This is a genomic window from Pseudomonas sp. (assembly GCF_030690725.1).
Classification (GTDB): domain Bacteria; phylum Pseudomonadota; class Gammaproteobacteria; order Pseudomonadales; family Pseudomonadaceae; genus Aquipseudomonas.
Map to the genome: position 1 here is coordinate 1 of NZ_JAUYGD010000081.1, position 55,470 is coordinate 55,470.

At 61.3% G+C, this 55,470-nt stretch carries 54 protein-coding genes and 1 pseudogene (1 of these 55 only partly in view); 32 read left to right on the plus strand and 23 right to left on the minus strand.

From position 1 onward, the window contains the following. Positions 1-1,033, plus strand: a 1,033-nt coding sequence (ltrA, locus tag Q8O69_RS19550; protein WP_305593848.1) for a group II intron reverse transcriptase/maturase, incomplete at its 5' end; no start/stop codon positions are given. Between the two features lie 59 nt (positions 1,034-1,092). Continuing rightward, positions 1,093-1,563, plus strand: a pseudogene (locus Q8O69_RS19555) (IS5 family transposase); the annotation flags it as partial. 215 nt (positions 1,564-1,778) lie between these two features. Here the strand turns inward: Q8O69_RS19555 and Q8O69_RS19560 are convergent. Next, positions 1,779-2,009 (minus strand): CopG family transcriptional regulator, encoded by a 231-nt coding sequence (locus Q8O69_RS19560; RefSeq protein WP_305593850.1) that lies wholly within the window; start codon positions 2,007-2,009, stop codon positions 1,779-1,781. A gap of 235 nt (positions 2,010-2,244) precedes the next feature. Beyond that, positions 2,245-2,475 (minus strand): helix-turn-helix domain-containing protein, encoded by a 231-nt coding sequence (locus Q8O69_RS19565; protein WP_305593852.1) that lies wholly within the window; start codon positions 2,473-2,475, stop codon positions 2,245-2,247. A 102-nt stretch (positions 2,476-2,577) separates the two neighbouring features. On the opposite strand from Q8O69_RS19565, the gene Q8O69_RS19570 reads away from it, so the two are divergent. Further along, on the plus strand, positions 2,578-3,165 hold the full coding sequence (locus tag Q8O69_RS19570) for a hypothetical protein (protein ID WP_305593854.1): 588 nt from the start codon (positions 2,578-2,580) through the stop codon (positions 3,163-3,165). Next, positions 3,162-4,562, plus strand: a complete 1,401-nt coding sequence (locus Q8O69_RS19575; protein WP_305593856.1) for a DEAD/DEAH box helicase — start codon at positions 3,162-3,164, stop codon at positions 4,560-4,562. The genes Q8O69_RS19570 and Q8O69_RS19575 overlap by 4 nt, the downstream gene beginning before the upstream one ends. Positions 4,563-5,274: 712 nt before the next feature. Here the strand turns inward: Q8O69_RS19575 and Q8O69_RS22270 are convergent. Then, positions 5,275-6,036: a response regulator transcription factor gene (locus Q8O69_RS22270; protein ID WP_371136192.1), complete on the minus strand. Its 762-nt coding sequence runs from the start codon at positions 6,034-6,036 to the stop codon at positions 5,275-5,277. A 358-nt stretch (positions 6,037-6,394) separates the two neighbouring features. On the opposite strand from Q8O69_RS22270, the gene Q8O69_RS19580 reads away from it, so the two are divergent. Next, positions 6,395-6,787, plus strand: a complete 393-nt coding sequence (locus tag Q8O69_RS19580; protein ID WP_305593858.1) for a helicase — start codon at positions 6,395-6,397, stop codon at positions 6,785-6,787. Positions 6,788-6,866: 79 nt separating this feature from the next. Beyond that, on the plus strand, positions 6,867-7,604 hold the full coding sequence (locus tag Q8O69_RS19585) for a hypothetical protein (RefSeq protein WP_305593860.1): 738 nt from the start codon (positions 6,867-6,869) through the stop codon (positions 7,602-7,604). A gap of 54 nt (positions 7,605-7,658) precedes the next feature. Here Q8O69_RS19585 and Q8O69_RS19590 read toward each other — a convergent pair whose 3' ends face one another. The 3 genes from Q8O69_RS19590 to Q8O69_RS19600 form a co-directional block, all read right to left on the minus strand. Further along, the gene (locus tag Q8O69_RS19590; RefSeq protein WP_305593862.1) at positions 7,659-9,065 is read right to left on the minus strand and encodes an aminoacyl-tRNA deacylase and HDOD domain-containing protein; all 1,407 of its coding nucleotides are present in this window, start codon (positions 9,063-9,065) and stop codon (positions 7,659-7,661) included. A 90-nt stretch (positions 9,066-9,155) separates the two neighbouring features. Then, complete coding sequence (gene recG / locus Q8O69_RS19595) at positions 9,156-11,231, minus strand: ATP-dependent DNA helicase RecG (RefSeq protein ID WP_305593864.1); 2,076 nt, start codon at positions 11,229-11,231, stop codon at positions 9,156-9,158. Positions 11,232-11,239: 8 nt separating this feature from the next. Further along, entirely contained in the window at positions 11,240-12,166 is a 927-nt protein-coding gene (locus tag Q8O69_RS19600; RefSeq protein ID WP_305593866.1) for a hydrogen peroxide-inducible genes activator, read from the minus strand. 268 nt (positions 12,167-12,434) lie between these two features. On the opposite strand from Q8O69_RS19600, the gene Q8O69_RS19605 reads away from it, so the two are divergent. The 14 genes from Q8O69_RS19605 (at position 12,435) to Q8O69_RS19670 (ending at position 28,418) form a co-directional block, all read left to right on the plus strand. Beyond that, positions 12,435-12,848, plus strand: coding sequence for an NADH-quinone oxidoreductase subunit A (locus Q8O69_RS19605; RefSeq protein ID WP_090250607.1), 414 nt, complete (start codon positions 12,435-12,437; stop codon positions 12,846-12,848). A 10-nt stretch (positions 12,849-12,858) separates the two neighbouring features. Continuing rightward, positions 12,859-13,536: an NADH-quinone oxidoreductase subunit B family protein gene (locus tag Q8O69_RS19610; protein ID WP_108489146.1), complete on the plus strand. Its 678-nt coding sequence runs from the start codon at positions 12,859-12,861 to the stop codon at positions 13,534-13,536. Between the two features lie 56 nt (positions 13,537-13,592). Then, entirely contained in the window at positions 13,593-15,374 is a 1,782-nt protein-coding gene (gene nuoC / locus Q8O69_RS19615) for an NADH-quinone oxidoreductase subunit C/D (protein WP_305593869.1), read from the plus strand. Between the two features lie 2 nt (positions 15,375-15,376). Continuing rightward, the gene (gene nuoE / locus Q8O69_RS19620) at positions 15,377-15,871 is read left to right on the plus strand and encodes an NADH-quinone oxidoreductase subunit NuoE (protein ID WP_371136194.1); all 495 of its coding nucleotides are present in this window, start codon (positions 15,377-15,379) and stop codon (positions 15,869-15,871) included. A 14-nt stretch (positions 15,872-15,885) separates the two neighbouring features. Further along, entirely contained in the window at positions 15,886-17,265 is a 1,380-nt protein-coding gene (nuoF, locus tag Q8O69_RS19625; RefSeq protein WP_305593871.1) for an NADH-quinone oxidoreductase subunit NuoF, read from the plus strand. Positions 17,266-17,412: 147 nt separating this feature from the next. Next, complete coding sequence (nuoG, locus tag Q8O69_RS19630) at positions 17,413-20,133, plus strand: NADH-quinone oxidoreductase subunit NuoG (RefSeq protein ID WP_305593873.1); 2,721 nt, start codon at positions 17,413-17,415, stop codon at positions 20,131-20,133. Continuing rightward, a complete protein-coding gene (gene nuoH / locus Q8O69_RS19635; RefSeq protein ID WP_275960207.1) occupies positions 20,130-21,122 on the plus strand; it encodes an NADH-quinone oxidoreductase subunit NuoH in 993 nt (330 codons plus the stop codon). The genes nuoG and nuoH overlap by 4 nt, the downstream gene beginning before the upstream one ends. Before the next feature lie 13 nt (positions 21,123-21,135). Then, the gene (gene nuoI / locus Q8O69_RS19640) at positions 21,136-21,684 is read left to right on the plus strand and encodes an NADH-quinone oxidoreductase subunit NuoI (RefSeq protein ID WP_160086025.1); all 549 of its coding nucleotides are present in this window, start codon (positions 21,136-21,138) and stop codon (positions 21,682-21,684) included. 162 nt (positions 21,685-21,846) lie between these two features. Then, positions 21,847-22,356, plus strand: a complete 510-nt coding sequence (gene nuoJ, locus Q8O69_RS19645; RefSeq protein ID WP_090250589.1) for an NADH-quinone oxidoreductase subunit J — start codon at positions 21,847-21,849, stop codon at positions 22,354-22,356. Further along, on the plus strand, positions 22,353-22,661 hold the full coding sequence (gene nuoK, locus Q8O69_RS19650; protein WP_090250586.1) for an NADH-quinone oxidoreductase subunit NuoK: 309 nt from the start codon (positions 22,353-22,355) through the stop codon (positions 22,659-22,661). Before nuoJ ends, nuoK begins: the two co-directional genes overlap by 4 nt. Continuing rightward, a complete protein-coding gene (gene nuoL, locus Q8O69_RS19655) occupies positions 22,658-24,508 on the plus strand; it encodes an NADH-quinone oxidoreductase subunit L (protein WP_305593878.1) in 1,851 nt (616 codons plus the stop codon). Before nuoK ends, nuoL begins: the two co-directional genes overlap by 4 nt. 15 nt (positions 24,509-24,523) lie before the next feature. After that, positions 24,524-26,053, plus strand: coding sequence for an NADH-quinone oxidoreductase subunit M (gene nuoM, locus Q8O69_RS19660; RefSeq protein WP_305593880.1), 1,530 nt, complete (start codon positions 24,524-24,526; stop codon positions 26,051-26,053). Positions 26,054-26,060: 7 nt separating this feature from the next. Next, positions 26,061-27,536 (plus strand): NADH-quinone oxidoreductase subunit NuoN, encoded by a 1,476-nt coding sequence (gene nuoN, locus Q8O69_RS19665; RefSeq protein WP_305593882.1) that lies wholly within the window; start codon positions 26,061-26,063, stop codon positions 27,534-27,536. A 30-nt stretch (positions 27,537-27,566) separates the two neighbouring features. Then, positions 27,567-28,418, plus strand: a complete 852-nt coding sequence (locus Q8O69_RS19670) for an SDR family oxidoreductase (RefSeq protein ID WP_305593884.1) — start codon at positions 27,567-27,569, stop codon at positions 28,416-28,418. 13 nt (positions 28,419-28,431) lie between these two features. Here Q8O69_RS19670 and Q8O69_RS19675 read toward each other — a convergent pair whose 3' ends face one another. From Q8O69_RS19675 to Q8O69_RS19700, 6 genes are all read right to left on the minus strand, one after another. Then, positions 28,432-29,166, minus strand: a complete 735-nt coding sequence (locus tag Q8O69_RS19675) for a hypothetical protein (protein WP_305593886.1) — start codon at positions 29,164-29,166, stop codon at positions 28,432-28,434. Positions 29,167-29,214: 48 nt separating this feature from the next. Further along, positions 29,215-29,595, minus strand: coding sequence for a RidA family protein (locus Q8O69_RS19680; RefSeq protein WP_090250570.1), 381 nt, complete (start codon positions 29,593-29,595; stop codon positions 29,215-29,217). Positions 29,596-29,742: 147 nt separating this feature from the next. After that, complete coding sequence (gene spoT, locus Q8O69_RS19685; protein WP_305593888.1) at positions 29,743-31,851, minus strand: bifunctional GTP diphosphokinase/guanosine-3',5'-bis pyrophosphate 3'-pyrophosphohydrolase; 2,109 nt, start codon at positions 31,849-31,851, stop codon at positions 29,743-29,745. A gap of 60 nt (positions 31,852-31,911) precedes the next feature. Continuing rightward, positions 31,912-32,175, minus strand: a complete 264-nt coding sequence (gene rpoZ / locus Q8O69_RS19690) for a DNA-directed RNA polymerase subunit omega (RefSeq protein ID WP_090250565.1) — start codon at positions 32,173-32,175, stop codon at positions 31,912-31,914. A gap of 114 nt (positions 32,176-32,289) precedes the next feature. Then, positions 32,290-32,910 (minus strand): guanylate kinase, encoded by a 621-nt coding sequence (gmk, locus tag Q8O69_RS19695; RefSeq protein WP_305593890.1) that lies wholly within the window; start codon positions 32,908-32,910, stop codon positions 32,290-32,292. Positions 32,911-32,959: 49 nt separating this feature from the next. Beyond that, positions 32,960-33,823 carry a YicC/YloC family endoribonuclease gene (locus tag Q8O69_RS19700; protein WP_305593892.1) on the minus strand — a complete coding sequence of 288 codons (864 nt, stop codon included), beginning with the start codon at positions 33,821-33,823 and terminating at the stop codon, positions 32,960-32,962. Between the two features lie 142 nt (positions 33,824-33,965). Here Q8O69_RS19700 and rph point away from each other — a divergent pair, with 142 nt between their 5' ends. Both rph and Q8O69_RS19710 read left to right on the plus strand, forming a co-directional pair. Then, positions 33,966-34,688: a ribonuclease PH gene (rph, locus tag Q8O69_RS19705; RefSeq protein ID WP_305593894.1), complete on the plus strand. Its 723-nt coding sequence runs from the start codon at positions 33,966-33,968 to the stop codon at positions 34,686-34,688. A gap of 40 nt (positions 34,689-34,728) precedes the next feature. Further along, on the plus strand, positions 34,729-35,100 hold the full coding sequence (locus Q8O69_RS19710) for a DUF4870 domain-containing protein (RefSeq protein WP_304870732.1): 372 nt from the start codon (positions 34,729-34,731) through the stop codon (positions 35,098-35,100). Between the two features lie 134 nt (positions 35,101-35,234). Here Q8O69_RS19710 and Q8O69_RS19715 read toward each other — a convergent pair whose 3' ends face one another. Continuing rightward, entirely contained in the window at positions 35,235-36,014 is a 780-nt protein-coding gene (locus Q8O69_RS19715; RefSeq protein ID WP_305593896.1) for an exodeoxyribonuclease III, read from the minus strand. A 93-nt stretch (positions 36,015-36,107) separates the two neighbouring features. On the opposite strand from Q8O69_RS19715, the gene pyrE reads away from it, so the two are divergent. Together pyrE and Q8O69_RS19725 are read left to right on the plus strand one after the other, a co-directional pair. Beyond that, positions 36,108-36,749 carry an orotate phosphoribosyltransferase gene (pyrE, locus tag Q8O69_RS19720; RefSeq protein WP_305593898.1) on the plus strand — a complete coding sequence of 214 codons (642 nt, stop codon included), beginning with the start codon at positions 36,108-36,110 and terminating at the stop codon, positions 36,747-36,749. Between the two features lie 23 nt (positions 36,750-36,772). Then, entirely contained in the window at positions 36,773-37,366 is a 594-nt protein-coding gene (locus tag Q8O69_RS19725; RefSeq protein WP_275960219.1) for a DUF4124 domain-containing protein, read from the plus strand. 2 nt (positions 37,367-37,368) lie between these two features. On the opposite strand, the gene Q8O69_RS19730 is transcribed toward Q8O69_RS19725, so the two are convergent. From Q8O69_RS19730 to coaBC, 5 genes are all read right to left on the minus strand, one after another. After that, on the minus strand, positions 37,369-37,815 hold the full coding sequence (locus tag Q8O69_RS19730) for a thioesterase family protein (protein WP_305593900.1): 447 nt from the start codon (positions 37,813-37,815) through the stop codon (positions 37,369-37,371). A gap of 135 nt (positions 37,816-37,950) precedes the next feature. Continuing rightward, positions 37,951-38,856 (minus strand): acetylglutamate kinase, encoded by a 906-nt coding sequence (argB, locus tag Q8O69_RS19735; protein WP_275960221.1) that lies wholly within the window; start codon positions 38,854-38,856, stop codon positions 37,951-37,953. Between the two features lie 31 nt (positions 38,857-38,887). After that, on the minus strand, positions 38,888-41,485 hold the full coding sequence (locus Q8O69_RS22275; protein WP_371136197.1) for a phosphomannomutase/phosphoglucomutase: 2,598 nt from the start codon (positions 41,483-41,485) through the stop codon (positions 38,888-38,890). Between the two features lie 44 nt (positions 41,486-41,529). Next, entirely contained in the window at positions 41,530-41,985 is a 456-nt protein-coding gene (gene dut, locus Q8O69_RS19745; protein ID WP_305593902.1) for a dUTP diphosphatase, read from the minus strand. Between the two features lie 29 nt (positions 41,986-42,014). After that, entirely contained in the window at positions 42,015-43,223 is a 1,209-nt protein-coding gene (gene coaBC / locus Q8O69_RS19750; protein ID WP_305593904.1) for a bifunctional phosphopantothenoylcysteine decarboxylase/phosphopantothenate--cysteine ligase CoaBC, read from the minus strand. 193 nt (positions 43,224-43,416) lie between these two features. Between coaBC and radC the strand changes: the two genes are divergently transcribed. Further along, positions 43,417-44,091 (plus strand): DNA repair protein RadC, encoded by a 675-nt coding sequence (gene radC / locus Q8O69_RS19755; RefSeq protein WP_305593906.1) that lies wholly within the window; start codon positions 43,417-43,419, stop codon positions 44,089-44,091. Here radC and Q8O69_RS19760 read toward each other — a convergent pair. Continuing rightward, complete coding sequence (locus Q8O69_RS19760; protein WP_305593908.1) at positions 44,088-45,677, minus strand: ABC transporter substrate-binding protein; 1,590 nt, start codon at positions 45,675-45,677, stop codon at positions 44,088-44,090. The two genes, radC and Q8O69_RS19760, sit on opposite strands and share 4 nt — an antisense overlap. Positions 45,678-46,025: 348 nt before the next feature. Between Q8O69_RS19760 and rpmB the strand changes: the two genes are divergently transcribed. After that, on the plus strand, positions 46,026-46,262 hold the full coding sequence (gene rpmB, locus Q8O69_RS19765) for a 50S ribosomal protein L28 (RefSeq protein WP_090240685.1): 237 nt from the start codon (positions 46,026-46,028) through the stop codon (positions 46,260-46,262). A 10-nt stretch (positions 46,263-46,272) separates the two neighbouring features. Then, positions 46,273-46,428: a 50S ribosomal protein L33 gene (rpmG, locus tag Q8O69_RS19770; protein ID WP_022960960.1), complete on the plus strand. Its 156-nt coding sequence runs from the start codon at positions 46,273-46,275 to the stop codon at positions 46,426-46,428. 192 nt (positions 46,429-46,620) lie between these two features. On the opposite strand, the gene Q8O69_RS19775 is transcribed toward rpmG, so the two are convergent. After that, on the minus strand, positions 46,621-46,986 hold the full coding sequence (locus Q8O69_RS19775; protein WP_275960226.1) for a cupin domain-containing protein: 366 nt from the start codon (positions 46,984-46,986) through the stop codon (positions 46,621-46,623). Between the two features lie 263 nt (positions 46,987-47,249). Here Q8O69_RS19775 and Q8O69_RS19780 point away from each other — a divergent pair, with 263 nt between their 5' ends. The 3 genes from Q8O69_RS19780 to Q8O69_RS19790 all read left to right on the plus strand — a co-directional run bounded on the left by Q8O69_RS19780 (position 47,250) and on the right by Q8O69_RS19790 (position 51,247). Continuing rightward, the gene (locus tag Q8O69_RS19780) at positions 47,250-48,743 is read left to right on the plus strand and encodes an aldehyde dehydrogenase (RefSeq protein ID WP_305593911.1); all 1,494 of its coding nucleotides are present in this window, start codon (positions 47,250-47,252) and stop codon (positions 48,741-48,743) included. Between the two features lie 354 nt (positions 48,744-49,097). Beyond that, a complete protein-coding gene (locus tag Q8O69_RS19785) occupies positions 49,098-50,255 on the plus strand; it encodes an MFS transporter (RefSeq protein ID WP_305593913.1) in 1,158 nt (385 codons plus the stop codon). Positions 50,256-50,290: 35 nt separating this feature from the next. Further along, positions 50,291-51,247, plus strand: coding sequence for an OmpA family protein (locus tag Q8O69_RS19790; RefSeq protein ID WP_305593915.1), 957 nt, complete (start codon positions 50,291-50,293; stop codon positions 51,245-51,247). A 5-nt stretch (positions 51,248-51,252) separates the two neighbouring features. On the opposite strand, the gene Q8O69_RS19795 is transcribed toward Q8O69_RS19790, so the two are convergent. Next, positions 51,253-52,695 (minus strand): PLP-dependent aminotransferase family protein, encoded by a 1,443-nt coding sequence (locus Q8O69_RS19795; protein ID WP_305593917.1) that lies wholly within the window; start codon positions 52,693-52,695, stop codon positions 51,253-51,255. Between the two features lie 182 nt (positions 52,696-52,877). Between Q8O69_RS19795 and Q8O69_RS19800 the strand changes: the two genes are divergently transcribed. After that, positions 52,878-53,123: a DUF1127 domain-containing protein gene (locus Q8O69_RS19800; protein ID WP_305593932.1), complete on the plus strand. Its 246-nt coding sequence runs from the start codon at positions 52,878-52,880 to the stop codon at positions 53,121-53,123. Between the two features lie 42 nt (positions 53,124-53,165). Here the strand turns inward: Q8O69_RS19800 and Q8O69_RS19805 are convergent, their stop codons facing one another. Continuing rightward, positions 53,166-54,479: an FAD-binding oxidoreductase gene (locus tag Q8O69_RS19805; RefSeq protein ID WP_305593918.1), complete on the minus strand. Its 1,314-nt coding sequence runs from the start codon at positions 54,477-54,479 to the stop codon at positions 53,166-53,168. Between the two features lie 175 nt (positions 54,480-54,654). On the opposite strand from Q8O69_RS19805, the gene Q8O69_RS19810 reads away from it, so the two are divergent. Continuing rightward, positions 54,655-55,008: a YkgJ family cysteine cluster protein gene (locus Q8O69_RS19810; RefSeq protein ID WP_305593919.1), complete on the plus strand. Its 354-nt coding sequence runs from the start codon at positions 54,655-54,657 to the stop codon at positions 55,006-55,008. 131 nt (positions 55,009-55,139) lie between these two features. Here Q8O69_RS19810 and Q8O69_RS19815 read toward each other — a convergent pair whose 3' ends face one another. Next, positions 55,140-55,470, minus strand: partial view of an Lrp/AsnC ligand binding domain-containing protein gene (locus Q8O69_RS19815; RefSeq protein ID WP_090240673.1) — the 3' portion only. It continues 158 nt past the right edge of the window; the window shows 331 of its 489 coding nt (coding positions 159-489); the start codon falls outside the window, past its right edge — the gene reads right to left on this strand; it ends in the stop codon at positions 55,140-55,142.

Below are 55,470 nucleotides of genomic sequence, written 5' to 3' on the forward strand. Positions count from 1 at the left end.
CAAGCTGGGAGTGCCCACGGTTGGTGATCGTGTCGCGCAAACCGTGGTCAAGCTTCTCATCGAGCCGGAGCTGGACTCGATCTTCCACTCGGACTCCTATGGGTACCGGCCGGGACGATCAGCGAAGCAGGCGGTGGCGATCACGCGTGAGCGCTGCTGGCGATACGACTGGGTGGTGGAGTTTGATATCAAGGCAGCCTTCGATCAGATCAATCATGGGTTGCTGATGAAGGCGGTGCGCCTGCACATCAAGGAGGACTGGATACTTCTGTACATCGAGCGGTGGCTGGTTGCGCCGTTCGAAACGGATCACGGTATGCGCGTCCGACGCGAACGCGGCACCCCGCAAGGTGGAGTGATCAGTCCCCTCCTGATGAATCTGTTCATGCACTATGCCTTCGACACCTGGATGCAACGTACCAGCCCCAACTGCCCGTTTGCCCGCTACGCCGATGATGCGGTGGTGCACTGCCGCAGTCGAAAGCAAGCGGAGTACGTGATGCGCTCCATTGCTTCACGGCTGGCTGCCTGTGGCTTGACGATGCACCCCGAGAAATCGAAGGTCGTGTACTGCAAGGACAGTAACCGTCGCGCAGGTTATCCGCATGTGAGCTTTACCTTCCTCGGCTTCACCTTTAGGCCGAGGAAGGCGCTCAGCAAACAAGACCAGCTCTTCACGAGCTTCCTTCCGGGAGCGAGTGCGGATGCCTTAAAGCGGATGCGGCAAGCGGTACGCAGGTGGCGACTCAATCGCCAAACCCACGTGACGCTGGTCGACGTGGCTCGGCTCTACAATCCAGTGATACAGGGGTGGTCGCAATACTATGGCTCGTTCTATCGGACAGCCATGCTTGGCATCTTCCAGCACATTGACCGCGCGCTTGAACGCTGGGCCCGACGAAAATACAAGGCTCTTCATAGGCGCAAGCGGCGCATTAGCCAATGGCTGGACAAGATGCGGACTGTGGTACCCCGGCTGTTTCATCACTGGCGAGTGACCGGGCAGCAAGGTTGGATAACGGGAGCAGTATGACGCGAGAGTGTCACGTACGGTTCTGCGAGCGGCTGCGGGGGCAGTTCCCGCGGCCGACTCACCACTTCGGCATGAAGGCGCACATCGGTGTCGATGATGAGTCGGGCTTGGTGCACAGCGTGGTGGGCACGGCGGCCAACGTGGCCGATGTCACCCAGGTCGATAAGCTGCTGCACGGCGATGAGAACATGGTCGGTGCCGACGCGGGTTACACCGGCGTCGAGAAACGCCCTGAACATGAAGGCCGGGGGGTCATCTGGCAGATCGCCGCCCGCCGTAGTACTTACAAGAAGCTTGATAAGCGCAGTGCTTTGTACAAAGCCAAGCGCAAGATTGAGAAGGCCAAGGCTCAGGTACGAGCCAAGGTCGAGCATCCGTTCCGGGTGATCAAGCGCCAGTTCGGTTATGTGAAGGTGCGCTTCCGTGGTCTGGCGAAGAACACGGCGCAACTGATGACGCTGTTCGCGCTGTCGAACCTGTGGATGGCGCGCCGACATTTACTGGCGAATGCAGGAGAGGTGCGCCTGTAATGTGGAAAATGGCTGCCGCGAGGTGCTCGCGGCGGCTAAAAACACAGAAATAAGCGGGTGATCTGAGCGTTTTTGATCGATTTGCCGCTTTTAAAATCGGCAGGGGCTGAAGTCAGCCAGAAATACACAACTACTTCAGACCATCCTTAGTTCAATTGCAGTTTTTGGGCAGACAATAGTCTGCCTAGCGCCCAGCGCTATTGCTTAAAGACATATCAGCGCAGAAGGCGCTGGGTCGGATCTCCGTCACTGAGTCTGTCAGCCCAATCCTGGATAGTTTGGTGATTGATCACCCTGCCGGCATCTACATCGGCCAGTGCATCATGGGTCATGAAATGGTGGTCTTGTTCTTGATTAATCCGCGCGGCAAGGGCTTGCTTCTTGAGCGAGTCCTTAGAGTCTAAGGTGTGAACCTTTGCGCCTCGGGATTTGATGGGGCGAGCCATGATGGGTTACTCATATGGAGCAAAGAGCCGCAGGCTCTGGTTTAGAGAGCCTCGGTTTGATTTCATTATGGCGGTCGTCTCCACTTCCGCCAAGCTCGCGGCCCCTGTCCTCAACCCGAATAACCCGGAAAGCGTGTTGGAATAAAGCTGGCGCGCGAGCTGGGCTAGCAAGGCCCCTGGAGCCGAAAAGCAAATTAAGCAGTCAGGAGAAAACGTCAGACGTCGGCTGTATGAGTCAGGTGCGTTCTAGCTCTGACATTTGAGGCAAAAGGCAGGAGGGGTCGCAGGCCAGCTCGGCAGCAATGCGATAAAGCTTCTCGACGGTGATGTTTACTTCGCCACGCTCGATCCGACCGATATAGCTACGATCGATACTGCAGGCCAGCGCCAGTACATCCTGAGACATGTGGCAAATCTTCCTTTGTGTTCGGATGCGTTCCCCTAACACTTTCGCCAATTTATCCATGACCGTCTCAATTCCTCTGAGGCGGCACTATCGTGCGTTTGCGGACGCACGAGCCACGGATTATAATCCGCATTTTTACGCGTTAACTCTTCTGGTGCCTCAATGAAATCGGCCTCGTTTATCTTCGACAGGCGTCTGTATGAGCTGCTTCAGGAAGAAGGGAGCATAAGATTCACTACCCGTGAACTGCGTGATGCCTATGCCAAGCGTCTAGAGGGCATGACTTTTCGTATCGCCGATGTGCGCCGCTATGTGTATGAGCAGATTCGGCGATTACTGCGCACGGGCTGGCTTGTGCTAGATGAAGAGCGTCGTCCGCGTGGGCAGGTCTACCACCTAAAGCCGATTCCGGTACATCTGAAATTGCAGCTGATCGACAACGGGTTTGAGAGCAGCCTCAAGACTGCTTGTGAGCCCGAGCGGGAATCTGCAGCGCATGACATTGAGGCTGTCCCGCTCGAATCGTCAGCCATTGCAGATCAGCATCTGGAAGCGCTCCACAAAGAAATCCGCTTGGACTTCCTGTCTTCAATGGGAGAGGCGGAGCGATTCAAGCTCCTCCTAGAAGACATGCCGCATTTGCGGGATAAGGTCGAAGACGAGTACCTAGAGGCCAGGGATCGCAGTTCACGTCTACTCGGACATCTTCGGGCCATCGAAAAGACCCTCAAGACGCTTGCTGCACGATGACCAGATCGCTACGAGACTGGCAACTCAGCTGCATCGACACGGCATTGGAGCACTTTGCCACTACACCGCACTTCTTCTGCCAGGCGACGCCGGGAGCTGGGAAGACACGCATGGCGGCAGAGTTAGCTAGTAGGTTGCTTAAGCAGGACAAAATCGATCTGGTGATGTGCTTCGCGCCATCCTGCCAGGTTGTCGATGGCTTCCGCTCAACCTTTGCAGAGGTACTTGGCAGGCGGCTGGATGGCCAGATAGGCGCTGTGGGAACGGCGTTTACCTACCAGGCCATGGAGCACCGAGATGAGGGGTTCTGGCAGCTTCTTGATGATTACCGTGTGCTCGTGGTCTTCGATGAGATACACCATTGCGCTGGCCATGATCCGCTTCTCAGCAACGCCTGGGGGCAGCAGATATTGCATCGGATACAAGACCGCGCAGCCTTCACCTTGGCGCTCTCCGGTACGCCATGGCGCTCAGATGACCGGGCTATTGTCTTGGCCCGGTACTCGACGCCAGAAGGGCACTTGATCTGTGACTACCGATACGGACTGAAAGAGGCCATTGCCGATGCGGTATGCCGTTCTCCTCGTATTGTCTTGCTCGACAATCAGAAGGTAAAACTGACCGAGGAAATGGGTCCTGAGAGTACAGTCAGGATGTTTCCCAGCATTGCCAAACTCTTGGGGGAATCGCCTGTCACCTACGAAGAATTGCTGCGCCATGACGACGTGATCAATCAGCTACTCGATCTTGGCTGTAACAAGCTCAATGAGCTTCGCCAAATCAAGCCGAATGCTGCCGGTTTGGTTGTTGCCACTGACATTGAGCACGCTCAGCAAATTGCCCAGGCTCTGGAGTCCAGGGGTGGGGTTTGCTGCATTGTGACCAACAAAATCCCGGATGCGCAGCAGGTGATCAATGCCTTTAGGCAGAGCGCCTCTCCCTGGATTGTCGCTGTCGGAATGATCAGCGAAGGAACGGACATCCCCCGGCTTCAGGTGTGCTGCTATCTCAGCCGCATTCGCACCGAGTTGCATTACCGGCAAGTGCTTGGGCGAGTGCTTAGGCGTACAGGTGAGTCCGATGATCAAGCTTGGCTGTTCATGTTGGCGGAGCCGACGCTGCAGTGTTTGGCTGAGAGAATTGCGGATGATTTGCCGGAGGACTTGGCGGTACTGAACGAGGTACAGATGCCAGCTTCCGCTTCAGGCTCAACGCCTAGTTCGGCCGAGGCTACAGACATTATCAATAATCTGGATAACAGTATTGGGTGTGGCAAAGAGCAGGCTATTGAGGCTGGAACTACGAGCATCATTTCACTAGAGGGCTTTTCAGTCGAGCCAAGTTATCAGGTGAGTTTTTCCCAGCATTACAGGCAGCAGTTGTTAGCTTGTTTTTGATGTGTTGACGCCTAATGAATCTGGAGTAACGCGAGTTGCGAATGTATAGGGTTGGCAGTGTCATTGACTAAGAAATTAGTGGGTGTGGGCATGGAGATTATGACTCACACGTTGAGGCATGGCTGATGACTGGGGCTTCGACGGTTGCAGCGCTTTTACGCGTGCTACTTCGATCGGGTGCGTGTGCCGATTGCGAAGCTTGATAGATGTTTGCGCGCGCATATATGCCGAGGATTAACTTGATGCAAAAAAGAAAGACCCGCAAGTATGCCTTGATAGCTAAGTTCTCACACGAAGCGGCACGCTTGATGACACCCACGTCAGAGTGGCAGCACAGTATGTTCCGCGTCGCTGCGACTAAAGGACGGGAAAATGAGCCTGCTGGCTTCTTGGCCGGGCGCGCTCACCCAGACAATACGGACACATCCGGCCGTTAGGGTCGTCAATGCTCATAACGATCATGGGCAGTTTGACAGTGTTCACCTCATTGAGAAGGGCATCCCGGTCAGAAGCACTGTCTAAGCACTTCCTGTCCTCAGCGTATTAAGTAACGAACAAATCATCGTTAAAGTCGAAGAAATACCTTGAAGCACCAAGTCCGACACCCATAGTCGGTGATAGGCGTACTAGGATATTTTAAACGGTTAATTTGAGAAAATAAATTCGCTAAAGACGCGGCTTTCAATCCCGATATTTCGTAGAGGCTGGGTTTCTAGAGCTCCAGAAAATCAACATTTGTTATTATAGGGTTCTGTCTATGGTTAATAGAAGCTCTATACCCAACGCCTCGAACAGATTTTATACTCACATTTGATTCTTCGGCGCGTAGTCTTTTGCGTAAATGAAAAACTAAGGACTCTACTGCATTATAAGGATTTATTGGCGGGCTCTTGTGTGAATATAGAACATCTACGAAACATGCTTTGCTCACAGCGCGAGGTGAGTTGCTGACAAGAGTATGAAGCAAAATCATCTGTTTAGAAGGAAGGTTGAATTTTGTGAGGTTAATTCCTGTTGTCCCTGTCAAAGCGTAGACTGCTGGACATACAAGCCTTAAATGCGCGCTCCCAACAGCGGTCTTTATTACTTCATGTACATGCTTGGCTAGGGCACTAGGTCTGAAAGGTTTATACAAATAATCATCTAAGGCTGTGTTGAAATCTTTTTCCGGCTTTCGAATGACCCGATTTGTTGCAAGTATTATGCACGGGATATTAGAGTTTCCAGTAGTACTCCGAGCGGAAAGTGGAGATGCAGCCTCATAATCAGCCATCTCGTTATCGACAATTATTCCTGCGAAGGTGCAGGTATGCATGATTGCGATAGCCTCTTTACAGCTACCTGCTTCAACCACCGTGTATCCGGATGACTCCAGATGCTTGCGAGCCTGGGCGCGGAGGACGGGATGTTCGTGTATTACAAGCAGCTTGGGTGGCACCGATTTATCAAAACGTATCATTTTCTGGCAGCTCATAGATCGTGTTGGGGGAGTCACCGAGCGGTCGCTGTTTCAAAATCACGGTGATCCTGATCCCTCCGCAACGAATCTAGGGGGCTGAGGGGTTGAATTGAAACGATTGGTGTAATATCATAGATTTATACATTGCAAGTACATGATTATAAAGAAATAAATTGCAAAACGTGAATTTTGAAACGGTTTCCTACGGGTTATTGAAAGACGCGGTCAACTGAGTCCTCAGGCCCGGGGCCTTTGGCTCCGGGCTGCACCACCCCGGCCAGCGTATTCACGCCCTTCTTTCAGCCGGATGTAGTCCCCGCCGCAAACCGCTACAATGCGCCGCCTTTTCCCTATCCTTTGCGAGGCCTCGCGCATGAAATTCCGTTTTCTTCTGTGGATGCTGGGCCGTCTGATGGCCAAGGCCAGCCGTGAAAACCTGGCATTCCAGCAACAACTGGTCGACCGCGATATGGTCTTTCAGCTGCACACCCTGGACGGCAAAGTTGCCCGTCACTTCATCGTCAAAGACCAGCGCATCACCAGCAAGCGCGGCCCGGCTACTGAGCCTGCCTTCGCCCTTGGTTTCAAGGATGCTGCCTACGGTTTCGCCACCATGAGCGCGAAAAACAAGCAGTTGGCGTTTATGCAAGGCATCCAGAACAAGGACATCCAGATCCAGGGCAACCCGGCATTGGTGATCTGGTTCCAGGGTCTGACCAAATACCTGATGCCGAAAAAGAAAGACGCTGCCAAAAAGGCCGCCTGAGCCTCACCGCCGCGCGCCAGGGCTGGCCGGCGCGTGCTGCTTTCGCTAGGCTGGGCATAGCCCTAGTGAGAGTTTGCCCATGCGTCTGCTGCTAAGTGTCCTGCTGTTTACCTCCTCCCTTGCCCATGCTGCACCTCCCAAAGCCGAAGCCTTTGCGCCGTTATTCGAGCTGGCCGGTATCCGTTTGCTCTGCGAACAGAGTGCGCCGCTGGTGCAGCGCGGGTTGAGCGATAAACAGCAAGCGCAGTTGGCCAAGGTGTTTGCCGCCGATGGCCTGTGCCTGGACTTGGCCAAGAAGCTGACCGGCAAGCTCGATCAAGCCCAGCTGCAACAGGCCAAGAGCCTGCTGGAAAGCCCCCTGGCGCAGAGCTTTACTGCCGCCGAGCGTTCGGTCGGTGAGGGCGGCGCAGAAGGCTTGGCGGCCTATCGCAAACAACTGGGCGAGCGCCCGCCGCGTGAGGAACGTCTGGCCCTGGTACGGCGTCTGGATGCCGCCGCACACACCACTACGCTAGCCACCCTGTTGCGTTATGAAGTCGGCAAGACCCAGGCGTTTCTGGCCTTGCAAGGCCGTGGTGAAAGCATCGACGAGAAAGCCCTGAGCACTCAGACCAAGGCGCAGGAAGACGCGCTGCGGGCCTCCAGTTCCGAGGCGGTGGAGTCTTTTATGCTCTACGCCTACCGGCAGATGCCCAGTGAAAAACTGGCCGAATATGCCGCCTTGTATGAGCAGCCAGCCGTGGCCCAGTTGCTCGATGGCAGCGTGCAGGTGCTGCCGGAGCTGTTCGCCGCACGGCGCGCGCAGTTGAAGAAGTAGTTAATCGACTGCAACAACAAAGGGGCCCGTAGGCCCCTTTGTGTTTTCTGCGTTTTAGTGTGCCGGGTGGAATTGCGCCGCCAGTTCGCGCAGCGCGACTTCGGCGGCCAGCACCTTGCTCACGGCTTCTTCGGCCTTGTCCCGGCTGATGCCGAGGTTGTCGAACAGGCTTTGCGGAATCTCGCTCTGCGGACCGGCGCCGATACCGCGATTGCGTAGCAGGCTGACCGACAGGCACACCAGGTTCGGGTAGGTGGCGTGGGGGCCGGTATATTCAGGGTCGTGCTGGAAGCGCAGCGCGCTGGCCAGTTCTTCCGGCATATCCCAGTAGCGCATCAGCCAGGCGCCGATCTGTTCGCGGCTGATGCCGAGCAGATGCTGCTCGATATAGCTGTGCGACAGGTGCGGGTTGACCTCCAGATGGCGGCAGATCAGCGAGAAGTGCGGCGGAAACACGTGCGCCAGCACCAGATAACCGAAGTTGTGCAGCAGGCCGGCGAGGTAGGTCAGGCCGGCTTCCGGGCGCTGCGCGCGCGGGATGACGCGGGTCAGCCCTTCGATCACCGCAGCACTGTAGATCGCTTGTTGCCAGTACGGCGTGGCCTGTTGCGGATGGTCCTTGGGCAAGCTCAGGGTTTTGCCCAAGGCCAGGCCCAGGGCCAGGTTGATCACTAGATCGAAGCCCAGCACGCGGACGATGGCGTCTTCCACCGAGCGGATCTTGCCGGGGGCGGCGTAGTAGGGCGAGGCGGCCCAGCTGACCACCTGAGCGGCCAGCGCCGGGTCGGTTTCGACCACGCCGGTGATGTCATCCACCGTGGCATCCGGGTCGACGCGCAGTTTGATGATCTTCTGTGCGGTTTCTGGCAGTGGCGGAATCTCGATGGTCTCTTCCAGGCGTTGCTGGATGCGCCGCGCGGTAAAGGCTTGCACCGCCAGGGTGATTTCGGCGCGGTCGTCGTCCGGGCGATCGAGGTTCAGGCGGATATTGCTCAGCGGTTCGCCGAAACGTGCGGCGCTGGCCTTGCTCAGCAGGGTTTTGAAGGCGTCGGTACTCAGCTCCAGCAGCACGCCGCGCTGGCCGGACTCGATATACAGGCTTGGCACCTGCAGCAGGCGCTCGTCATACAGGCACGGCGAGCTGGTCAGCGGCGGTAGGCCGGGCAGCACTTTCAGGCTGTGTTTGCCGAGCATGCGCTCCAGGCGCTCCGGCTTGACTGCGGTCAGCTGGCGCCCGGTCAGTTCGGTCAGGCGGTTGAGGTCAAGCAGCTGGCTCTGCGGATAGAGCACCAGTAGTGCGCCCACGGCGTCATCCAGTAATACCGCCTGCAGGCGTTGGGCAGCTGGTAGGCCGGGCAGGTCGCGGCAGACTTGGTAGGGCAGGCCGAGCTTTTCCAGTAGTTGCAGAATCACCGCTGGCGGGCGCGGAGCGGTGTCGGTAGCAAGGGCAAGTTCAGTCATGGCGGTATCCGGCTGAGGCAGCAATTTCACGAGTATAAACAGCGGGCTGGTGAATCGGCGGCGCAGGCGACGGTTGCCCTGTGCGCTGGTTCACACTTGCCCGTATTGTTGGCCATGCCGTAACCAGCGTTCAAGTAGCGGGCTGACGTGCTGCGGCCAGTGTTCCAGTAGGGCCTGCGCGGCGTCGCGTACGGCGGGCAGCAGGTCGGCATCGCGCATCAGGTCGGCAACCTTGAACTGCAACAGACCGGTCTGACGGGTGCCGAGCATCTCGCCGGGGCCACGCAGTTCCAGGTCCTTTTCGGCAATGACGAAACCATCGCAGGTCTCGCGCATGATTGCCAGGCGCTCGCGGCCCAGCTGCGACAACGGCGGGTGATAGAGCAGCAGGCAATGGCTGGCCGCGCTGCCGCGACCGACCCGGCCGCGCAACTGGTGCAGCTGGGCCAGGCCCAGGCGTTCCGGGTTTTCGATGATCATCAGGCTGGCATTGGGCACGTCGACGCCGACTTCGATCACCGTGGTGGCCACCAGCAGCTGCAGCTGGCCCTGTTTGAACTGATCCATCACCGCGGCTTTTTCCGCCGGCTTCATGCGCCCGTGAATCAAGCCGACATTCAGCCCGCCGAGGGCTGCCGATAAGTCCTCGAAGGTGGTTTCCGCGGCCTGGCAGGTCAGTTCTTCGGATTCCTCGATCAGCGTGCAGACCCAGTAGGCCTGACGCCCTTCATTACAGGCCAGGCGCACGCGCTCGACCACTTCCAGGCGGCGGCTGTCGGCGATCACCAGGGTGTTTACCGGGGTACGACCGGGCGGCAGTTCGTCGAGGATCGAGGTGTCGAGGTCGGCGTAGGCGCTCATCGCCAGGGTTCGTGGGATTGGTGTCGCAGTCATGATCAGCTGGTGCGGACACATGCGCCCGCCGATGCCTTTCTGCCGCAGGGCCAGGCGTTGCTGCACACCGAAGCGGTGCTGCTCATCGATGATCACCAAAGCGAGCTTGGCAAAGCGCACTTCATCCTGAAACAGCGCGTGGGTGCCAACCACCATGGGCGCGCCTGCGGCGATCTGCTCCAGAGCGCTGGCGCGCGCTTTGCCCTTGAGCTTGCCGGCCAGCCAGGCGACTTCCAGGCCAAGCGGCGCCAGCCATTTGCTGAAATTGATGAAATGCTGCTCGGCAAGAATCTCGGTAGGCGCCATCAGCGCCACCTGGTAACCGGCTTCCAGCGCTTGCAGTGCGGCAAAGGCGGCGACCACGGTTTTGCCGGCGCCCACATCGCCCTGCACCAGGCGCAGCATCGGCTCGCTCTGGCTGAGGTCGTAGGCGATTTCCGCGCCGACCCGCTGTTGCGCCCCGGTGGGGGTAAAGCCCAGGTTGGCCAAATATTGCTGCGGCAAGCTTTTCGCCAGAGGCAGCGCCGGGGCCTGCTGTGCGCGCACGCTTTCGCGCAGGCGTTGCAGTGACAGTTGATGGGTCAGCAGTTCTTCGAAGGCCAGGCGGTGCTGGGCCCAGTGGCGGCCTTCGGCGAGCTCTTCCAGGTCGGCATCCGGCGGTGGTCGATGCAGATAGCGAATGGCCTGATCAAGCGGACTAAGTTGGTAATCGTCGGCCAGTTCGCGCGGTAGCCAATCCGGCAGGCTGTGCGGGCCGAGGCGTGCCAGGGCCTGCTCGCTGAGCTGGCGCAGGCGCTGCTGGGTCAGGCCTTCGGTAGTCGGGTAGATCGGTGTCAGGGTCTGTTCCACGGCAATCGGCTCGCTGCCGGACAGCGCGCGGTATTCCGGGTGATAAATTTCCAGACCCGATGAGCCTGGTCGTACCTCGCCATAGCAGCGCACCTGGGTGCCGCGCTTGAGGCCTTCTTTCTGCGCCTGGCTGAAATGGTAGAAGCGCAAGGAGAGGGTGCCGCTGCCGTCCTGTAGGCGTACCAGCAGGCTACGGCGGCGCCCCATGACCACATCCGCCCCGGCGACTATGCCTTCCACCACCGCGTCCTGACCGGGGCGCAGCGCGCCAATAGGCACGATGCGGGTGCGATCCTGATAGCGCAGCGGCAGGTGGAACAGCACGTCCTGCAGGGTTTCCAGGCCGACCTTGGCGAGCTTTTCGGCCAGGGCGGCACCCACGCCTTTCAGCGCGGTGACAGAAACCGCGGCCAGCTCGGTCATGGCCTGTCTTAGTTGCTCTTGGGCAGTGGTTTGGCCACCGAGCACAGGCGGATCGAGTCGGTCAGTACTTCGATGGCATTCGGCCGTGGGAAGCTGGCGCGCCAGGCGATGGCCACGGTGCGGAACGGCGCCGGCGGGCTGAGTGGGCGCACTTCAATCACGCCGGGAGCGTAGTGGTGGCTGTCGACGGCGGAGAACGGCAGGATCGATACGCCGAGGCCCGAGGCGACCATATGGCGGATGGTTTCCAGCGAGCTGGATTCCACCGTGGTGTGCTTGGCGCTGTCTTCGCCGCCCTTGCGCAGGGTCGGGCAGGCTTCCAGCACCTGATCACGGAAGCAGTGGCCTTCACCGAGCAGCAGCAGGCTCTTGTCATTCAGCAGCTTGCTGTCGATGGTTTTCATCGCGGCCCAGGGATGGCCGGCGGGCAGCAGGGCGTAGAACGGCTCGTCGTATAGCGGCTTGGTCAGCACATCGGCTTCATGGAACGGCAGGGCGATGATGATCGCGTCCAGCTCGCCATTGCGCAGTTTGTCGCGCAGCACGTGGGTGAAGTTTTCTTCGATATACAGCGGCATCTGCGGGGCGACGCGATGCAGTTGCGGAATTAGATGGGGGAACAGATAAGGGCCGACGGTATAGATCGCGCCGATTTTCAGCGGCGCGGCCATCTGGTTCTTGCCGGCCTGGGCCAGCTCGCGAATGCCCTGGGCCTGCTCCAGTACCTTCTGCGCCTGGGTGACGATGCCTTCACCGACCGGAGTCAGGCGCACTGCGCTCTTGCTGCGTTCGAAGATCAGCACGCCCAGCTCATCTTCGAGTTTCTTCACCCCCACCGACAACGTCGGCTGGCTGACGTGACAGCGCTCGGCGGCGCGGCCAAAGTGCTGTTCCTGAGCGAGGGTGACTATGTAGCGCAGTTCGGTGAGGGTCATAGTCTTTATCCATTGAGATGCAGCCAAGCATAGCGGCTGTATTCAATGGAACCAACTGCTGATGCGCTTCAGCGCCCGTGGTTGGTGTGTTGAAAGGGTTTTGACGATTGGCTACGCATTTATGTCGCTTTGTGAACAGAAAATAATTAGTTACTAAAACGTTGTGCGAATAGAATTGCGGCCATACTTTGCGGGCGACCCAGCTTGGGGTTCGCACTCGCCACAATAAAATTATACAAGCCGTTCCTTTTACCCAAGGAGTACCGGCATGCCTGATGCGGTAACGACCATGTCCCATAACTGGGCTTTTGCTGTGTTCCTGCTGGGAGTCTTCGGGCTCATCGGTTTTATGCTTGGCCTGTCCAGCTTGCTGGGTAGCAAAGCCTGGGGCCGCAGCAAGAATGAGCCCTTTGAATCCGGCATGTTGCCCGTCGGCAGCGCGCGTCTGCGCCTGTCAGCCAAATTCTATCTGGTCGCGATGCTCTTCGTGATCTTCGACGTTGAAGCCCTCTTTCTCTTCGCTTGGGCAGTTTCGGTGCGCGAAAGCGGCTGGGCTGGGCTGATCGAAGCTACAGTCTTTATAGCAATTCTGTTGGCAGGTCTTGTCTACCTTTGGCGGATCGGGGCGCTCGATTGGGCACCTCAGGGCCGTCGCGAGCGGCAGGCGAAGCTAAAACAATGAGGCTTTGGCGATGCACTACAAACTTACTCGGATCGATCCGGATGCGCCTAATGAGCGCTATCCGGTCGGCGAGCGGGAGACTGTTTCCGACCCGCTGCTAGATGATCAAGTCCACAAGAACATCTACATGGGCAAACTTGCCGATGTTCTGAATGGCGCAGTGAACTGGGGGCGCAAGAACTCCCTGTGGCCGTATAACTTCGGCTTGTCCTGCTGCTATGTGGAAATGACCACCGCCTTTACTGCGCCGCATGACGTGGCGCGGTTTGGCGCGGAAGTGATTCGAGCCTCCCCACGCCAGGCGGACTTCATGGTCATCGCCGGCACCTGCTTTATCAAGATGGCTCCGGTCATCCAGCGCCTGTACGAGCAGATGCTGGAACCCAAGTGGGTGATCTCGATGGGCTCCTGCGCCAACTCCGGCGGCATGTACGACATCTACTCCGTGGTCCAGGGCGTCGACAAGTTCCTGCCGGTCGACGTCTATATTCCTGGTTGCCCGCCCCGTCCCGAGGCATTTCTGCAGGGCTTGATGCTGCTGCAGGAATCCATCGGTCAGGAGCGCCGGCCGTTGTCCTGGGTAGTCGGTGATCAGGGTGTTTACCGTGCCGACATGCCTTCGCAGAAAGAACAGCGTCGCGAGCAGCGGATCGCCGTGACCAATCTGCGTAGCCCCGACGAAGTGTGAGCCTGGGCTCGCGTGAGCCCGCCTACTGACGCCGTTGACCGATAGCGACCGAGACCATGACTGCAGACAGCATTCTGTCCATACCGCCGTACAAGGCTGACGACCAAGATGTGGTCGTCGAACTGAATTCCCGTTTTGGCGCTGACGCCTTTACCGCACAGAGCACCCGTACCGGCATGCCGGTGCTGTGGGTGGCCCGCGAGCGGCTGGTCGAGATCCTGACCTTCCTGCGCAACCTGCCGCGCCCCTACGTCATGCTGTATGACCTGCATGGCGTCGACGAGCGCCTGCGTACTCAGCGTCGTGGTCTGCCGGGTGCGGATTTCACCGTGTTCTATCACCTGATGTCGCTGGAGCGGAACAGCGACATCATGCTCAAGGTTGCCTTGACCGAGCGCGACCTCAATGTGCCCAGCGTCACCAGCATCTGGCCCAACGCCAACTGGTATGAGCGCGAAGTGTGGGATCTCTACGGCATTCACTTCAGCGGTCACCCGCACCTGACGCGGATCATGATGCCGCCGACCTGGGAAGGTCACCCGCTGCGCAAGGATTACCCTGCGCGCGCCACCGAATTCGACCCGTTTAGCCTGACCCTGGCCAAACAGCAGCTGGAAGAAGAGGCCGCGCGCTTCAAGCCGGAAGACTGGGGCATGAAGCGTGGCAGCGAGCATGAGGACTATATGTTCCTCAACCTCGGCCCTAATCACCCGTCGGCCCACGGTGCGTTCCGCATCATCCTGCAGCTCGACGGTGAAGAGATCGTCGATTGCGTGCCGGAAGTTGGCTACCACCACCGTGGCGCCGAGAAGATGGCTGAACGGCAGAGCTGGCACAGCTTTATTCCCTACACCGACCGCATCGACTACCTCGGCGGGGTAATGAATAACCTGCCATACGTGCTGGCCGTGGAAAAACTCGCGGGCATTACCGTGCCGCAACGCGTCGACGTGATTCGCATCATGCTGGCCGAGTTCTTCCGCATCACCAGCCACCTGTTGTTCCTCGGCACCTATATCCAGGACGTCGGCGCGATGACCCCGGTGTTCTTCACCTTCACCGACCGCCAGCGTGCCTACAAGGTGATCGAAGCCATCACCGGCTTCCGCCTGCATCCGGCCTGGTACCGCATTGGCGGTGTCGCCCACGACCTGCCGCGTGGCTGGGATCGTCTGGTCAAGGAGTTCGTCGACTGGCTGCCCAAGCGCCTCGACGAATACGAAAAGGCCGCGCTGCAGAACAGCATTCTCAAGGCGCGGACCATCGGTGTGGCGCAGTACAACACCAAGGAAGCGCTGGAGTGGGGCACCACCGGTGCCGGCCTGCGCGCTACGGGCTGCGACTTCGACCTGCGCAAGGCGCGACCGTATTCCGGCTACGAGAACTTCGAGTTCGAAGTGCCGCTGGCCGCCAATGGCGATGCCTACGACCGTTGCATGGTGCGCGTGGAAGAGATGCGTCAGAGCATCAAGATCATCGACCAGTGCCTGCGCAATATGCCGGAAGGCCCATACAAGGCCGATCACCCGCTGACCACGCCGCCGCCGAAAGAGCGCACGCTGCAGCACATCGAAACCCTGATCACCCACTTCCTGCAGGTTTCCTGGGGCCCGGTGATGCCGGCCAACGAATCCTTCCAGATGATCGAGGCGACCAAGGGCATCAACAGCTACTACCTGACCAGCGACGGCAGCACCATGAGCTACCGCACGCGTATTCGTACGCCGAGCTTCCCGCACCTGCAGCAGATTCCTTCGGTGATTCGCGGCAGCATGGTCGCCGACCTGATCGCGTACCTGGGCAGTATCGACTTCGTTATGGCTGACGTGGACCGCTGATTATGAATACGCTAATCCAGACTGATCGTTTCATCCTCAGCGAAGCCGAACATGCGGCCATCGAGCATGAGATGCACCACTACGAAGACCCGCGTGCGGCGTCGATCGAAGCCCTGAAAATCGTGCAGAAAGCCCGTGGCTGGGTACCGGATGGCGCTGCCGATGCCATCGGCGAAATCCTTGGCATCCCGGCCAGCGACGTCGAAGGCGTGGCCACCTTCTATAGTCAGATTTTCCGTCAGCCGGTGGGCCGCCACATCATCCGCGTGTGCGACAGCATGACCTGCTTTATCGGCGGCCATGAAAACGTACTGGGCAGCATCAAAACTGAGCTGGGCATCGTCCCTGGGCAGACCACCGCCGACGGCCGCTTTACTCTGCTGCCAGTATGCTGCCTGGGTAACTGCGACAAGGCGCCGGCGCTGATGATCGACGACGACACCTTTGGCGACGTGCAACCTGATGGCGTGGCCAAACTGCTGGAGGTCTATCAATGATTGGGCGCACCGCTATGAGCAGCAAGACGCTGACCTCCATCGGCCCGGCCAACAGGATCGCCCGCAGCGAGGAAAGCCATCCGCTGACCTGGCGCCTGCGTGACGACGCCCAGCCGGTGTGGCTGGCCGAATACCAGCAGAAGAACGGCTACGCTGCCGCGCGCAAGGCGCTGAGTGAAATGGCCCAGGCTGACATCGTGCAGATGGTGAAAGACTCCGGCCTTAAAGGCCGTGGCGGTGCAGGCTTCCCCACCGGGGTGAAGTGGGGCCTGATGCCCGCCGATGAGTCCATGAATGTCCGCTACCTGCTGTGCAATGCGGATGAGATGGAGCCGAACACCTGGAAGGACCGCCTGCTGATGGAGCAGCTGCCGCACCTGCTGGTGGAAGGCATGCTGATTTCCGCGCGTGCGCTCAAGGCCTATCGCGGTTACATCTTCCTGCGCGGCGAATACGTCGATGCGGCGGCGAATCTGAATCGCGCCATTGAGGAAGCCAAGGCTGCCGGCCTGCTGGGCAAGAACATTCTCGGCAGCGGTTTTGATTTCGAGCTGTTCGTCCACACCGGTGCCGGCCGTTATATTTGCGGTGAAGAAACCGCGCTGATCAACTCCCTCGAAGGCCGCCGCGCCAATCCGCGCGCCAAGCCGCCGTTCCCGGCCGCCGTTGGTGTGTGGGGCAAGCCGACCTGCGTCAACAACGTCGAGACCCTGTGCAATGTGCCGGCCATCGTTGGGAACGGCGTGGATTGGTACAAGAGCCTGGCCCGCCCGGAGAGTGAAGACCATGGCACCAAGCTGATGGGCTTCTCCGGCAAGGTGAAGAACCCTGGCCTATGGGAACTGCCCTTCGGCATCAGCGCCCGCGAGCTGTTCGAGGATTACGCTGGCGGCATGCGCGATGGCTATACCCTCAAGTGCTGGCAACCCGGCGGTGCCGGCACCGGCTTTCTGCTCCCCGAGCATCTGGATGCGCTGATGTATGCCGGCGGTATCGGCAAGGTCGGCACGCGCATGGGCACCGGCCTGGCACTGGCGGTGGATGACAGCATCAGCATGGTCTCGCTGCTGCGCAATATGGAAGAGTTCTTCGCTCGTGAGTCCTGCGGCTGGTGTACGCCGTGCCGCGACGGCCTGCCCTGGAGCGTGAAAATCCTCCGCGCCCTGGAGCGCAAGCAAGGCACTCGGGAGGACATCGACACGCTGCTCGGTCTGGTCAATTTCCTTGGCCCCGGCAAAACCTTCTGCGCCCACGCACCGGGCGCGGTTGAGCCGTTGGGCAGTGCGATCAAGTATTTTCGTTCGGAGTTCGAGGCTGGCGTGGCCAGCTCGGCGGCTCCGGCAACGACGGGGCAATTCGCTCCCGCGCAAAAAATGGCAGGGAGCCATTTTTAACGTCGCGTAGCGACGGCCCGAAGGGTGGCCGCCATGGATGGCAGGCCATAAAAAATTGGCGCTCTGGCGGCCACTGACCTGGCCCCGCAGCACAACGTGATTCCATTAGCCAAGCCCGCTTCGGTGGGCAAAGAAGAAACCTGAACCATGGCCACTATCCACGTAGACGGCAAAGATTTCGAAGTCGATGGGGCGGACAACCTGCTGCAGGCCTGCCTGTCCCTCGGTCTCGATATCCCTTACTTCTGCTGGCACCCGGCGCTCGGTAGCGTCGGCGCCTGCCGCCAGTGCGCGGTCAAGCAGTACACCGATGAAAACGATACGCGCGGGCGCATCGTCATGTCGTGCATGACGCCGGCCACCGACAACACCTGGATCAGCATCGACGATGAAGAGTCCAAGGCGTTCCGCGCCAGCGTCGTCGAGTGGTTGATGACCAACCACCCGCACGACTGCCCGGTGTGCGAGGAGGGCGGCCATTGCCACCTGCAGGACATGACGGTGATGACTGGCCACAACCAGCGCCGTTATCGCTTCACCAAACGCACCCACCAGAACCAGCAGCTCGGCCCGTTCATCTCTCATGAGATGAACCGCTGCATCGCCTGCTACCGCTGTGTGCGTTACTACAAGGATTACGCCGGCGGTACTGACCTGGGTGTGTATGGCGCGCACGACAACGTGTACTTCGGCCGGGTCGAAGACGGCGTGCTGGAAAGCGAGTTCTCCGGCAACCTGGTCGAGGTCTGCCCGACCGGTGTGTTCACCGACAAGACCCACTCCGAGCGCTACAACCGCAAGTGGGACATGCAGTTTGCCCCGAGCATCTGTCATGGCTGCGCCAGCGGCTGCAACACCAGCCCCGGCGAGCGTTATGGCGAACTGCGGCGCATCGAAAACCGCTTCAATGGCGATGTGAACCAGTATTTTCTCTGCGACCGTGGCCGTTTTGGCTACGGCTACGTCAACCGCACTGATCGCCCGCGTCAGCCGCTGCTGGTGAATAAAGACGGTGGCGAAAAGCTCGGCATCGACGCCGCGCTGGACAGAGCCGCCGAGCTGCTCAAGGGCAAACGGGTAATTGGCATCGGTTCGCCGCGTGCCAGCCTGGAAAGCAACTTCGCCCTGCGCGAGCTGGTCGGCGAGGCCAACTACTACTCCGGTATCGCCGCTGGCGAGCTGGAAAATATCCGCCTGATCCGCGACATCCTGCAGAACGGCCCGCTGCCGGTGCCGACCCTACGTGAAGTCGAGCTGCACGACGCGGTGTTTATCCTCGGTGAGGATCTGACCCAGACCGCCGCGCGCCTGGCCCTGGCCCTGCGTCAGACGGTCAAGGGCAAAGCCACTGAAATCGCTGCGTCGATGAAGATTCAGGACTGGCATATGGCTGCCGTGCAGAACGTCGCTCAGGACGCGCTGCATCCGCTGTTTATCGCCAGCGTCACCGCTACGCGCCTGGATGATATTGCCGAAGCCTGCGTGCACGCGGCACCGGCCGACCTGGCGCGTATCGGTTTCGCCGTGGCCCACGCCATCGACCCGAGCGCGCCAGCGGTTAACGGCCTGGATGCGGATGTCGGCGAGCTGGTGCAGTTGATTGCCGAAGCGCTGCTTGAAGCTAAGCGTCCGCTGATCGTCTCCGGCGCCTCCCTGGGCGAGAAGAGCCTGATCGAAGCCGCAGCGAATATCGCCAGTGCGCTAAAGAATCGCGAGAAGAACGCCTCCATCAGCCTGGTGGTGCCGGAAGCCAACAGCATGGGCCTGGCTCTGCTGGGTGGCGAGTCCGTCGATGCTGCACTGCAGGCCCTGACGTCCGGCCAGGCCGATGCTGTGATCGTGCTGGAAAACGACCTCTATCGTCGTGCTGATGCAGCCCAGGTAGATGCTGCACTGGCGGCCGCCAAGCTGGTGATCGTCGCCGACCATCAGCACACCGCCACCAGCGAAAAAGCCCATCTGCTGCTGCCGGTAGCCAGCTTCGCCGAAGGCGATGGCACCCTGGTCAGCTTTGAAGGCCGCGCCCAGCGCTTCTTCCAGGTGTTCGAGCCGAGCTACTACGACGCCAATATCCTCATTCGCGAAGGCTGGCGCTGGCTGCATGCCCTGCACAGCACGCTGCAGGGCAAGCCGCTCGACTGGACCCAGCTGGATGCGGTGACCGCTGCCGTTGCTGCCAGCAACAGTCTGCTGGCGCGCATCGGCGAAGCCGCGCCCAACGCCACCTTCCGCATCAAGGGCCTCAAACTGGCCCGTGAGCCGCACCGTTACAGCGGTCGCACCGCCATGCGCGCCAATATCAGCGTGCATGAGCCGCGCCAGCCGCAGGATCAGGATTCGGCGTTTGCCTTCTCCATGGAAGGCTATTCCGGCAGCCAGGAAGATCGTCAGCAGATTCCATTCGCCTGGTCGCCGGGCTGGAACTCGCCGCAAGCCTGGAACAAGTTTCAGGACGAAGTCGGCGGCCATTTGCGTGCCGGCGATCCCGGTGTGCGTCTGCTGGAAGCCAAAGGCGTGGTATTGCCCTGGTTCAGCGTACCGGCGGCCTTTAACCCGGCACCGGGCACCTTGCAGGCCGTGGCGCTGCATCACCTGTTCGGCAGTGAAGAAACCTCGGCTGGCGCCGCGCCGCTGCAAGAGCGCATTCCCGAACCTTACGTGCTGCTGGCCAAGGCCGAAGCGGATCGCCTGGGCGTAAATGACGGTGCGCTGCTGAGCCTGACGGTCGCCGGGCAGACCCTGCGCCTGCCGCTGCAGATCACCGAAGAGCTGGCCATTGGCGTCGTTGGTCTGCCAGTCGGTTTGACGGGCATGCCGGCGCTGATCGCAGGTAGCGTGGTCACCCGCATTGAGGAGGCCGCGCAATGAGTTGGCTGACCCCCGAAGTGCTGGACGTGCTGATCGCCGTACTCAAAGCCATCGTGATTCTGCTGGTTGTGGTGGTTTGCGGCGCGCTGCTGAGCTTTGTCGAACGGCGCCTGCTGGGCTGGTGGCAGGACCGCTACGGCCCCAACCGGGTTGGACCGTTCGGCATGTTTCAGATCGCGGCCGACATGATCAAGATGTTCTTTAAGGAGGACTGGACGCCGCCGTTCGCCGACAAGTTCATCTTTATCCTGGCGCCGATGATCGCCTTCGCCGCCATGTTGATGGCTTTTGCGATCATCCCGATCACCCCGAACTGGGGCGTCGCGGACCTGAATATCGGCATTCTGTTCTTCTTCGCCATGGCTGGGCTGTCGGTATATGCCGTGCTGTTCGCCGGCTGGGCGAGTAACAACAAGTTTGCCCTGCTCGGCGCGCTGCGCGCCTCGGCGCAGACGGTGTCCTACGAGGTGTTTCTGGCGCTGGCGCTGATGGGCATCGTCGCTCAGGTTGGTTCGTTCAACATGCGCGATATCGTCGATTACCAAGCGGAAAACCTCTGGTTCATCATTCCGCAGTTCTTCGGCTTCTGTACCTTCTTTATCGCCGGCGTGGCGGTGACTCACCGTCACCCCTTCGACCAGCCGGAAGCCGAGCAGGAGCTGGCCGACGGTTACCACATCGAATATGCCGGGATGAAATGGGGCATGTTCTTCGTCGGTGAATACATCGGCATCATCACCATCTCGGCGCTGCTGGTAACCCTGTTCTTCGGCGGATGGCACGGGCCGTTTGGCATCCTGCCGCAGATTCCGTTTTTCTGGTTCGCCCTGAAAACCTGCTTCTTCATCATGATCTTCATTCTGCTGCGCGCCTCGATTCCGCGCCCACGGTATGACCAGGTCATGGCCTTCAGCTGGAAGTTCTGCCTGCCGCTGACCCTGATCAACCTGCTGGTGACCGGCGCATTCGTGCTGGCCGCGGCCCAGTAAGGAGAACCACAGAATGTTCAAATACATACGGGATGTGGTGCACGGCACCTACACCCAACTGCGCAGCATGGTCATGGTCTTCAGCCATGGCTTTCGCAAGCGCGACACCCTGCAATACCCGGAAGAGGCGGTATACCTGCCGCCGCGCTATCGCGGCCGCATCGTACTGACCCGCGACCCCGACGGCGAAGAGCGCTGCGTGGCCTGCAACCTGTGTGCGGTGGCCTGCCCGGTGGGCTGCATTTCGCTGCAGAAGGCGGAAACCCCGGATGGCCGCTGGTACCCGGATTTTTTCCGCATCAACTTCTCGCGCTGCATCTTCTGCGGCCTGTGCGAAGAAGCCTGCCCGACCACGGCGATCCAGCTCACCCCGGATTTCGAGATGGGTGAGTTCAAGCGCCAGGACCTGGTGTACGAGAAGGAAGACCTGCTGATCAGCGGCCCGGGCAAGAACCCGGACTACAACTTCTACCGCGTCGCCGGTATGGCCATTGCCGGCAAGCCGAAAGGCGCCGCGCAAAACGAAGCCGAACCCATCAACGTCAAAGGCCTGCTGCCCTAAGGAGCCCGTTTAATGCCCGCTGCGCTTGCTGATACTGCGTTGAAAACAGACTCGGAATGCTCATGTACAAAAGTACACTGCGCTTCCTCGCCTGTTTTCGCCTTGCCTCAGCTGCGCTCGCGACGGCCTAAACAGACTCCTACGGAGATATAGAGGATCTATATGGAATTCGCTTTCTACCTCGCCGCCGGCGTTGCCGTGGCGGCCACATTCAGGGTGATCACCGCGAGCAATCCGGTGCATGCCCTGTTGTATCTGATTCTCTCGCTGCTGGCCGTGGCGATGACCTTCTTCGCCCTCGGCGCGCCCTTTGCCGGCGCGCTGGAGATCATCGTTTACGCTGGCGCGATCATGGTGCTGTTCGTCTTCGTGGTGATGATGCTCAACCTCGGCCCGGCGGCGGTCGAGCAGGAACGCCAGTGGCTGACGCCGGGTATTTGGACCGGCCCGGCGATTCTCTCGGCGTTGTTGCTGGGGCAATTGCTCTATGTGCTGTTTCAGTCGCCCAGTGGCGCGGCCCTCGGTTTGCAGACCATTGATGCCAAAGCAGTCGGTATCGCCCTGTACGGGCCATACCTGCTGGCGGTGGAGCTGGCTTCGATGCTGCTGCTCGCTGCGCTGGTCGCGGCCTATCACCTCGGCCGTCACGATGCCAAGGAGCCAACGGCATGAATGCGATTCCCCTGGAGCACGGCCTGGCGCTGGCCGGCGTGCTGTTCAGCCTGGGCCTGATTGGCCTGATGGTGCGGCGTAACATCCTGTTTGTGCTGATGAGCCTGGAAGTGATGATGAATGCCACCGCCCTGGCCTTTGTGGTGGCGGGCAGCCGTTGGGCCCAGCCTGACGGCCAGGTGATGTTTATCCTGGTGATCACTCTGGCCGCCGCCGAAGCCAGTATTGGCCTGGCGATCCTGTTGCAGCTGTATCGCCGCTTCAACACCCTCGATGTCGACGCTGCCAGCGAGATGCGCGGATGAACCTTTTATTCCTGACCTGTGTATTTCCGCTGCTGGGCTGGTTTCTTCTGGCCTTCTCGCGCGGGCGTTTCTCCGAGAACCTCTCCGCGCTGATTGGCGTCGGTTCGGTGGGCCTTTCCGCGCTGACGGCGGCCTGGGTGATCGTGCAGTTCAACCTCAATCCGCCGCCAAACGGTGTGTTTACCCAGGTGCTGTGGCAGTGGATGAATGTCGCCGGTTTTGCGCCGAGCTTCACCCTGTATCTCGATGGCCTGTCGCTGACCATGCTTGGCGTGGTTACCGGCGTGGGTTTCCTGATTCACCTGTTCGCCAGCTGGTACATGCGCGGTGAGGAGGGCTACTCGCGCTTCTTCGCCTACACCAACCTGTTTATCTTCAGCATGCTGCTGCTGGTGCTCGGCGATAACCTGCTGGTGCTGTACTTCGGCTGGGAAGGCGTGGGGCTGTGCTCCTACCTGCTGATCGGCTTCTACTTCAAGCACACCGCCAACGGCAACGCGGCGCTCAAGGCCTTTATCGTCACCCGTATCGGCGACGTGTTTATGGCCATCGGCCTGTTTATCCTGTTCCTCCATCTGGGCACCCTGAATATTCAGGAGCTGATGGTACTGGCGCCGCAGAAATACGTGGAAGGCGACAGTTGGCTGTGGATCGCCACGCTGATGCTACTCGGCGGCGCAGTGGGCAAATCTGCGCAGCTGCCGCTGCAGACCTGGCTGGCCGATGCCATGGCCGGCCCGACCCCGGTTTCTGCGTTGATCCACGCCGCTACCATGGTTACCGCCGGCGTGTACCTGATCGCGCGGACCCACGGCCTGTTCCTGCTAACCCCGGAGATTCTCGAACTGGTCGGCATCGTCGGCGGCTTGACTCTGGTGCTAGCCGGTTTCGCCGCGCTGGTGCAGACCGACATCAAGCGCATCCTCGCCTACTCGACCATGAGCCAGATCGGCTATATGTTCCTCGCCCTGGGCGTTGGCGCCTGGGACGCGGCGATCTTCCACCTGATGACTCACGCCTTCTTCAAGGCCCTGCTGTTCCTCGCATCCGGTGCGGTGATCAACGCCTGCCACCACGAGCAGAACATCTTCAAGATGGGCGGGCTGTGGAAGAAACTGCCGTTGGCCTACGCCAGCTTTATCGTCGGCGGTGCGGCCTTGGCGGCGTTGCCGCTGATCACGGCCGGTTTCTACTCCAAGGACGAAATCCTCTGGGAAGCCTTTGCCAGTGGTCATCAGTGGTTGCTCTATGCCGGCCTGGCGGGCGCCTTCCTGACCTCGCTCTACACCTTCCGCCTGATCTTTATCGCCTTCCATGGCGAGCAGAAGACCGAAGCCCATGCCGGCCATGGCGTGGCTCACTGGCTGCCGCTGGTGACCCTGATTGTGCTGTCGACCTTTATTGGTGCGCTGATCAACCCACCGCTAGCCGGCGTGCTGCCGCAGAGCGTCGGCCATGCCGGCGGTGACGGCCGCATCGGCCTGGAAATCGCCTCCGGGGCCATCGCCATCATCGGCATCGTCCTGGCCGCGCTGTTGTTCCTCGGCAAACGCCGTTTTGCCACGGCGGTGGCGCAGAGCGCGCCAGGGCGCTTCCTCTCGGCCTGGTGGTTCGCCGCCTGGGGCTTCGACTGGCTCTACGACAAGCTGTTTGTGCAGCCCTACCTGTTGCTTTGCCGGTTGCTCGGGCACGACCCGATCGACCGCAGTATTGGCCTGATTCCGCGTCTGGCGCGAGGCGGCAACGCCTTGCTGGCCAGCAGCGAGACCGGCCAGGTGCGCTGGTACGCCACATCGATAGCCGGGGGCGCCGTGCTGGTGCTCGCCGTTCTCCTGTTTCTGAATTAAGGAAAATAGCCCGTCATGATTCTGCCCTGGCTAATCCTGATCCCCTTTATCGGCGGCCTGCTGTGCTGGCAGTGCGAGCGTTTCGGCAGCACCTTGCCCCGCTGGATCGCCCTGCTGACCATGGCTCTTCTGTTCGGCCTGGGCCTTTGGCTGTGGGCCACTGGCGACTTCAGCCTGGCGCCTGCGCCTGGCGCTGCGCCGCAGTGGGCGGCCGAGTTCCAGCTGCCGTGGATTGAACGCTTCGGCATCAGCGTGCACCTGGCGCTGGACGGCCTGTCGGTGCTGATGATCAGCCTCACCGGCCTGCTCGGTGTGCTCTCGGTGCTCTGTTCGTGGAACGAGATCCAGAACCGCGTCGGCTTCTTCCACCTCAACCTGATGTGGATTCTCGGCGGCGTGGTCGGCGTGTTCCTTGCCGTCGACCTGTTCCTGTTCTTCTTCTTCTGGGAAATGATGCTGGTGCCGATGTATTTCCTCATCGCGCTCTGGGGTCATAGCGGCAGCGACGGCAAGACCCGCATCACCGCCGCCACCAAGTTCTTTATTTTCACCCAGGCCAGCGGTCTGATCATGTTGCTGGCGATTCTCGGCCTGGTGTTTGTGCACTTCGACCAGACCGGTGTGCTGACCTTCAACTACGCCGATCTGCTCACCACCAAGATGGCGGCCGGCACCGAGTACATCCTGATGCTCGGCTTCTTTATCGCCTTTGCGGTGAAGTTCCCGGTGGTGCCGTTCCACTCCTGGCTGCCGGACGCCCACGCCCAGGCACCGACCGCCGGCTCGGTGGACCTGGCCGGTATCCTGCTGAAAACCGCTGCCTACGGCCTGATGCGTTTTGCCCTGCCGCTGTTCCCCAATGCCTCGGCAGAGTTTGCGCCGATTGCCCAGTGGCTTGGCGTGTTCGCCATCATCTACGGCGCCCTGCTGTCGTTCGCGCAAACCGACATCAAACGCCTGGTGGCCTATTCCAGCGTGTCGCACATGGGCTTTGTGCTGATCGCCATCTATTCCGCCAGCGAGATCGCCCTGCAGGGTGCGGTGGTGCAGATGCTCGCCCACGGCCTATCCGCTGCGGCGCTGTTTATCCTCTGCGGCCAGCTGTATGAGCGCCTGCATACTCGTGATATGCGCGAGATGGGCGGCATCTGGGCGCGTATGCCCTGGCTGCCGGCACTTAGCCTGTTCTTTGCCGCTGCGGCGCTGGGCCTGCCGGGTACCGGTAACTTCGTCGGTGAATTCCTGATTCTGATCGGCAGCTTCCAGAGCGCGCCGTGGGTCACCGTGGTGGCCGCCACTGGTCTGGTGTTCGGCTCGGTCTACTCGCTGATCATGATTCACCGCGCCTACTTCGGCCCGGCCAAGGCGGACACTGCCTTGCCTGGCCTGCAGCTGCGCGAACTGAGCATGGTGCTCGGCCTCGCTGTGCTGCTGATCCTGCTCGGTGTTTACCCGCAGCCGGTGCTCGACACCTCCGCCGCCAGCATGCAAGGCGTGCAGCAGTGGCTGGGTAGTGCCCTCAATCAACCTGTTCCGGCCCGGTAAGTAGCGTATGGAATTCACGACTCAACACTTTATCGCGCTGCTGCCGCTACTGGTCACTGGTGCCACTGCGGTGCTGGTGATGCTGGCCATCGCCTGGAAGCGCAACCACACGCTGACCTTCGGCCTCTCGGTACTGGGCCTTAACCTGGCGCTGCTGTCACTGCTACCGGCTTTGGGCGTAACGCCCATTGAGGTCACGCCGCTGCTGCTGGTGGATAAATTCGCCTGCTATTACATGGCCCTGGTGCTGGCCGCGACTCTGGCCTGTGTGACGTTGACCCACGCCTACCTGGGCGGTGAGTCCGGCAAGGGTTACCCGGGCAACCGCGAAGAGCTGTACCTGCTGATGCTGCTGTCCGCCGCCGGCGGTCTGGTGCTGGTCAGCGCGCAGCATCTGGCTGGGCTGTTTATCGGCCTGGAACTACTCTCGGTGCCGACCTACGGCATGATCGCCTACGCCTTCTTCAACAAGCGTTCGCTGGAAGCCGGCATCAAGTACATGGTGCTGTCCGCCGCAGGCTCGGCGTTTCTGCTGTTTGGCATGGCGCTGCTGTATGCCGAATCGGGCAGCCTGACCTTCGCCGGCATCGGCGCCAAGCTGGCCGCCGATGGCCTGCCGAGCATGCTGGCGCAGTTGGGCGTGGGCATGATGCTGATTGGCCTGTCCTTCAAGCTGTCGCTGGTGCCATTTCATTTGTGGACGCCGGACGTGTACGAGGGCGCGCCGGCTCCGGTGGCAGCCTTCCTCGCCACCGCCAGTAAGGTCGCGGTATTTGCCGTGCTGCTGCGTCTGTATCAGATGTCGCCAGCGACAGCGGGCGGCTGGCTAAATGATCTGCTGACGCTGATCGCCATCGCCTCAATCATCTTCGGCAACCTGCTGGCGCTGCTGCAGAACAACCTCAAGCGTCTGCTCGGTTATTCCTCCATCGCCCACTTCGGCTACCTGCTGGTCGCGCTGATCGCCAGCAAGGGCTTAGCAGTGGAGGCGGTTGGGGTGTACCTGGCCACCTATGTGCTGACCAGCTTGGGTGCGTTCGGTGTGATCACTCTGATGTCGACGCCTTACAACGGCCGTGATGCCGATGCCCTCTACGAATACCGCGGGCTGTTCTGGCGCCGTCCGTATCTGACCGCTGTGCTCACCGTGATGATGCTGTCACTGGCCGGCATTCCGCTGACGGCTGGGTTTATCGGCAAGTTCTACGTGGTCGCCGCCGGTGTGCAATCGCAGCAGTGGTGGCTGCTCGGCGCCCTGGTAATCGGCAGCGCCATCGGCGTGTTCTATTACCTGCGGGTGATGGTCACCCTGTTTATGGTCGAGCCGAACCTGCGCCGTCACGATGCGCCTTTCAACTGGGCGCAGCGTGCCGGCGGCATGATGCTGCTGTTTGTCGCCGTGCTGGCGTTTTTCCTCGGTGTGTATCCGCAGCCGCTGCTTGAGCTGGTGCAACAGGCCAGCTTGGTGGCACTGTTGCCCTGATAAGCAACAGACCCTAAGGAATACGCAACGATGAGTAAGACACTGATGATTGCCGGCTGTGGTGATGTCGGCAGCCGTCTGGGTCAGCAGCTAAGCGCTGCAGGCTGGACGGTGTACGGCCTGCGCCGCAGCGTGGCGCTGTTGCCACAGGGCATTCGCCCGGTTGCCGGTGATCTGCATGCCGACGCCTGCCCGGCCGCCTGGCCGAGCGAACCGCTGGACTACCTAGTGTATTGCGCGGCCGCCACCGAGCACGACGAGGCCGGCTACCGCGCCGCCTATGTCGACGGCCTGCGCCGCGTGCTCAGCTGGCTGGCGCAACAGGGCCAGCGGCCCAAGCGCCTGCTGTTTGTCTCCAGCAGCGGCGTGTATGGCCAACAGCTCGGCGAATGGGTGGATGAAAACTCGCCTGCTGAGGCTGATAGCTACTCCGGACGAATCATGCGTGAAGCCGAGCAGCTGGCTTTGCGCAGCGGGCTGCCCGCCAGTCTGGTACGCCTCACCGGTATCTACGGTCCAGGCCGCGAATGGTTGCTCAAGCAGGTGCGCCAGGGCTATCGAGTAGTCAGCGAGCCGCCGCTGTATGGCAACCGCATCCATGTCGATGACGCGGCTGGGCTATTGGCCTATCTGCTGCAGGCCGATGCCCGTGGTGTGGCGCTGGATGATTGCTATATCGGCGTCGACGATCAGCCGGCGCCGCTGCACGAGGTGGTGGCCTGGTTGCGCGAGCAGCTGGATGTCAGCCATTGGTCCGAGCAGTCGACGGTGCGCCGCTCCGGCAGCAAGCGTTGCACTAACGCCCGCGCCCGCGCCCTGGGCTGGACGCCGCAATATCCGAGCTACCGCGAGGGTTACCAGGCGGTTCTGGCGCAGTTGTAGGGTTCGGTTCGGCCTAGCGTTTGACCAGCAGCCAGCGCTGCTGGCCTTTGTAGTAGCTGGGCATTTCATCGATCTGTGAGCGATTGAACGCTTCGAAGACCCGCAACTGGTCGCCTTCACGCTCGAACAGCCAGCTTTGCCCCTGGTCGCCGAGTTGCAGCCATAGGCTGTCGAACTCGCCGCTCATGGCCGCGCAGTCGCCCGCCAGACACAACGCATAACGCTCTGCGCCTGGCAGACCCTGCAGGCTGCCATCGGCCTGGAACAGCACCAGGCCGCCTTCGCCCAGACCTTTCTCGATCAACCAGGTACCGCCCAGGTAGGCGCTATACAACGCCTGCTCGAAGCTGCTACCCGGCGGTGCCAGTGGGCCGGGTGCAGCAGGGGCGCGGACAAAGCGCTGCTCCGGCCAGGTATCGCTCTGCGCCTGGATCAGCTCATCGCCGTTGAGGCTCAGGGTTTCCTGAAAGTCACCGTAGAACTGCACGCGCAGCTGGCCATCGGTCTGGCGTTCGAAGCTGCCTTCGCCGCGCTCGAAACCATTGCTGAAGCTGGCCAGCTGACGTTGGTTGTCGAGTTGCCATTCCAGGTTGGGGCCGTAGGCCAGCAGGGCTTCGCGTAGGTTGCCGCTTTCGACGGCAGCTTCAATGGCTGCCTGGTTGATCCAGGTGCCGCTTGGGTCTTGCGGTGTGCTGGCGCAACCGCTGAGCAGGACGCCGGTGAGCAGGGCAACAAACAGGCAACGCATGAGGCGTCCTCAAGAGGGAAGGGCGGGGTAGCGGCCCCGCCGAGGGGCTTATTCGAGAACCAGAATAGCGTCCATTTCCACCTGCGAGCCGCGTGGCAGGGCGGCTACGCCGATGGCAGCACGGGCCGGGTAGGGCTGCTCGAAGTAACGGCCCATGACTTCATTGACCTTGGCGAAGTGCGACAGGTCGGTGAGGAAGATGTTCAGCTTGACGATGTCCTTGAACGAACCGCCAGCGGCTTCTGCGACGGCCTTGAGGTTCTCGAATACCTGTACGGTCTGGGCTTCGAAGCCTTCTACCAGCTCCATGGTTTTCGGGTCCAGCGGGATCTGCCCGGACATGTACACGGTGTTGCCCGCTTTGATCGCCTGGGAATAGGTGCCGATTGCGGCTGGGGCCTTGTCGCTGGTGATAACGCTCTTGCTCATGGGAACTCCTGTAAAGCTGATGTGGAGGAACACTGCAGCGCACATCGGCGCGCTGCCAGTTAGATTGCCTAGGTTGGGTGAAAGCCACAGCGGCTGTCAAAGTACAGCTGGTGGCTGATTGCGCTGTTCAATTTTGAAGTTGGCCGATCAGGCGCGCGCGCGGGTGATGCGGATTACCCCGGTCAAGGCGCGTAGCTTCTTGATCACCCGGGCCAGGTGTACGCGGTCATGCACGCTGACCACCAGCTGTACGACGCTGATGCGGCCATCGCGCTCGTCCATGCTGATCTTCTCGATATTGCCGTCGGCGGCATTCACGCTGCCGGCCAGCAGGGCGATCAGGCCGCGCTGGTGCTCAAGCTCGACGCGCAGCTCGACATTGAACTCGCCGGTAACGTCCTTGGCCCAGGACAGCTGGATACATTTTTCCGGGTTGTGACGGATCTCGCCGATGTTCTTGCAGCTGTCTAGGTGCACCACCATGCCTTTGCCGGCGGACAGGTGGCCGACAATTGGGTCGCCGGGAATCGGTGTGCAGCACTTGGCGTAACTCAGCACCAAACCTTCGGTACCGCGGATCGCCAGCGGCCCTTCGCTGCTCGGCAGGGCTTCGCCGCTGTCGCTGAGCAGGCGGCGCGCGACCACATAGGCCATGCGGTTGCCCAGGCCGATGTCTTCCAGCAGGTCTTCGAGCACGTCCTGATGGTACTCGGCGAGTACCGCCTGCACCCGCTCGGGCGAGAGCTTGTCGACGCGGCTGTCGAAACCGGCCAGCACCTTGTTCAGCAGGCGTTCGCCGAGGCTGATGGACTCCGAGCGGCGCTGCAGCTTCAGGGCGTGACGAATATGTGTGCGGGCTTTGCCGGTGACCACGAAGCTCAGCCAGGCCGGGTTTGGCCGTGCGCCGGGAGCGGTGACGATTTCCACCGTCGAGCCGCTTTCCAGGGCTTGCGACAACGGGGCCAGGCGGCGGTTGATGCGGCAGGCGATGCAGGTGTTGCCGACGTCGGTGTGCACCGCGTAAGCGAAGTCGACCGCCGTGGAGCCTTTTGGCAGCTCCATGATGCGGCCCTTGGGCGTGAACACGTAGACCTCGTCGGGGAACAGGTCGATCTTCACGCTTTCGATAAATTCCAGCGAGTTGCCGGCGCGTTGCTGCATTTCCAGCACGCCCTTGACCCACTGCCGCGCGCGGGCGTGGCTGCCTTTGGGCTGGTCTTCTTCGTTGGATTTGTACAGCCAGTGCGCCGCGATGCCGTTGTTGGCCAGCTCTTCCATCTCGCGGGTGCGGATCTGAATCTCGATCGGTACGCCGTGCATGCCGAACAGCGTGGTGTGCAGCGACTGGTAGCCGTTGGCCTTGGGGATTGCGATGTAATCCTTGAAGCGGCCGGGTAGGGGCTTGTACAGGTTGTGCACGGCACCGAGCACGCGGTAGCAGGTGTCGACCTTGTCGACGACGATGCGGAAGGCGTACACGTCCATGATTTCGTTGAACGCCCGGCGTTTGCCGCGCATCTTCTGGTAGATGCCGTAGAGGTGCTTCTCGCGGCCCATCACCTCGCCTTCCATGCCTTCGCGGGCCAGGCAGTGGGTGATCGACTCTTCGATCTTGTTGACGATTTCCTTGCGGTTGCCCCGAGCCCGCTTGACCGCTGTGCGGATGCGCTCGGAGCGCATCGGGTGCATGGCCTTGAAGCCTAAGTCTTCGAACTCGATGCGCATGCTGTGCATGCCCAGACGGTTGGCAATCGGTGCGTAGATTTCCAGGGTTTCCTTGGCGATGCGTCGGCGTTTTTCGCCGGACAGCACTTCCAGGGTGCGCATGTTGTGCAGGCGGTCGGCGAGCTTGACCAGAATCACCCGGATATCGCGGGCCATGGCCCTGGCCATTTTCTGGAAGTTTTCAGCTTGCGCTTCGGCCTTGGTCTCGAAGTTCATCTGGGTCAGCTTGCTGACCCCATCAACCAGTTCCGCCACGGATTCGCCGAACTGCGCGTCCAGAGCTTCTTTGGCGATACCGGTGTCTTCGATCACGTCATGCAGCATCGCGGCCATCAGGCTCTGATGGTCCATGTGCATGTCTGCCAGGATGCTCGCCACCGCCAGGGGATGGGTGACGTAAGCTTCGCCGCTGCGGCGGCGTTGGCCGTCGTGGGCTTGTTCGGCGTAGAAGTAAGCGCGGCGAACCAGATTGACCTGGTCGCCGTCGAGGTAGGTCGAAAGTCTGTCGGCGAGGGCGTCTATGCTCGGCATGGGCGTTCCCCTTGCCGATTCAGATGACCCTGCGCCTGACGACGTCGACCCGGCATAGGCTTACAGAGGCTCGTTAGCCTCTTCCTCGAATGCAGCAAACAGTGGTTCTTCTTCGACGATATCGTCTTGCGCGATAACGTCATAGCTCATCAGGCCAGCGGCGATTTCGCGCAGCGCGACTACGGTCGGCTTGTCATTTTCCCAAGCCAGCTTCGGCTCTTTGCCACCGGTAGCCAGTTGGCGCGAGCGCTTGGTAGCGAGCATGACCAGCTCGAAGCGGTTATCAACGTGATCCAGGCAATCTTCGACGGTAACGCGGGCCATGGTGTTCCTCGTAGCAAATGCGTAATAGAGCTGGGCCCAAATGGGCGAGCGGACTGGATAGTCTAAAAAATCACCGGCATTAAGGGAAGCTTTGATTTGCCGCAGCGCGATAAGTCAGACCAGTAACTCGCTGAGCAGGCCGCTGTGGCGTTGCTGTTGTGGGCCTTGCAGCAGCTGATTGGCGCGGAAAATCGCCTTCAGGTCGCTCAAGGCGTGGGCGAAGTCATCGTTGATCAGCAGGTAGTCGTATTCGACGTAGTGGCTCATCTCGCTGACGGCTTCACGCATGCGTCGCTCGATGATCTCGCCGCTGTCCTGGCCGCGATTGGTCAGGCGGTGACGCAGCGCTTCCTGGGTCGGCGGCAGAATAAAGATTGATTTGGCTTCCGGCATCAGCCGACGTACCTGCTGCGCGCCTTGCCAGTCGATCTCCAGAATCAGGTCGAAGCCTTCGCGCAGGGTCTGTTTGACCCATTCCTGCGAGGTGCCATAGAGGTTGCCGAAGACTTCCGCGTGTTCAAGAAATTCGGTCTTGTCGAGCATGGTATGGAACTGCTCGCGGCTGACGAAGTGGTAGTTCACTCCGTCCACTTCGCCTGGGCGCATGGCGCGGGTGGTGTGCGAGACGGACACGCGAATCTGCGCCTCGCTGTCGATCAGCGCTTTGACCAGGCTGGTTTTGCCCGCGCCGGACGGGGCGGAAATGATGTAGAGGGTGCCGGTGGTTATGCTCATGGATCAATCCTGGAACGCGTTGTTCGAAGAGTAGCAGCAGCGGTTTGCCTTACTCGATGTTCTGCACTTGTTCGCGCATCTGCTCGATCAGCACTTTGAGGTTTACCGCCGCCTGGGTGCTGCGGGTGTCGAAGGCCTTGGAACCGAGGGTATTGGCTTCGCGGTTGAGTTCCTGCATCAGGAAATCCAGGCGTCGGCCTGCCTGGCCGCCGGTTTTCAGCACGCGGCGTACTTCGCTGACGTGGGTGCTGAGGCGATCCAGTTCTTCGGCGACATCACTTTTCTGCGCGAGGATCACCAGCTCTTGTTCCAGGCGCTGCGGGTCCAGCTCGGCCTGCATTTCGGCGCAGCGGTCGAGAATTTTCTGCCGCTGGCCGGCGAGCATCTGTGGCACCAGTTCGCGCAGGGCGACGACTTGTTCGAGGATGCTGTCCAGGCGTTCATTGAGCAGCTTGGCCAGTTCGCTGCCTTCGCGTTCGCGGCTTTGCTTCAGCTCGTTCAGCGCTTGGCTGAACAGCGCCAGGGCGCTTTGATTGAGTGCCTGTGGGTCGGCGGCATCGGCTACCAGTACGCCGGGCCAACTGAGCACTTCCAGCGGATTGAGTGCGGCGGGCTGTTTGATCAGGCCGGCCACGCTTTCGGCGGCGGCGACCAGTTGCGCGGCGCGTTCCAGGTCGACTTGTAGGGCCTTGCCGTCATTGTCGTCACTGAAGCGCAGGGTGCACTCGACTTTGCCACGCGACAGTCCGTTGCGCAGCGCTTCACGCACCGCGCCTTCGAGGTCGCGGAAGCTTTCCGGCAGGCGCAGATGGGGTTCCAGGTAGCGATGGTTGACCGAGCGCAGCTCCCAGCTCAGGGTGCCGTTGGCACCGGCCTGCTCGGCGCGGGCGAAGGCAGTCATGCTGTGGATCATGGGGCGAACCTCGCGAAAAGTCGGAACTAAAGGCGCAGGATTGTAGCGCAGTGCGTCGGCCGCTCCCAATTCGGCACACCCGCTACGGGCTTACGGCCCTATAATGCCGAGCAGATTTTTTATTCAGAGCAGGAATTCCTAGATGAAACGTCCTAGTGGCCGCGCCGCCGATCAGTTGCGCTCGATTCACATCACCCGCAACTACACCAAGCATGCCGAGGGTTCGGTACTGGTGGAATTTGGCGATACCAAAGTGATTTGCACGGTCAGTGTCGAGTCGGGCGTTCCGCGCTTTCTCAAAGGTCAGGGCCAAGGCTGGCTGACCGCCGAGTACGGCATGCTGCCGCGCGCCACGGGCGACCGTAACCAGCGTGAAGCCAGCCGTGGCAAGCAGGGCGGCCGTACCCTGGAAATCCAGCGTCTGATCGGCCGTTCGCTGCGCGCCGCGCTGGATATGTCCAAACTGGGCGAGAACACCCTGTACGTCGATTGCGATGTGATCCAGGCCGACGGCGGTACCCGCACCGCGTCCATCACCGGCGCCATGGTGGCCCTGGTCGATGCGCTGAAAGTGATCAAGAAGCGTGGCGGCCTGAAAGGCGGCGACCCGCTCAAGCAGATGATTGCCGCCGTATCGGTGGGCATGTATCAGGGCGAGCCGGTGCTGGATCTGGACTACCTGGAAGATTCCGCCGCGGAAACCGACCTCAACGTGGTGATGACCAGCACGGGCGGCTTTATCGAAGTGCAGGGCACCGCCGAAGGCGCACCGTTCCAGCCAGCTGAGCTGAACGCCATGCTGGCGTTGGCGCAGAAAGGTATGACTGAGTTGTTCGAGTTGCAACAAGCAGCACTGGCAGACTGATTGAGCTGTACGACAAGCCCATCACGCAAGGAGAAGCACCATGAGCGACGAGTCCCAAGCGCCACAACCGATTCCCGGTCCTGAAGCCCGTCAGTGGGCCATGTTTTGCCACTTCGCGGCCTTTCTCGGGCTGGTGATTCCCTTTGGCAACCTGCTTGGGCCGTTGATCGTCTGGCAGATCAAGAAGGACCTTGATCCGTTCGTCGATGCTCAGGGCAAGGAAGCGCTGAACTTCCAGATCAGCGTGGCCCTGGCCGCGCTGCTGTGTTTCCTGCTGATGGTGGTGGTGATCGGCTTTCCGCTGCTGGTGCTGGTCAGCATCGCGGCGCTGGTGCTGACGGTTATTGCCGGGATCAAGGCTAATGAAGGCCAGGCTTACCGTTATCCCTTTGCCTGGCGCTTGGTGAAATAAGCGTTGTGCAGATAGCAAAAAATCGACGGGAGCGATTTTTAACGTCGCATCGCGACGGCCCGTAGGGTGGTGGCCAGGGATGGCGCAGCATAAAAAACCGGCGAATAGCCGGTTTTTTGTATCTGCTGATCAGGCTAGATGCTGAGCATCCAGTCGTAATCGACGATCAACGGCGCGTGCTGCGAGAAGCGCGGCTGGCGCGGCAGGCGCGCACTGCGGATGCTGCGGCGCATGCCGGGCGTGAGCAGCTGATAGTCGAAGCGATAGCCGAGGTTGAGCAGTTCAGCCTGTTCGCTGTCCGGCCACCAGCTGAACTGGTCGCCTTCACGGCTGACTTCGCGCAGCGCATCGACATAGCCCATGGTGCCAATCACTTCATCCAGCCAGGCGCGTTCCGGGGCGAGGAAGCCGGGTGATTGCTGGCAGTCGCGCCAGCTCTTCACGTCGAGCTTCTGATGCGCCACGTAGAAAGAGCCGCAATAGATGTACTCGCGGCGTTTGCGGCGCTGCTTGTCCAAATAATGGGTGAAGTCGTCCATAAACTTGAATTTCTGATTCAAGCTTTCATCACCCTGCTGCCCCGAAGGCATCAGCATGGTGGCAATACTTACTTTGTCGAAATCGGCCTGCAGGTAGCGCCCATAGCGATCGGCCATTTCAAAGCCGAGGCCGCTGATTACCGCCTTGGGTTGCAACCGCGAATACAGCGCCACGCCACCTTGGCTTGGCACTTCTGCATCGCAGGCATAGAGGAAATAGCCATCCAGTTGGAGGGCTTGGTCGTCCAGTTCAAAGGCGGAGGCGCGGGTGTCCTGCAGGCAGATGACGTCGGCATTCTGTGCTTGCAGCCAACTGAGCAAACCGCGCTCGACTGCAGCATGAATACCATTCACGTTCACACTGATGATCCGCATAAATGGCCCCCAAAATCACGTGCGTGTATGATACCCGAGCTCACCTCTATTAGCTAAATTACCTAGTAAATCCGTGCTGTCCGGGGCTTTTTCATGCAAGCGTATCAACGTGATTTCATCCGTTTTGCCATCGAGCGTGGGGTTCTGCGCTTTGGTCAGTACACCCTCAAATCCGGGCGCATCAGTCCTTATTTCTTCAATGCCGGGCTGTTTGACAGCGGTTTGGCCCTGGCGCAGCTTGGGCGTTTCTATGCTGCGGCCGTGGTGGACAGCGGTATCGACTTCGACGTGTTGTTCGGCCCGGCCTACAAAGGTATTCCCCTGGCGGCGACCACCGCAGTGGCGCTGGCCGAGCATCATCAGCGCGATATGCCCTGGTGCTTCAATCGCAAGGAAGCCAAGGATCACGGCGAAGGCGGCACCCTGGTCGGCGCAGCGCTGGCCGGTCGGGTGCTGATCATCGATGACGTGATCACCGCCGGTACGGCGATTCGGGAAGTGATGCAGATCATCCAGGCGCAGGGCGCACAAGCGGCCGGTGTGCTGATCGCGCTGAACCGCCAGGAGCGCGGTAAGGGCGAGCTGTCGGCGATTCAGGAGGTCGAGCGCGACTACGGCATGCCGGTGGTGAGCATTGTGTCACTCGAACAGGTACTGGAATATCTGGCAGAGGATGCTGAACTCAAGCAGTATCTGCCAGCGGTACAAGCTTACCGCGCCGAATACGGAATCTAACCTGCCGATAAGGTGCTGCATTGATGCATAAATCTGCCATAACCCGCTGTTCGCTGTTGCTAGGCCTACTGCTGCCGGTTGTGGCGGGGGCGGCTGAGTTGTACCGCTACGTCGATGACAAAGGCACCACGGTGCTCAGCCGTCAGGGCGTGCCGCCGGAGCACATCAGCAAGGGTTATGAAGTGCTGAATGACCAGGGCCGCGTGATCCAGGTGATTCCGCCTGCGCCGAGCCCTGAGGAGATGAAGCGCATCCTCGCCGAGAAGGCCCGCGCCAGCTCCGATGCGCAGTTACTGCGCCTGTACAGCACGCCAGACGACGTCGAGCGCGCCCGCGCGCGCAAGCTGGCCGAACTGGATGGTCTGATTGGTGTGGCGCGCGGCAACCTGCAGTCAGTGCGTACGCAGCAGGCCAATCTGCAGAGCCAGGCCGCCGAGCACGAGCGTGCCGGGCGTGCGGTGCCGGCGCATCTGTTGGCGCAGATCGATAACCAGAAGGCCGAACAGGCGCGCCTCAAGGGCGACATCCTGCGCTATCAGGCCGCGCGTAAAGAGGCGGACAGCAGCTTCAATGCTGACCGTGATCGACTCAAGGAACTGCTGGGGCGCAACCAGTAGCCTTATTGCTCGGGCGCGCAGCGCTCAAAGGCCAGAATTTTCTCTCTCAACCACGTCGGTAGCGGACTGCTGCTGCGGCTTGCGCTGTCCGCGTGCACGTAAATCACTTCGCCGGTGGTCAGTGCTTGCTCGCCGCACCAGATACCCATGGCAAAGCTCAGGCTGGAGCGGCCCAGGCGGGCGACGCGAATGCCGATTTGCAGTTGATCATCGAAGCGCGCGGGTGCCAGGTATTCCAGCACGGTCTTGATCGCGAAGAAGTCGCCACCGTCGCGGCTCAGGTCATCCGGATAGCGGATGCCCAGGGCGCGGAAGTATTCGGTGATGGCGACATCGGCGTAGGTCAGGTAGTGACCGTTGAACACGATGCTTTGCGGGTCCACTTCGGCCCAGCGCACGCGCAAGGTGTGGAAAAAGCTGAAGGCGTCGCGGGAAGGCGCGGTTGGCATGCAGTACACCTCTGGCTGGCAGTGCGGGATCGCTGAGCTTCGGTGTTGCGGCGCCCTGCTGCAAGGGGTGCAGCAGGCTATCAGGCGGCTGAATCAGCCAGGATTACCTGGCTGATTCGCATTGCAGGCAGGAGCTTAATGGCGCTTGCGGTTGCAGATCAGCGTACCCACACCGCTGTCGGTGAAGATTTCCAGCAGCACGGCATTCGGTACGCGACCGTCGATGATATGTGCGCTGGTCACCCCGCCTTGCACCGCTTCCAGGGCACAACGAATCTTCGGCAGCATGCCGCCGTAGATAGTGCCGTCGGCGATCAGGCCATCGACCTGCTCGGTGGTCAGGCCGGTGAGTACCTGGCCTTGCTTGTCCATCAGGCCGGCGATATTGGTCAGCAGCATCAGCTTCTCAGCCTTCAGCGCTTCGGCGACTTTGCCGGCGACCAGGTCGGCGTTGATGTTGTAGGACTCGCCATCCGGGCCGACGCCAATCGGCGCGATCACCGGGATAAAGTCGCCCTTGACCAGCATGTTCAGCAGGTCGATGTTGACCCCGGTGACTTCGCCGACATGGCCGATATCGATGATTTCCGGCTGGGTCATCTCCGGCGTCTGCCGGGTCACGGTAAGTTTCTTGGCGCGGATCAGCTGAGCGTCTTTGCCGGTCAGGCCGATGGCGCTGCCGCCGTGCTGGTTGATCAGGTTGACGATGCTCTTGTTGACCTGGCCGCCGAGAACCATTTCCACCACGTCCATGGTCGCGGTGTCGGTGACGCGCATGCCGTCGACAAAGTGGCTTTCGATGGACAGGCGCTTGAGCAGATCACCGATCTGCGGGCCGCCGCCGTGGACGACCACCGGGTTGATGCCCACCGCTTTCATCAACACGATGTCGCGGGCGAAGCCTTGCTTGAGTTCTTCGCTTTCCATGGCGTTGCCGCCGTATTTGATCACCAGCGTCTTGCCGACGAAGCGGCGGATATACGGCAGCGCTTCGGACAGTACCTTGGCGACGTTGGTGGCGGCATCACGTTCGAGGGTCATGCAGGGCTCCAGTAGACAATTCGCTAATCAATCAGAACGGCAGGTCGAGGTCGGGCACCGCGCTGTACAGCTGGGCGCGGAAGACTTCCTTGATCCGTTCGAGTTCTTCTTCGGTTTCCGCCTCGAAGCGCAGCACCAGCACCGGCGTGGTGTTGGAGGCGCGTACCAGGCCCCAGCCTTTGGGGTAGTCGACGCGCACGCCGTCGAGGTTGGTGATATTGCCTTCACCCCATACGCCGTCGCGTTGCAGGCGTTCGATGATGCTGAACTTGCTCTGCTCGGTGACCTGGATATTGATTTCCGGGGTGGCGATGTCGTTGGGGAAGGCGCTGAACACGTGCTCGGCGTCGCGGCGATCCTGGCTGAGGATTTCCAGCAGGCGCGCGGCGGCATAGATGCCGTCGTCGAAGCCAAACCAGCGCTCCTTGAAGAAGATATGCCCGCTCATTTCGCCGGCCAGCAGCGCGCCGGTTTCCTTCATTTTTTTCTTGATCAGCGAGTGGCCGGTTTTCCACATTACCGGGCGGCCACCGTAGCCGCTGATCAGCGGGGTCAGGCGGCGCGTGCATTTGACGTCGAAGATGATGTCGGCGCCCGGGTTGCGTGATACCACGTCCTTGGCGAACAGCATCAGCAGGCGGTCCGGGTAGACGACAGTACCGGTATTGGTCACCACGCCGACGCGGTCGCCGTCGCCGTCGAAGGCCAGGCCGATGTCGGCTTTCTCGCTTTTCACCTTGGCAATCAGATCCACCAGATTTTCCGGCTTACCGGGATCGGGGTGGTGGTTGGGGAAGTTGCCGTCGACTTCGCAGTACAGCGGAATCACCGAGCAGCCCAGCGCTTCGATCAATTGCGGGGCGATCACCCCGGCCACGCCATTGCCGCAATCGACCACCACGCGCATGGGCTTGGCCATGGCGATGTCGTCGCGGATCTGCTTGAAGTAGCGCTCCAGCACATCAACCTGTTCGACCGTACCGACACCGCTGGCCAGGTCGTTATTGTCGATGCGTGCTTTCAGCGCCTGGATCTGTTCGTTGGCCAGGGTGTCGCCGGCGATGACGATCTTGAAGCCGTTGTAATCGCGCGGGTTATGGCTGCCAGTGAGCATCACCGCCGATTTGCCGGTGAGGATATGCCCGGCGTAATACACCACGGGCGTCGGCACCATGCCGACATCGCTGACGTTACAGCCGCAATCGAGCAGGCCCTGGATCAGCTGTTGCGCCAGCTCCGGGCCGGACAGGCGGCCGTCGCGGCCAACGGCGATGTTCGGCTCGCCCTGCGCCAGGCTCTGCGAGCCGATGGCGCGGCCGATCCAGTAGGCGGTTTCGGCATTCAGGGTGCGGCCGACTACGCCACGAATGTCATAGGCGCGGAAGATGTCGGCAGGCAGCTTGGGCGCTTTCGCCTGCACGGGAGCGGGGGCCGGCTCATCGAGGCCGAGCAGGTCCTGGTCTTCGTCGAGAATATCGATGTCGAGGATATCGGTGTCCTGGAACAGTGGATCGACCATGGCGCTGGCGGGCGTCTGCATGGCGGTGACGCCTGGGTTGGCTGCGCCTGCATTGGCAGTCGGGGCGGCGGCCTGTTCAGTGGCGCGGCGCGGCATACGTGCGAGGTTCTGCGCGAGGATATCCAGGGCTGGCAGGCTCAGGCTGAACGCCTTGACGGCCTTGCCGGCGGACAGCTCCTTGAGCATCTGCCCCAGTTGCAGCACATCGTCACGCAGGTGACGTTGCAGGCTGCTCTGCAGCAGGTAGAGGCCGACAATTGCACCAGCCAGGGCCAGCAGCCCGGCAATGGCCAGCAGCAACGGCGAGAACACCGGGTTGGTCAGTGACGGGCCGGGGGTAAAGCTGACCGTCCAGTTGGGGTTGCCGGTGCTGAATGCTTGCGCGGTGCCTTGTGCGTCGCCGCGCTGGGCGAGGACCTGGGCAGCGGTGTTGTTGAACTGCTGGATCAGCTGGATCTGGCCGATTTCGGCGGGCATCACCGGCAGGCTGGCGAGCAGGCGTTCCAGATCCACGGCCAGCAGCAGGGTGCCATGCAGCGGCTCACCTTCGCTCAGGCGCAGCGGCGCGGCGCTATACACCAGCCAGCGCTGGCCGACTTTGTAGGCCTCGGGTGCGGGCGTTTGGCCGTTTTCTGCGCGGCGCAGCATGTCCAGCGCGGCGAAGTTCATCGGCGCGCTGCGGCCCATGTCCTGCACGGCCTGGCTGCGGGCGTTGAGGTGCGCGTCGACCACCCCGTGCCAGTAAGTGAGGTTGCGTTCGGCGTCGCGGATCTGATTGATGTCCTGGCTCTGCAGGGCTTGCAGCAGTTGAGGGTTGCGCGCGGCTGCCTGGGTGTCGGCGCTCAGTTGCTGCAGAGCTTTCTGCAACACGGTCGCCTGACCGCCACCCCAGGCCTGGCTGAGTTGCTGCAGCTGTTGCTGGTAGGCGCTGTTGAGCGGGCCGAACCAGAGCAGCGCACCGGCCAGGATGATGCCGACTAACGCCGCCAGCACACCCGGCAACAGGGCATTGGGGCTGTTTTTGGCCGCTTTGGCGGCAGGGGCACTGGTCAGTTGGGCGCTGGCGGTTACTCCGTCAGCGTCCTTGGCCGTGCGCTTGAAGAGTTTCATGCAGCGTCTCCTCGGCAATTCATCCTGGAATTAGATTAAGGCAATCAATGGCTACCGGAGTGGCCGAAGCCGCCTGCGCCGCGTTGGCTCTCATCGAACTGTTCAACCAGCTCGAAATGCGCCTGCACCACCGGTACCAGAATCAGTTGGGCGATACGCTCACCGATGGCGATGGTGAAGGCGCTCTGCCCACGGTTCCAGCAGGACACCATCAATTCGCCCTGGTAGTCCGAGTCGATCAGGCCGACGAGGTTCCCCAGGACGATGCCATGTTTGTGACCCAGGCCCGAGCGCGGCAGGATCATCGCGGCCAGACCGGGGTCGCCGATGTAGATCGACAGGCCGGTGGGGATCAGCACGGTTTGCCCCGGTTCCAGCACCAGGTCCTGCTTGAGCATGGCGCGCAGGTCGAGGCCGGCGGAGCCCGGCGTGGCGTAGTGCGGCAGGGGAAATTCGTTGCCCAGGCGCGGGTCGAGGATCTTGGCTTGTAAGGCGTGCATATCAGGCTCTGTGGTCGGTGAGTGCAGCGTCAGTTGCGGGCCAGGCGTTCGGCAATAAAGCTCACCAATTGGCGGGCAATCTTGCTTTTGCTGGTCTGGGCGAAACTGCTCTGCTGAAGCTCACGGTCGATGATGGTGATGGCGTTTTCTTCGCTGTTGAAGCCGATGCTGGGGTTGGCCACGTCATTGGCGACGATCAGGTCGAGGTTCTTGTCGCGTAGTTTGCGCGAGGCGTACTCCAGCAGGTTCTCGGTCTCGGCGGCAAAGCCGACGCTGAACGGCCGGTCGCTGCGACCCGCCAGGGTGGCGAGAATATCCGGGTTACGCACCATTTGCAGGAGTAGACCGTCGCCACTGCTCGGGTCTTTTTTCAATTTGTGCTGGGCGACCACTTCCGGGCGGTAGTCGGCCACGGCGGCGGCGGCAATCAGCAGGTCGCAGGGCATTGCGGCTTCACAGGCGGCGAGCATGTCGCGGGCGCTGGTGACGTTGATGCGGGTGACGCGCTCGGGTGTCGGCAGGTGCACCGGGCCGCTGATCAGGGTGACCTTGGCGCCGGCTTCGGCGGCCGCCTCGGCGAGGGCGAAGCCCATCTTGCCGGAGCTGTGGTTGGTGATGTAGCGCACCGGGTCGATGTTTTCCTGGGTCGGGCCGGCGGTAATCAGCACATGCTTGCCGGTCAGCGCCTGGTGCTGGAAGCAGTCGGCGGCGCATTGCACCAGCTGCTCGGCTTCGAGCATGCGGCCCAGGCCAACATCGCCGCAGGCCTGGCTGCCGGCGGCGGGGCCGAACAGATGCAGGCCGCGTTGGGCTAGAAGCTGGGCATTGGCCTGGGTCGCCGGGTCGCGCCACATGGCCTGGTTCATGGCTGGAGCGAGGGCGACAGGCGCATCGGTGGCCAGCACCAGGGTGGTCAGCAGGTCATCGGCGACGCCCTGGGCCAGGCGCGCCATCAGATCGGCGGTGGCCGGGGCAATCAATACCAGATCGGCCCAGCGTGCCAGTTCGATATGGCCCATGGCGGCTTCGGCCTCGGGGTCGAGCAGATCGAGGTGCACCGGATGCCCGGACAGGGCTTGCAGGGTCAGCGGGGTGATGAATTCACGACCGCCTTTGGTCATGACCACGCGCACGTCGGCGTCCTGGTCCTTGAGTCGGCGAATCAGCTCGGCACTTTTATACGCGGCAATACCGCCGCCCACGCCAACAATGATGCGTTTCCGATACAGCCGCTGCATAGGCCTGCCTTTGATAAAGATGGATATACACCGCGACGCCGACACCTCCCCAGGCCAGGCGCCGCGCAAAAGTTGGGCTACGATAGCACAGAGCCTGCAGCGGAGTAGCGCTGCCAAGCGCTTGCCAGGCTTGGCTTTGCGGCACTCGGGCGCGGCGGTTTGCCGCGCCTGGTAACACACACAAGGAGGTGTGATGAGTATTCGTGATTGGCCTGCGGCCGAGCGTCCGCGGGAAAAGCTGCTGGCTCAGGGTGCAGGCACTCTGACTGATGCAGAGTTGTTGGCGATTTTCCTGCGTACAGGTGTCGCCGGACAGAGTGCGGTGGACCTGGCGCGCCACTTGTTGGGCGATTTCGGCAGTCTGCGGGCATTGCTGCAGGCGGATTTGCCGTCGTTCAGTCAGCGCCTGGGCCTGGGGCCGGCCAAGTTTGCCCAGTTGCAGGCGGTTCTGGAGATGGCGCGCCGGCATCTGGCCGAGCAATTGCGCCGCGATTCCGCCCTGGAAAGCCCGCAGGCGGTGCGCGATTACCTAAAAGCGCTGCTACGTCATGAGCCGCATGAGGTGTTTGGCTGCTTGTTTCTCGATGCCAAGCACCGCGTACTGGCGTTCGAGGCGTTGTTTCATGGCTCCATCGACACTGCCAGCGTTTATCCCAGGCAGGTGGTTAAACGCGCGTTGGCGCATAACGCGGCGGCCTTGATCCTGACCCATAACCATCCATCCGGCGTCGCCGAGCCCAGTCAGGCGGATCGGGTGCTCACCCGTCGCCTGAAAGAGGCGCTGGAGCTGGTGGATGTGCGCGTACTCGACCACTTTATCGTCGGCGACGGTGAGCCGCTGTCGATGGCCGAGTACGGCTGGCTTTAAGGGTTTAAACGCACCTTGGCAAAATCCTGGCGACCGAATGGGCTGACCTGATAACCCTCGACCTGCTTGCGCGTCAGCGCATAGGCGGTCGGGTGGGCCAGCGGTAGCCACAGCGCCTGCTGCTGGATGATCTGCTGCGCTTCTTTATATATCTGGCTGCGCTGCGCCTGGTCGCTGGTGCTTTTGCCATCGGCGATCAGCTTGTCCAGTTGCGGGTCGCAATAACGGGCGAAGTTCAGCCCGGATTCAAGTGAGGCGCAGGCAAATTGCGGGGTGAGGAAGTTGTCCGGGTCGCCGTTGTCGCCGGCCCAGCCCATAAACAGCAGGTCGTGCTCGCCGGCTTTGGCGCGGCGAATCAGCTCGCCCCATTCGATCACGCGGATTTCCGCTTTGATGCCGACCTTGGCGAGGTCCGCCTGCAGCAACTGTGCGCCCAGGCTTGGGTTGGGGTTGAGTACGCTGCCGGTGGGGCGGGTCCAGATGGTGGTGCTGAAGCCATCGGCCAGGCCGGCCTGCTTGAGCAATTCGCGGGCTTTCTGCGGGTTGTGCGGGTAGCCGGGCAGTTCGCTGGCATAGCTCCAGGTATTCGGCGGGTAGGGGCCATTGGCGGCTTCGGCGCTGTTTTCGAACACCGCCTTGAGGTAGCTGGCCTTGTCGAACGCCAGGTTGATTGCCTGACGCACGGCGGGCTGATCCAGCGGCGGGTGCTGGCTGTTGATGCCGACGAAGGCGGTCATAAAGGCGGCGGTATGCGCGCTCTGCAGTGTGTTATCGCCGCTGATGGCCTGCACATCCTGCGGTTTCGGTGACAGGGCGATATGGCACTCGCCGCGGCGCAGCTTCTGCAGGCGCACGTTGGCGTCTGGGGTGATGGCGAACACCAGGTTGTCCACTGCAGGTTTGCCGGCGAAGTAGCTTGGGTTGGCGCCGTAACGCACGCTGGCGTCCTTCTGGAAGCGTTTGAAGACAAACGGGCCGGTGCCGATTGGCTGGCTGTTGAGGGTCTCCGGCGTGCCCGCTGCCAGCAATTGCGCGGCGTACTCGGCGGAATAAATAGAAGCGAAGCCCATGCTCAGGGTGGCAAGGAAGGTTGCGTCCGGGCGGTTAAGGTTAAAGCGCAGGCTGTGTTCGCCGGTCTTGTCGATACTCTTGATCAGGCTTGGCAGCTGCATCGACTGGGCGTGTGGATAACCACTGGGGGCGACCTTGTGCCAAGGATGCTTTGGGTCGAGCATGCGCTGAAAGCTGAACAGCACGTCATCGGCATTCAGCGGGCGGCTGGGGCTGAAATACTCGGTCTGGTGAAACTGCACGTCCGGATGCAGGGTGAAGCTGTAGCTCAGGCCGTCCGGGCTGACCTCCCAGGCCTGCGCCAGGCTCGGCTGCAGAGTGCCGCTGGTCGCGTCGAAGTCCACCAGGCGGTTCATCAACACGTCGGCCGAGGCGTTGGTGGTGGTCAGCGAGTTGTACTGCACTACGTCGAAGCCGTCTGGGCTGGCTTCTGTGCAGACGCTGAGCGTGCTGGCCTGGGCCAGGGCGGGCGCAAGAAGCGGGGCGAGCAGCAGCGGTAGGGCGGCGAGACGCATGGCAAACTCCTGAATAGCGGTGGGCGCGCTGGCGCAGGTCCTACCCTAGGCCATTAACCGGCGGCAGGGCAATCAGTCTTGGCGACGAGCGGTCGATCTGCGCGGGTGCCCTTGCTGGCTAGCCTGGACGCAACAATCGCCGGTTGGCGTCTGCCGGGTAAAGTGCGTTTAACCTTGTTGCACTGGGGGCTTTCTGGTATAAAGCAGCGCTCTTTTGTAGGGGCCCGGTTCTTGCGCTTTCAGGTACGGCCGGTAAGACCCTCGAGATACGCGGCGCTGCGCGCCAAGATTGAATAATTAGCGGCCAACCCATGCCGGGTTGGGCATGTGGTTTTAGAGGGCTGAGGCATGTCGAGAGTCTGTCAAGTTACCGGTAAGGGTCCGGTAACCGGGAATAACATTTCCCACGCAAACAACAAAACCCGTCGTCGTTTCCTGCCGAACCTGCAGCATCACCGCTTCTGGGTCGAGTCTGAGAACCGTTTCGTGCGTCTGCGCGTTTCTGCCAAAGGCATGCGTTGCATCGACAAGCGTGGTATTGACGTCGTTCTGTCCGAGCTGCGCGCTCGCGGCGAAAAGGTTTAAGGAGAAAGTCATGCGTGAATTGATCCGTTTGATCTCGAGTGCCGGTACTGGTCACTTCTACACTACCGACAAAAACAAGCGCACCACTCCGGACAAAATCGAAATTAAAAAATTCGATCCGGTTGTGCGTAAGCACGTGATGTACAAGGAAGGCAAGATCAAGTAATTGATCTGGCTCCTTGCCGAAAAAGCCCGCTTTTATAGCGGGCTTTTTCTTGCCTGCGATTTGGCTTGGTAAACCCTGGGCGATAAAAACTGGCCGGGAGCCATGTTTAACGCTGCGTAGCAACGGTCGCCAGGAATGGCAGGCAATAAAAAGCCCGCGCAAGGCGGGCGAAGGGTGACGCATGAAGAGCTATCAGTTGCTGGCTTGCTCGAAGATCACATAGACCTTGCGGCATGGCTCCAGCACTTCCCAGGTGCCGGAGAACCCGGCCGGGATGACGAAGCGGTCGCCCGCGCGCAGGGTTTTGGCGTTGCCGTCCTGGTCGCGCAGCACCGAGACGCCTTGCAGAATCTCGCAGTACTCGTGTTCGGTGTAATTGATGGTCCAGTGACCGACGCCGCCTTCCCAGATACCCGTATTGAATTGACCGCACGGGCTACCGTAGTGGTTGCGCACGCTTTGCTCGGGGTCGCCCTTGAGCACTTTCTCTGCAGCCGGACGGTAATGTTCGGGTGTGGTAGTAGCGGTGGCGAAGTCGACGATCTTTTCGATGTTCATAAGCATGTCCGGTAGGGATTGAGTGCCTGTTAAGGCCAGGCTTGTTGTCGGTCGGGGTGACGATTTCGGCAGTCTATGTTTAATAAAGCACACATAACAAGGCGGCTTTGCCAGTTTTTGTAAAAAATATTGGAAGTGTGCAAGCCTCTGGTTTAGTGTTGCCGGCAGGATTGGGTGAGCAGGTTCTTGCGGCCCCCATGCAGAATAATTGACAGCGCGTGCGGCCGACCTGCGGCGCTTTACTAGCGATAGAGGATGTTCGAATGACTAGCCTGACTCGTGCCGACTGGGAGCAGCGCGCCAACAACCTGAAGATCGAAGGCCGCGCCTTTGTTCATGGCGAGTACCGCGCTGCTGTCTCCGGGGCCACCTTCGAGTGCATCAGCCCGGTCGACGGTCGTCTGCTCGGCCTGGTGGCCAGCTGTGATCTGGCCGATGCCGAGTTGGCCGTGGCGGATGCCCGCGCCACCTTCGAATCTGGCGTCTGGTCGCGCATGGCCCCGGCGCAGCGCAAGCGCGTGATGATCCGCTTTGCCGACCTGATGGATCAGCACGCTGAGGAGCTGGCGCTGCTGGAAACCCTCGACATGGGCAAGCCGATCAGCGACGCCCTGGGCGTCGACGTACCGGGTGCCTCGCGGGCGATTCGCTGGAGCGGCGAAGCGGTCGACAAGATCTACGACGAAGTGGCGGCTACTCCGCACGACGAGCTGGGCCTAGTTACCCGCGAGCCGGTCGGCGTCGTTGCGGCCATCGTGCCGTGGAACTTCCCGATGATCATGACCGCCTGGAAGCTCGGCCCGGCCCTGGCCACCGGTAACTCGGTAATCGTCAAACCATCCGAAAAATCCCCGCTGACTGCCCTGCGCATGGCCCAGCTGGCGCTGGACGCCGGCATCCCGGCGGGCGTGCTCAACGTGCTGCCGGGTTACGGCCATACCGTCGGCAAGGCGCTGGCGCTGCACATGGATGTCGACACCCTGGTGTTCACCGGTTCGACCAAGATCGCCAAGCAGCTGATGATCTATGCCGGCGAATCGAACATGAAACGCGTCTGGCTGGAAGCGGGCGGCAAGAGCGCCAACATCGTCTTCGCCGATGCGCCGGACCTCAAAGCGGCAGCCGAAGCCGCCGCAGCGGCGATCTGCTTCAACCAGGGCGAGATGTGCACCGCCGGCTCGCGCTTGCTGGTGGAGCGGTCGATCAAAGACACCTTCATGCCGATGGTCCTGGAAGCCATGCAGGACTGGAAAGCCGGTCACGCCCTGGACCCGGACACCAAGGTCGGCGCGCTGGTCGACGCCGGCCACCTGAATGCGGTGCTCGGCTATATCGACGCCGGCCACAAGGATCAGGCCAAGCTGCTTTGCGGTGGCAAGCGCACCCTGGAAGAGACCGGCGGCGTCTACGTCGAGCCGACCATCTTCGATGACGCGCACAACGCCATGCGCATCGCCCAGGAAGAAATCTTTGGCCCGGTGCTGACGGTCATTCCGTTCGACAGCACTGAGGAAGCCATCCAGATCGCCAACGACAGCATCTACGGCCTGGCCGCAGCCATCTGGACCAGCAACCTGTCCAAGGCGCACCTGGCAGCCAAGGCCCTGCGCGTTGGCAGCATGTGGGTCAACCAGTATGACGGCGGCGACATGACTGCGCCGTTCGGTGGCTTCAAGCAGTCCGGTAACGGTCGTGACAAGTCGCTGCATGCCTTTGACAAGTACACCGAGATCAAGGCGACCTGGATCAAGCTTTAACGATAGCAGGGCGATCTCCTGGTCGTCGGCCATACGGCGTTGCGTCCTCGCTTTTAATGCTCACGTACTGCAGTACGCTGCGCTTAAAAGCTGCGGGGCGCCTGATTCGCTAGCGCTCACCCTGCGGGCCAGCCTTCGGCTGTTACTCCCGTTGGTCGTTGGTACTGGCCTTAGCCCAGAAGATCTTTTCCGGGGCGCAATCCGGTCGAGGCAGGCTGGGTAGTATTGCGATAAAGGTCCGCCCTCTCTGGGGCCGGCTCGAAAAGGGCCACACCTGCGGCCGGGTTCCTATGGAGCCCGGCCGTTTTGCATCTGCGTGCGGGTGCCGAGCGAGCCAGGGAATGGAGTGAAAAAATGAATTGGATGACCTATTTCGCCGTCAGCGCGGCAGTGGTGATCGTTGGCTTGGCGCTGGGCGTGACGCTGCCGCTGGTGTCGTTTCGCCTTGAGTCCTGGGGTTACGGCCCCTTTGCCATCGGTGTGATGGCCGGTATGCCGGCCATTGGCGTGCTGGTCGGGGCGCGTCTCACTGGGCACCTGGCCGGCTGGTTTGGCACGCCGCAGACCCTGCGCCTGTGCCTGCTGGCCAGCGCCGCCTCGGTCGCGCTGCTTAGCGTGATGCCGAGCTACCCGCTGTGGCTGTTGCTGCGTCTGCTGATTGGCATCTCCTTGACCGTGGTGTTTGTGCTCGGCGAAAGCTGGATCAATCAGCTGGTCGAGGACCGTCTGCGCGGCCGTCTGGTGGCGCTGTATGGCACCGGCTTTGCGCTCAGCCAGCTGTGCGGGCCGCTGCTGTTGACCCTGCTGGGTACGGAAAGTGACCGCGGCTTCTGGTTCTCTGCCGCGCTGCTGGTGGGCGGTAGCCTGCTGCTGTTAGGCCGCGATGGAGCGCCCAAGGTCGATGCGCAGAGTGCCTCTGGGCGTGGCATCCTGGCGTTTTGCCGCACCTCGCCGGCGATTGCCTGGGCGGTGGTGTTGTTTGCCGCGTTCGAGGCGATGGTGCTGACTCTGTTGCCGGTGTACCTGGTGCGCGAAGGCTTTGCCCAGCAGTTGGCGTTGATCATGGTCAGTGCGGTGGTGGTCGGTGATGCCGCGCTGCAATTGCCGATTGGTTGGATGGCCGACCGGGTGCCACGGCAGACGCTGTTCCGTTGCTGCGGGGTGGTGCTGTTGCTGTCGAGCCTGAGCATTCCGTCATTGCTGCATACGCCGCTGATTTGGGTGGTGCTGGTGCTGTTCGGCGCCAGTGCGGGCGGCCTGTATACCCTGTCGCTGATTCTGGTCGGCCAGCGCTATCGCGACGATGCGCTGGTGCGCGCCAATTCGCATATTGCCTTGCTCTGGGGCGCGGGTTGTCTGCTCGGGCCGCTGTCGACCGGTGCCGCCAGTCAGTGGGTTAGCGGCCATGCGCTGCCGATCCTGATGGCGATTGGCGCGGCGCTGTTTGTCTGGCTGGCGTTTCAGCGTGGGGCCTTTGCCAGCCCGCTGGCGAGCACGGGGGGCAGCAGCTAGGGTTTCCTCCAGATCCATTCGCCGGGAAGTCGATCATGTTCAGCAGAATCCTTGCACTATTTTTGAGCCTGGTGGCGGGGGTGGCCGCTGCCGGCGATCTGCCCGGTAGTGCCGACCACCCGGCTATTGCCCGCTACGACGGGGCGGAAATCTATGCCTATGAGGTTCAGGCCTTTACTGACTGGCGCTTTATCAAGGGCGCAGCCACGGTCTATGGCGGCCTGCAGAAAAACCTTGATGCCAGCGAGGTGCTGGAGGGCAAGCTGACCCGGCTTGGCTACCGTGCGCCCCCCGAGCGCACGCCGTTGGAGATTTTCCGCAACTATCAGCAGGCCCTGGCCGACGCGGGCTTCGAGACGCTGTTCGCGTGTGCGCGTGAGGAGTGCGGCGGGCGCAATTTCAACCATGCGATCACCCTGGACATGCACTTACGTGAGTACCACCAGGATCAGCGTTACCTGTATGCCCGGCTCAAACGGCCCGAGGGCGACCTGTATGTCGCGCTCTATGTCATCCTCAATCAGGCCGGGGGTGGGCCGAACAAGGGCCGCAGCCTGATTCGGCTGGATGTGCTGGAGCGCAAGGCCATGGAGCAGCGCATGGTGGTGATTGAGGCGCCGGCCATGCAGGTGGATATCGATGCCAAGGGCAAAGTGGCGCTGTACGGGATCTTCTTCGACTTCGATCAGGCCAGCATGCGCGCCGACTCCGCCGCGCAGCTGGAGGAAATCACCAAACTGCTCAAGGCCAGCCCGGTGCTCAAGGTGCTGGTGGTCGGTCATAGCGACGGCAAGGGCGCGCTGGACTACAACCGCGAGCTGTCGCAACGGCGCGCGCAGTCCATCGTCAAGGCGCTGGTCGAGCAGCACGGCATTGCCGGCGAACGCCTGACGGCTGTTGGGGTGGGCATGGCGGCACCGTTGGCCAGCAATCGCAGCGAGGAAGGCCGCGCGCTTAACCGTCGCGTCGAGCTGGTCGAGCGCTCCGAGTAGCGCGCTCAGTCTGACCCTGGTGCCAACTGCTGCTCGGCGAGTAGTGCGGCCACGCATTCGCCAACCTGACGAATCGCCTGTTCAAGTTCCGGGGTGGGTTTGCCGGCGTAGTTGATGCGCAGGCAGTTGCGGTATTTGCCGGCGGCGGAAAAGATGCTGCCGGGGGCGATCTGGATGGCGTGTTGCAGCAATTCGCGGTTCAGGCGCTGGCTGTCGAAACCGGTCGGCAGTTCAAGCCACAGCATAAAACTGCCCTGCGGCCGGCTGACCCGCGTGCCGGTCGGGAAGTAGCGGCTGATCCAGTCGATCATCAGGTCGCGCCCGCGCTGATACTGGGCGCGCATGCGTCGCAGGTGCGGCTCGTAATGGCCGGCTTCCAGGTATTCGGTGATGGCCAGCTGGGGCAGCTGGGCGGTGCTGCCGGTTCCCATGTATTTCATGTGCAGCACGCGATCCAGGTAGCGCCCCGGGGCAATCCAGCCGATGCGCAGGCCAGGTGCCAGGGTCTTGGAAAACGAGCTGCAGAGCAGCACGCGGCCATCCTCGTCGTAGGATTTGATGCTGCGTGGGCGCGGGTAGCTGTAGGCCAGGTCGCCGTAAACGTCATCCTCGATAATCGCCACGTCATAGCGCTGCGCCAAGGCCAGCAGGGCGCGCTTGTTGGCATCGGGCATGATGTAGCCCTGCGGGTTGTTGCAGGTCGGGGTCAGCTGGATGGCCTTGATTGGCCATTGCTCCAGTGCCAGTTCGAGCGCTTCCAGGCTGATGCCGGTGATCGGGTCGGTGGGCAACTCCAAGGCCTTCATGCCAAAACCCTTGAGCGCCTGCATCACGCCGTGAAAGCTCGGCGAATCCACCGCAACGATATCACCGGGCTCACAGATAGCGCGGATCGCCGCCGACAGCGCCTCGTGGCAGCCGGTGGTGACGATAATCTCCTCGGGTGACAGGCTGCAGCCGGAGTCGAGCATCAGCCGCGAGATCTGTTCACGCATGCCCAGGTGGCCGTAAATGCAGCCGTAGGTCAGGCTGCTGGCGTCCTGGCGGCGGCTCAGGCGTGATAGCGAGCGCAGCAGCGGTTTCAGCGTCGGGCTGTCGATATCCGGTCGGCCTCGACCGAGTTGCAGCAGGCCTTCCTGCCCCGGCGGTCGGCTGATCAGCTCCAGCACCTGATCCCACTGCGAGACATCCACCGGGCGCTGGGCCATGCGGCTGACCATCGGCAGCGCCGGCTGGTGGCGCGCCTGGGGCACAAAGTAGCCGGACTTGGGCTTGGGTGTGGCCAGGCCCTGATCTTCCAGGTGGCGATAGGCTTGCTGCACCGTGCTCAGGCTGACGCCATGTTCCAGGCTGAGGGCGCGCACGGAGGGCAGGCGATCACCGGGACGATACAGGCCCTGCTCGATGCGGGTGCCGAGCAGTTCGGCCAGATTGATATAGAGCGTCATAACAGTTGCCTCGCAATTTCTCTGTGTGGTGCGCAAAGCCAGTACAGATCGACGATAAATCCACCATTCAGAGCTTATTCGCTGAAATCTGTATGGATTTAAAATTACATTTTTGCATCTGTCATGCTTTTTCCGTCTCGCCCATGATGATCTCCCATCAGGCTTACGGGCAGGAGCAGGCGATGAACGGTTTAAGTGATGTCAGGCTGAGCATGAAAGCAGACGAATTGCAGCAGGAGTCCGCTGTCGGGCATCTGTATGCTCGTACGGGTGGGATTAAACCAGCTGTACGCCGCTGGAACGCATTCTGGCTGCGACTGACAACCCGCCGGGCGTTGCTGACGCTGACCGATGAGCAGCTCAAGGATATTGGCCTGAGCCGCGAACAGGCCCGGCGCGAGGCGTTTCTGCCGTTCTGGAAGCTGTAAGGGGAGTGCGCAGCAGGCTTTGCGGCCTGCTGCGCAGGGCAATCAGACCAGCTCTTTCATCCGATGCCAGAGCATGCCCAGCGCTAACAATGGTGAGCGCAGGTGTTTGCCGCCAGGGAAGGTCATGTGTGGCACCTTGGCGAACAGGTCGAAACCGCTGCTGGCCTGGCCGGCGATGGCCTCGCCGAGCAGCTTGCCGGCCAGGTGCGTGGCATTCACGCCGTGGCCCGAGTAGGCCTGGGCGTAATACACGTTGGGCTGTTCCTTGAGGCGGCCGATCTGCGGCAGGCGGTTGGCGCCGATGCCGATCATGCCGCCCCACTGGTAGTCGATCTTCACGTCTTTCAGGTGCGGGAAGACTTCCAGCATTTTCGGCCGCATATAGCCGGCGATGTCTGCAGGATCGCGACCGGAATAGTGGCAGGCACCGCCGAACAGCAGGCGGCGGTCGGCGGACAGGCGGTAGTAATCCAGGGCCACGCGCTGGTCGCACAGCGCCATATTCTGCGGAATGATCGCCCGCGCTTCGGCTTCGGACAGCGGTTCGGTAGCAATCACATAGCTGCCGGCGGGCAGTACCTTGCCGCCCAGGTTGCTGTTCAGGCCATTCAGGTAGGCGTTGCAGCCGAGCACCAGGGTGGCTGCGCGCACCACGCCCTGGGCGGTGTGCACCTTGACCTCGCTGCCGTAGTCGATGCGCGTCACTGCCGAGTTCTCGAACAGCTGCACGCCCAAGCTCTGCGCCGCAGCGGCTTCGCCGAGGGCCAGGTTGAGCGGGTGCAGGTGGCCGGAACCCATGTCGATCATGCCGCCGACGTAGCGGTTGGAACCGACCACTTCGTGCACCTGCTCCGGTTGCAGCAGGCGCATTTCATGGCGGTAACCCAGCTGCTTGAGCTCGGCCATGTCTTCGGCGAAGTCGGCGAGGTGGCTGGGTTTGTTGGCCAGGTCGCAGTAGCCCCAGGTCAGGTCGCAGTCGATGTTGAACTGCTCGATACGCTGGCGGACGATTTCCACCGCTTCCAGGCCCATCAGTTTCAGCTCGCGCACGCCTTGCGCACCAATCACCGATTCGAACTGCTCAACGCCATGGCCGACGCCGCGAATCAGTTGGCCGCCGTTGCGCCCGCTGGCGCCCCAGCCGATTTTGTGCGCCTCCAGCAGCACCACCGAAAGGCCTTTTTGCGCCAGTTCGATGGCCGTGTTAACGCCGGAAAAGCCGCCGCCGACAATGCACACATCGGCGCGCAGCTCACCGCCCAGGGCAGGGTACTCGAGCTGGCGATTGGCGCTGGCGGCGTAATAGGAGTTGGCGTGCTGGCTGTTGTGAACCGGCTGGTGAACGCGGGCGTTCATGTGTGGAATCCTGATTATTGTGTTTGGAAAATTTTACGAAGCATAAGCGTGGGATTTGCCAAACGCCAAGAGGCAATCGCGAAATAAGCGGATTTTCGTCGGCTGGCTCGCGCAGCCACCGCGATCCAGCCCGCTGCGCGGTTACTATGCCGGCCTGTGTTTCAGGATCACGCCCATGAGTTGCACCAGCCGCAAGATCGACCAGCTGCGTTTGCAGATTCCCAGTTTCGCCTGCGTGCCGGGTTGCCATGATTGCTGTGGCCCGGTCACCGCGTCATCCGAGGAGATGTCGCGGCTGCCGGTGAAAAGCGATGCCGAGCATGACGCCGCGCTAGCCGAGTACAACTGCGTACACCTAGGGCCACAAGGCTGCACGGTGTATGACCAGCGCCCGCTGATCTGCCGCCTGTTTGGCACCACGCCGAGCCTGCCGTGCCCGCGCGGCCAGGGGCCGGAGCAGATGATTGAGCCTGCAGTGGAAAAGCAGGTGCATCAGCTGATTGCGACTACCCGCCAGGTGCTGGTGTAGGTTGGGTCGGGCCACGTTGGTCGGGCCACGTTGGTTGAGCGTAGCGAAGCCCAACAAGGGAGTGCGCAGCGCTCCGCCCGACTATCTTGTTTATACCTCGTTGGGCTTCGTCGCAGGCTCCTCAACCCAACCTACTCAGCAATCGGTAGGCTCAGGCTCTCTTTCACTTCTTCCATGACGATATAGCTCTTCGACTCACGCACGTGCGGCAGCTTGAGCAGGATGTCGCCGAGCAGCTTGCGGTAGCTGGCCATCTCGTTGATCCGCGCCTTCACCAGGTAGTCGAAGTCGCCAGACACCAGGTGGCATTCGAGTACGTGCGGCAGTTTCAGCACGGCGCGGCGGAACTCCTCGAAGGTGTCGCCGGACTTGTAGTCCAGGCTGATCTCGACAAACACCAACAGGCTGGCCTTGAGCTGCTGCGGGTTGAGCCGGGCGTGGTAGCCCATGATGATCCCCTCG

Excerpts from the sequence above, each read along its gene's own strand:
- gmk (WP_305593890.1), bottom strand. The coding sequence starts at position 32,910 with ATGAGCATAACCACCGGCACCCTCTACATCATTTCCGCCCCGTCCGGC.
- Q8O69_RS19600 (WP_305593866.1), bottom strand. The coding sequence starts at position 12,166 with ATGACCCTCACCGAACTGCGCTACATAGTCACCCTCGCTCAGGAACAG.
- Q8O69_RS19700 (WP_305593892.1), bottom strand. The coding sequence starts at position 33,823 with ATGATCCACAGCATGACTGCCTTCGCCCGCGCCGAGCAGGCCGGTGCC.
- rpmG (WP_022960960.1), top strand. The coding sequence starts at position 46,273 with ATGCGTGAATTGATCCGTTTGATCTCGAGTGCCGGTACTGGTCACTTC.
- argB (WP_275960221.1), bottom strand. The coding sequence starts at position 38,856 with ATGACCCTCGAACGTGATGCCGCCACCAACGTCGCCAAGGTACTGTCC.
- Q8O69_RS19585 (WP_305593860.1), top strand. The coding sequence starts at position 6,867 with ATGCGTCTGCTGCTAAGTGTCCTGCTGTTTACCTCCTCCCTTGCCCAT.
- nuoE (WP_371136194.1), top strand. The coding sequence starts at position 15,377 with ATGAATACGCTAATCCAGACTGATCGTTTCATCCTCAGCGAAGCCGAA.
- Q8O69_RS19725 (WP_275960219.1), top strand. The coding sequence starts at position 36,773 with ATGCATAAATCTGCCATAACCCGCTGTTCGCTGTTGCTAGGCCTACTG.
- Q8O69_RS19810 (WP_305593919.1), top strand. The coding sequence starts at position 54,655 with ATGAGTTGCACCAGCCGCAAGATCGACCAGCTGCGTTTGCAGATTCCC.
- nuoM (WP_305593880.1), top strand. The coding sequence starts at position 24,524 with ATGATTCTGCCCTGGCTAATCCTGATCCCCTTTATCGGCGGCCTGCTG.
- Q8O69_RS19560 (WP_305593850.1), bottom strand. The coding sequence starts at position 2,009 with ATGGCTCGCCCCATCAAATCCCGAGGCGCAAAGGTTCACACCTTAGAC.
- Q8O69_RS19565 (WP_305593852.1), bottom strand. The coding sequence starts at position 2,475 with ATGGATAAATTGGCGAAAGTGTTAGGGGAACGCATCCGAACACAAAGG.
- Q8O69_RS19590 (WP_305593862.1), bottom strand. The coding sequence starts at position 9,065 with ATGACTGAACTTGCCCTTGCTACCGACACCGCTCCGCGCCCGCCAGCG.
- Q8O69_RS19795 (WP_305593917.1), bottom strand. The coding sequence starts at position 52,695 with ATGACGCTCTATATCAATCTGGCCGAACTGCTCGGCACCCGCATCGAG.
- Q8O69_RS19675 (WP_305593886.1), bottom strand. The coding sequence starts at position 29,166 with ATGCGTTGCCTGTTTGTTGCCCTGCTCACCGGCGTCCTGCTCAGCGGT.
- pyrE (WP_305593898.1), top strand. The coding sequence starts at position 36,108 with ATGCAAGCGTATCAACGTGATTTCATCCGTTTTGCCATCGAGCGTGGG.
- Q8O69_RS19580 (WP_305593858.1), top strand. The coding sequence starts at position 6,395 with ATGAAATTCCGTTTTCTTCTGTGGATGCTGGGCCGTCTGATGGCCAAG.
- nuoL (WP_305593878.1), top strand. The coding sequence starts at position 22,658 with ATGAACCTTTTATTCCTGACCTGTGTATTTCCGCTGCTGGGCTGGTTT.
- nuoI (WP_160086025.1), top strand. The coding sequence starts at position 21,136 with ATGTTCAAATACATACGGGATGTGGTGCACGGCACCTACACCCAACTG.
- Q8O69_RS19790 (WP_305593915.1), top strand. The coding sequence starts at position 50,291 with ATGTTCAGCAGAATCCTTGCACTATTTTTGAGCCTGGTGGCGGGGGTG.
- nuoG (WP_305593873.1), top strand. The coding sequence starts at position 17,413 with ATGGCCACTATCCACGTAGACGGCAAAGATTTCGAAGTCGATGGGGCG.
- Q8O69_RS19680 (WP_090250570.1), bottom strand. The coding sequence starts at position 29,595 with ATGAGCAAGAGCGTTATCACCAGCGACAAGGCCCCAGCCGCAATCGGC.
- coaBC (WP_305593904.1), bottom strand. The coding sequence starts at position 43,223 with ATGCAGCGGCTGTATCGGAAACGCATCATTGTTGGCGTGGGCGGCGGT.
- Q8O69_RS22270 (WP_371136192.1), bottom strand. The coding sequence starts at position 6,036 with ATGAGCTGCCAGAAAATGATACGTTTTGATAAATCGGTGCCACCCAAG.
- rph (WP_305593894.1), top strand. The coding sequence starts at position 33,966 with ATGAAACGTCCTAGTGGCCGCGCCGCCGATCAGTTGCGCTCGATTCAC.
- rpmB (WP_090240685.1), top strand. The coding sequence starts at position 46,026 with ATGTCGAGAGTCTGTCAAGTTACCGGTAAGGGTCCGGTAACCGGGAAT.
- Q8O69_RS19775 (WP_275960226.1), bottom strand. The coding sequence starts at position 46,986 with ATGAACATCGAAAAGATCGTCGACTTCGCCACCGCTACTACCACACCC.
- radC (WP_305593906.1), top strand. The coding sequence starts at position 43,417 with ATGAGTATTCGTGATTGGCCTGCGGCCGAGCGTCCGCGGGAAAAGCTG.
- Q8O69_RS19760 (WP_305593908.1), bottom strand. The coding sequence starts at position 45,677 with ATGCGTCTCGCCGCCCTACCGCTGCTGCTCGCCCCGCTTCTTGCGCCC.
- recG (WP_305593864.1), bottom strand. The coding sequence starts at position 11,231 with ATGACCGAGCTGGCCGCGGTTTCTGTCACCGCGCTGAAAGGCGTGGGT.
- nuoN (WP_305593882.1), top strand. The coding sequence starts at position 26,061 with ATGGAATTCACGACTCAACACTTTATCGCGCTGCTGCCGCTACTGGTC.
- Q8O69_RS19785 (WP_305593913.1), top strand. The coding sequence starts at position 49,098 with ATGAATTGGATGACCTATTTCGCCGTCAGCGCGGCAGTGGTGATCGTT.
- Q8O69_RS19605 (WP_090250607.1), top strand. The coding sequence starts at position 12,435 with ATGCCTGATGCGGTAACGACCATGTCCCATAACTGGGCTTTTGCTGTG.
- nuoK (WP_090250586.1), top strand. The coding sequence starts at position 22,353 with ATGAATGCGATTCCCCTGGAGCACGGCCTGGCGCTGGCCGGCGTGCTG.
- Q8O69_RS19805 (WP_305593918.1), bottom strand. The coding sequence starts at position 54,479 with ATGAACGCCCGCGTTCACCAGCCGGTTCACAACAGCCAGCACGCCAAC.
- nuoJ (WP_090250589.1), top strand. The coding sequence starts at position 21,847 with ATGGAATTCGCTTTCTACCTCGCCGCCGGCGTTGCCGTGGCGGCCACA.
- Q8O69_RS19570 (WP_305593854.1), top strand. The coding sequence starts at position 2,578 with ATGAAATCGGCCTCGTTTATCTTCGACAGGCGTCTGTATGAGCTGCTT.
- Q8O69_RS19730 (WP_305593900.1), bottom strand. The coding sequence starts at position 37,815 with ATGCCAACCGCGCCTTCCCGCGACGCCTTCAGCTTTTTCCACACCTTG.
- nuoC (WP_305593869.1), top strand. The coding sequence starts at position 13,593 with ATGACTGCAGACAGCATTCTGTCCATACCGCCGTACAAGGCTGACGAC.
- rpoZ (WP_090250565.1), bottom strand. The coding sequence starts at position 32,175 with ATGGCCCGCGTTACCGTCGAAGATTGCCTGGATCACGTTGATAACCGC.
- Q8O69_RS19715 (WP_305593896.1), bottom strand. The coding sequence starts at position 36,014 with ATGCGGATCATCAGTGTGAACGTGAATGGTATTCATGCTGCAGTCGAG.
- Q8O69_RS19800 (WP_305593932.1), top strand. The coding sequence starts at position 52,878 with ATGAACGGTTTAAGTGATGTCAGGCTGAGCATGAAAGCAGACGAATTG.
- Q8O69_RS22275 (WP_371136197.1), bottom strand. The coding sequence starts at position 41,485 with ATGAAACTCTTCAAGCGCACGGCCAAGGACGCTGACGGAGTAACCGCC.
- Q8O69_RS19610 (WP_108489146.1), top strand. The coding sequence starts at position 12,859 with ATGCACTACAAACTTACTCGGATCGATCCGGATGCGCCTAATGAGCGC.
- spoT (WP_305593888.1), bottom strand. The coding sequence starts at position 31,851 with ATGCCGAGCATAGACGCCCTCGCCGACAGACTTTCGACCTACCTCGAC.
- Q8O69_RS19575 (WP_305593856.1), top strand. The coding sequence starts at position 3,162 with ATGACCAGATCGCTACGAGACTGGCAACTCAGCTGCATCGACACGGCA.
- nuoH (WP_275960207.1), top strand. The coding sequence starts at position 20,130 with ATGAGTTGGCTGACCCCCGAAGTGCTGGACGTGCTGATCGCCGTACTC.
- dut (WP_305593902.1), bottom strand. The coding sequence starts at position 41,985 with ATGCACGCCTTACAAGCCAAGATCCTCGACCCGCGCCTGGGCAACGAA.
- Q8O69_RS19670 (WP_305593884.1), top strand. The coding sequence starts at position 27,567 with ATGAGTAAGACACTGATGATTGCCGGCTGTGGTGATGTCGGCAGCCGT.
- nuoF (WP_305593871.1), top strand. The coding sequence starts at position 15,886 with ATGAGCAGCAAGACGCTGACCTCCATCGGCCCGGCCAACAGGATCGCC.
- Q8O69_RS19710 (WP_304870732.1), top strand. The coding sequence starts at position 34,729 with ATGAGCGACGAGTCCCAAGCGCCACAACCGATTCCCGGTCCTGAAGCC.
- Q8O69_RS19780 (WP_305593911.1), top strand. The coding sequence starts at position 47,250 with ATGACTAGCCTGACTCGTGCCGACTGGGAGCAGCGCGCCAACAACCTG.